This window comes from Geodermatophilus nigrescens (genome assembly GCF_900129495.1).
Lineage (GTDB): Bacteria > Actinomycetota > Actinomycetes > Mycobacteriales > Geodermatophilaceae > Geodermatophilus > Geodermatophilus nigrescens.
Genome location: NZ_FQVX01000006.1, coordinates 1 through 56,136 on the forward strand (window position 1 = coordinate 1; position 56,136 = coordinate 56,136).

General features: G+C 76.3%; 56 protein-coding genes (1 of these 56 only partly in view). 22 read left to right on the forward strand and 34 right to left on the reverse strand.

Going from position 1 to position 56,136, the window contains the following annotated elements:
- Nucleotides 1-257: 257 nt before the first annotated feature.
- Both BUE37_RS21415 and BUE37_RS21420 read left to right on the forward strand, forming a co-directional pair.
- Nucleotides 258-893, forward strand: coding sequence for a hypothetical protein (locus tag BUE37_RS21415; RefSeq protein ID WP_073422496.1), 636 nt, complete (start codon nt 258-260; stop codon nt 891-893).
- A 100-nt stretch (nt 894-993) separates the two neighbouring features.
- A complete protein-coding gene (locus BUE37_RS21420; protein WP_073422497.1) occupies nt 994-1,638 on the forward strand; it encodes a GNAT family protein in 645 nt (214 codons plus the stop codon).
- Between the two features lie 4 nt (nt 1,639-1,642).
- Here the strand turns inward: BUE37_RS21420 and arfB are convergent, their stop codons facing one another.
- From arfB to BUE37_RS21435, 3 genes are all read right to left on the reverse strand, one after another.
- Nucleotides 1,643-2,083 (reverse strand): alternative ribosome rescue aminoacyl-tRNA hydrolase ArfB, encoded by a 441-nt coding sequence (gene arfB / locus BUE37_RS21425; protein ID WP_073422498.1) that lies wholly within the window; start codon nt 2,081-2,083, stop codon nt 1,643-1,645.
- A 136-nt stretch (nt 2,084-2,219) separates the two neighbouring features.
- Nucleotides 2,220-2,738 (reverse strand): hypothetical protein, encoded by a 519-nt coding sequence (locus BUE37_RS21430; protein ID WP_139253093.1) that lies wholly within the window; start codon nt 2,736-2,738, stop codon nt 2,220-2,222.
- A 126-nt stretch (nt 2,739-2,864) separates the two neighbouring features.
- Nucleotides 2,865-3,527, reverse strand: coding sequence for a winged helix-turn-helix transcriptional regulator (locus BUE37_RS21435; protein WP_073422500.1), 663 nt, complete (start codon nt 3,525-3,527; stop codon nt 2,865-2,867).
- Nucleotides 3,528-3,608: 81 nt separating this feature from the next.
- Between BUE37_RS21435 and BUE37_RS21440 the strand changes: the two genes are divergently transcribed.
- Nucleotides 3,609-4,190 (forward strand): dihydrofolate reductase family protein, encoded by a 582-nt coding sequence (locus BUE37_RS21440; RefSeq protein WP_073422501.1) that lies wholly within the window; start codon nt 3,609-3,611, stop codon nt 4,188-4,190.
- A gap of 2 nt (nt 4,191-4,192) precedes the next feature.
- On the opposite strand, the gene yidD is transcribed toward BUE37_RS21440, so the two are convergent.
- Nucleotides 4,193-4,672 carry a membrane protein insertion efficiency factor YidD gene (gene yidD, locus BUE37_RS24670; protein ID WP_245794847.1) on the reverse strand — a complete coding sequence of 160 codons (480 nt, stop codon included), beginning with the start codon at nt 4,670-4,672 and terminating at the stop codon, nt 4,193-4,195.
- 52 nt (nt 4,673-4,724) lie between these two features.
- Between yidD and mmuM the strand changes: the two genes are divergently transcribed.
- The gene (gene mmuM, locus BUE37_RS21450) at nt 4,725-5,756 is read left to right on the forward strand and encodes a homocysteine S-methyltransferase (RefSeq protein WP_083629004.1); all 1,032 of its coding nucleotides are present in this window, start codon (nt 4,725-4,727) and stop codon (nt 5,754-5,756) included.
- Here the strand turns inward: mmuM and BUE37_RS21455 are convergent.
- Nucleotides 5,705-6,562: an SDR family oxidoreductase gene (locus tag BUE37_RS21455; RefSeq protein ID WP_245794849.1), complete on the reverse strand. Its 858-nt coding sequence runs from the start codon at nt 6,560-6,562 to the stop codon at nt 5,705-5,707. The two genes, mmuM and BUE37_RS21455, sit on opposite strands and share 52 nt — an antisense overlap.
- A gap of 409 nt (nt 6,563-6,971) precedes the next feature.
- On the opposite strand from BUE37_RS21455, the gene BUE37_RS21460 reads away from it, so the two are divergent.
- The 5 genes from BUE37_RS21460 (at nt 6,972) to BUE37_RS21480 (ending at nt 13,540) form a co-directional block, all read left to right on the forward strand.
- On the forward strand, nt 6,972-9,536 hold the full coding sequence (locus BUE37_RS21460) for a DEAD/DEAH box helicase (RefSeq protein WP_073422502.1): 2,565 nt from the start codon (nt 6,972-6,974) through the stop codon (nt 9,534-9,536).
- 90 nt (nt 9,537-9,626) lie between these two features.
- Nucleotides 9,627-11,126 carry a GGDEF domain-containing protein gene (locus tag BUE37_RS21465; RefSeq protein WP_073422503.1) on the forward strand — a complete coding sequence of 500 codons (1,500 nt, stop codon included), beginning with the start codon at nt 9,627-9,629 and terminating at the stop codon, nt 11,124-11,126.
- Nucleotides 11,127-11,192: 66 nt separating this feature from the next.
- Nucleotides 11,193-11,951 (forward strand): sulfite exporter TauE/SafE family protein, encoded by a 759-nt coding sequence (locus tag BUE37_RS21470; RefSeq protein ID WP_245794851.1) that lies wholly within the window; start codon nt 11,193-11,195, stop codon nt 11,949-11,951.
- Nucleotides 11,948-12,712 carry a sulfite exporter TauE/SafE family protein gene (locus BUE37_RS21475; RefSeq protein WP_073422505.1) on the forward strand — a complete coding sequence of 255 codons (765 nt, stop codon included), beginning with the start codon at nt 11,948-11,950 and terminating at the stop codon, nt 12,710-12,712. The genes BUE37_RS21470 and BUE37_RS21475 overlap by 4 nt, the downstream gene beginning before the upstream one ends.
- A gap of 75 nt (nt 12,713-12,787) precedes the next feature.
- Entirely contained in the window at nt 12,788-13,540 is a 753-nt protein-coding gene (locus BUE37_RS21480; protein ID WP_083629005.1) for a hypothetical protein, read from the forward strand.
- A gap of 106 nt (nt 13,541-13,646) precedes the next feature.
- On the opposite strand, the gene BUE37_RS24090 is transcribed toward BUE37_RS21480, so the two are convergent.
- The 4 genes from BUE37_RS24090 to BUE37_RS21500 all read right to left on the reverse strand — a co-directional run bounded on the left by BUE37_RS24090 (nt 13,647) and on the right by BUE37_RS21500 (nt 17,906).
- Entirely contained in the window at nt 13,647-14,270 is a 624-nt protein-coding gene (locus BUE37_RS24090; RefSeq protein WP_175562958.1) for a hypothetical protein, read from the reverse strand.
- Between the two features lie 128 nt (nt 14,271-14,398).
- Nucleotides 14,399-16,072: an alpha-amylase family protein gene (locus BUE37_RS21490; RefSeq protein WP_073422506.1), complete on the reverse strand. Its 1,674-nt coding sequence runs from the start codon at nt 16,070-16,072 to the stop codon at nt 14,399-14,401.
- Between the two features lie 81 nt (nt 16,073-16,153).
- Nucleotides 16,154-17,185 carry a TIGR03885 family FMN-dependent LLM class oxidoreductase gene (locus tag BUE37_RS21495; RefSeq protein ID WP_073422507.1) on the reverse strand — a complete coding sequence of 344 codons (1,032 nt, stop codon included), beginning with the start codon at nt 17,183-17,185 and terminating at the stop codon, nt 16,154-16,156.
- A 61-nt stretch (nt 17,186-17,246) separates the two neighbouring features.
- A complete protein-coding gene (locus BUE37_RS21500) occupies nt 17,247-17,906 on the reverse strand; it encodes a hypothetical protein (protein ID WP_073422508.1) in 660 nt (219 codons plus the stop codon).
- Nucleotides 17,907-17,994: 88 nt separating this feature from the next.
- Here BUE37_RS21500 and malQ point away from each other — a divergent pair, with 88 nt between their 5' ends.
- A complete protein-coding gene (gene malQ, locus BUE37_RS21505; protein ID WP_073422509.1) occupies nt 17,995-19,884 on the forward strand; it encodes a 4-alpha-glucanotransferase in 1,890 nt (629 codons plus the stop codon).
- A 70-nt stretch (nt 19,885-19,954) separates the two neighbouring features.
- Here the strand turns inward: malQ and BUE37_RS21510 are convergent, their stop codons facing one another.
- Complete coding sequence (locus BUE37_RS21510) at nt 19,955-22,570, reverse strand: ExeM/NucH family extracellular endonuclease (RefSeq protein ID WP_245794853.1); 2,616 nt, start codon at nt 22,568-22,570, stop codon at nt 19,955-19,957.
- 190 nt (nt 22,571-22,760) lie between these two features.
- Between BUE37_RS21510 and BUE37_RS21515 the strand changes: the two genes are divergently transcribed.
- The 3 genes from BUE37_RS21515 to BUE37_RS21525 all read left to right on the forward strand — a co-directional run bounded on the left by BUE37_RS21515 (nt 22,761) and on the right by BUE37_RS21525 (nt 25,235).
- Nucleotides 22,761-24,548 carry a bifunctional metallophosphatase/5'-nucleotidase gene (locus BUE37_RS21515; RefSeq protein ID WP_073422510.1) on the forward strand — a complete coding sequence of 596 codons (1,788 nt, stop codon included), beginning with the start codon at nt 22,761-22,763 and terminating at the stop codon, nt 24,546-24,548.
- Between the two features lie 103 nt (nt 24,549-24,651).
- Nucleotides 24,652-24,963, forward strand: a complete 312-nt coding sequence (locus tag BUE37_RS21520) for a hypothetical protein (protein ID WP_245794854.1) — start codon at nt 24,652-24,654, stop codon at nt 24,961-24,963.
- A 71-nt stretch (nt 24,964-25,034) separates the two neighbouring features.
- Complete coding sequence (locus BUE37_RS21525) at nt 25,035-25,235, forward strand: hypothetical protein (RefSeq protein WP_073422512.1); 201 nt, start codon at nt 25,035-25,037, stop codon at nt 25,233-25,235.
- A gap of 64 nt (nt 25,236-25,299) precedes the next feature.
- Here the strand turns inward: BUE37_RS21525 and BUE37_RS21530 are convergent, their stop codons facing one another.
- Nucleotides 25,300-26,505 carry an MFS transporter gene (locus BUE37_RS21530; protein WP_073422513.1) on the reverse strand — a complete coding sequence of 402 codons (1,206 nt, stop codon included), beginning with the start codon at nt 26,503-26,505 and terminating at the stop codon, nt 25,300-25,302.
- Nucleotides 26,506-26,538: 33 nt separating this feature from the next.
- Between BUE37_RS21530 and BUE37_RS21535 the strand changes: the two genes are divergently transcribed.
- The gene (locus BUE37_RS21535; RefSeq protein ID WP_073422514.1) at nt 26,539-26,952 is read left to right on the forward strand and encodes a hypothetical protein; all 414 of its coding nucleotides are present in this window, start codon (nt 26,539-26,541) and stop codon (nt 26,950-26,952) included.
- A 42-nt stretch (nt 26,953-26,994) separates the two neighbouring features.
- Nucleotides 26,995-27,846: a DUF998 domain-containing protein gene (locus BUE37_RS21540; protein WP_073422515.1), complete on the forward strand. Its 852-nt coding sequence runs from the start codon at nt 26,995-26,997 to the stop codon at nt 27,844-27,846.
- A gap of 22 nt (nt 27,847-27,868) precedes the next feature.
- Here the strand turns inward: BUE37_RS21540 and BUE37_RS21545 are convergent, their stop codons facing one another.
- The gene (locus BUE37_RS21545; protein WP_073422516.1) at nt 27,869-28,783 is read right to left on the reverse strand and encodes a DMT family transporter; all 915 of its coding nucleotides are present in this window, start codon (nt 28,781-28,783) and stop codon (nt 27,869-27,871) included.
- A 112-nt stretch (nt 28,784-28,895) separates the two neighbouring features.
- Nucleotides 28,896-29,648, reverse strand: a complete 753-nt coding sequence (locus tag BUE37_RS21550; RefSeq protein ID WP_073422517.1) for an SDR family oxidoreductase — start codon at nt 29,646-29,648, stop codon at nt 28,896-28,898.
- Nucleotides 29,649-29,737: 89 nt separating this feature from the next.
- On the opposite strand from BUE37_RS21550, the gene BUE37_RS21555 reads away from it, so the two are divergent.
- The gene (locus tag BUE37_RS21555; RefSeq protein ID WP_245794858.1) at nt 29,738-31,324 is read left to right on the forward strand and encodes a UDP-N-acetylglucosamine 1-carboxyvinyltransferase; all 1,587 of its coding nucleotides are present in this window, start codon (nt 29,738-29,740) and stop codon (nt 31,322-31,324) included.
- Between the two features lie 69 nt (nt 31,325-31,393).
- Here BUE37_RS21555 and BUE37_RS21560 read toward each other — a convergent pair whose 3' ends face one another.
- The 3 genes from BUE37_RS21560 to BUE37_RS21570 form a co-directional block, all read right to left on the reverse strand.
- Nucleotides 31,394-32,152 (reverse strand): SDR family NAD(P)-dependent oxidoreductase, encoded by a 759-nt coding sequence (locus BUE37_RS21560; RefSeq protein WP_073422518.1) that lies wholly within the window; start codon nt 32,150-32,152, stop codon nt 31,394-31,396.
- 92 nt (nt 32,153-32,244) lie between these two features.
- On the reverse strand, nt 32,245-32,988 hold the full coding sequence (locus BUE37_RS21565) for a DUF5995 family protein (protein WP_083629007.1): 744 nt from the start codon (nt 32,986-32,988) through the stop codon (nt 32,245-32,247).
- A 64-nt stretch (nt 32,989-33,052) separates the two neighbouring features.
- Nucleotides 33,053-33,628, reverse strand: a complete 576-nt coding sequence (locus tag BUE37_RS21570; RefSeq protein ID WP_175562959.1) for a TetR/AcrR family transcriptional regulator — start codon at nt 33,626-33,628, stop codon at nt 33,053-33,055.
- 86 nt (nt 33,629-33,714) lie between these two features.
- Here BUE37_RS21570 and BUE37_RS21575 point away from each other — a divergent pair, with 86 nt between their 5' ends.
- Complete coding sequence (locus BUE37_RS21575) at nt 33,715-34,602, forward strand: SDR family NAD(P)-dependent oxidoreductase (protein ID WP_073422519.1); 888 nt, start codon at nt 33,715-33,717, stop codon at nt 34,600-34,602.
- Here BUE37_RS21575 and BUE37_RS21580 read toward each other — a convergent pair.
- Nucleotides 34,584-36,521 (reverse strand): PucR family transcriptional regulator, encoded by a 1,938-nt coding sequence (locus BUE37_RS21580; RefSeq protein ID WP_245794859.1) that lies wholly within the window; start codon nt 36,519-36,521, stop codon nt 34,584-34,586. The two genes, BUE37_RS21575 and BUE37_RS21580, sit on opposite strands and share 19 nt — an antisense overlap.
- 240 nt (nt 36,522-36,761) lie before the next feature.
- On the opposite strand from BUE37_RS21580, the gene BUE37_RS21585 reads away from it, so the two are divergent.
- A complete protein-coding gene (locus tag BUE37_RS21585; protein ID WP_139253094.1) occupies nt 36,762-37,766 on the forward strand; it encodes an oxamate carbamoyltransferase subunit AllH family protein in 1,005 nt (334 codons plus the stop codon).
- Nucleotides 37,767-37,912: 146 nt separating this feature from the next.
- Nucleotides 37,913-38,206: a DUF4287 domain-containing protein gene (locus tag BUE37_RS21590; RefSeq protein WP_073422521.1), complete on the forward strand. Its 294-nt coding sequence runs from the start codon at nt 37,913-37,915 to the stop codon at nt 38,204-38,206.
- A gap of 13 nt (nt 38,207-38,219) precedes the next feature.
- Here BUE37_RS21590 and hisG read toward each other — a convergent pair whose 3' ends face one another.
- The 7 genes from hisG to rpe form a co-directional block, all read right to left on the reverse strand.
- On the reverse strand, nt 38,220-39,086 hold the full coding sequence (gene hisG / locus BUE37_RS21595; RefSeq protein ID WP_073422522.1) for an ATP phosphoribosyltransferase: 867 nt from the start codon (nt 39,084-39,086) through the stop codon (nt 38,220-38,222).
- 90 nt (nt 39,087-39,176) lie between these two features.
- Entirely contained in the window at nt 39,177-39,440 is a 264-nt protein-coding gene (locus tag BUE37_RS21600) for a phosphoribosyl-ATP diphosphatase (RefSeq protein WP_073422523.1), read from the reverse strand.
- The gene (gene ribH, locus BUE37_RS21605) at nt 39,437-39,961 is read right to left on the reverse strand and encodes a 6,7-dimethyl-8-ribityllumazine synthase (RefSeq protein WP_073422524.1); all 525 of its coding nucleotides are present in this window, start codon (nt 39,959-39,961) and stop codon (nt 39,437-39,439) included. The genes BUE37_RS21600 and ribH overlap by 4 nt, the downstream gene beginning before the upstream one ends.
- A complete protein-coding gene (locus tag BUE37_RS21610) occupies nt 39,958-41,286 on the reverse strand; it encodes a bifunctional 3,4-dihydroxy-2-butanone-4-phosphate synthase/GTP cyclohydrolase II (protein ID WP_073422525.1) in 1,329 nt (442 codons plus the stop codon). Before BUE37_RS21610 ends, ribH begins: the two co-directional genes overlap by 4 nt.
- Nucleotides 41,283-41,906: a riboflavin synthase gene (locus BUE37_RS21615; protein WP_073422526.1), complete on the reverse strand. Its 624-nt coding sequence runs from the start codon at nt 41,904-41,906 to the stop codon at nt 41,283-41,285. The genes BUE37_RS21610 and BUE37_RS21615 overlap by 4 nt, the downstream gene beginning before the upstream one ends.
- Before the next feature lies 1 nt (nt 41,907).
- Nucleotides 41,908-42,966, reverse strand: a complete 1,059-nt coding sequence (gene ribD / locus BUE37_RS21620; protein ID WP_073422630.1) for a bifunctional diaminohydroxyphosphoribosylaminopyrimidine deaminase/5-amino-6-(5-phosphoribosylamino)uracil reductase RibD — start codon at nt 42,964-42,966, stop codon at nt 41,908-41,910.
- A complete protein-coding gene (rpe, locus tag BUE37_RS21625; RefSeq protein ID WP_245794861.1) occupies nt 42,966-43,637 on the reverse strand; it encodes a ribulose-phosphate 3-epimerase in 672 nt (223 codons plus the stop codon). Before rpe ends, ribD begins: the two co-directional genes overlap by 1 nt.
- 58 nt (nt 43,638-43,695) lie before the next feature.
- Here rpe and BUE37_RS21630 point away from each other — a divergent pair, with 58 nt between their 5' ends.
- A complete protein-coding gene (locus BUE37_RS21630; RefSeq protein ID WP_073422527.1) occupies nt 43,696-44,187 on the forward strand; it encodes a type II toxin-antitoxin system RatA family toxin in 492 nt (163 codons plus the stop codon).
- A gap of 44 nt (nt 44,188-44,231) precedes the next feature.
- On the forward strand, nt 44,232-45,695 hold the full coding sequence (locus tag BUE37_RS21635) for an aldehyde dehydrogenase family protein (protein WP_073422528.1): 1,464 nt from the start codon (nt 44,232-44,234) through the stop codon (nt 45,693-45,695).
- Nucleotides 45,696-45,762: 67 nt separating this feature from the next.
- Here the strand turns inward: BUE37_RS21635 and BUE37_RS21640 are convergent, their stop codons facing one another.
- A complete protein-coding gene (locus tag BUE37_RS21640; RefSeq protein ID WP_073422529.1) occupies nt 45,763-46,260 on the reverse strand; it encodes a GNAT family N-acetyltransferase in 498 nt (165 codons plus the stop codon).
- 192 nt (nt 46,261-46,452) lie between these two features.
- Between BUE37_RS21640 and BUE37_RS21645 the strand changes: the two genes are divergently transcribed.
- Nucleotides 46,453-47,154: a hypothetical protein gene (locus BUE37_RS21645; protein WP_139253095.1), complete on the forward strand. Its 702-nt coding sequence runs from the start codon at nt 46,453-46,455 to the stop codon at nt 47,152-47,154.
- A gap of 37 nt (nt 47,155-47,191) precedes the next feature.
- Here BUE37_RS21645 and BUE37_RS21650 read toward each other — a convergent pair whose 3' ends face one another.
- From BUE37_RS21650 to mihF, 9 genes are all read right to left on the reverse strand, one after another.
- Complete coding sequence (locus tag BUE37_RS21650) at nt 47,192-48,604, reverse strand: RsmB/NOP family class I SAM-dependent RNA methyltransferase (protein ID WP_073422531.1); 1,413 nt, start codon at nt 48,602-48,604, stop codon at nt 47,192-47,194.
- Entirely contained in the window at nt 48,601-49,578 is a 978-nt protein-coding gene (gene fmt, locus BUE37_RS21655) for a methionyl-tRNA formyltransferase (protein WP_281248107.1), read from the reverse strand. The genes BUE37_RS21650 and fmt overlap by 4 nt, the downstream gene beginning before the upstream one ends.
- Nucleotides 49,527-50,060, reverse strand: a complete 534-nt coding sequence (gene def / locus BUE37_RS21660) for a peptide deformylase (RefSeq protein ID WP_073422532.1) — start codon at nt 50,058-50,060, stop codon at nt 49,527-49,529. The genes fmt and def overlap by 52 nt, the downstream gene beginning before the upstream one ends.
- Nucleotides 50,061-50,247: 187 nt before the next feature.
- Nucleotides 50,248-52,194: a primosomal protein N' gene (locus tag BUE37_RS21665; protein WP_139253096.1), complete on the reverse strand. Its 1,947-nt coding sequence runs from the start codon at nt 52,192-52,194 to the stop codon at nt 50,248-50,250.
- A 115-nt stretch (nt 52,195-52,309) separates the two neighbouring features.
- Nucleotides 52,310-53,506 carry a methionine adenosyltransferase gene (gene metK / locus BUE37_RS21670; protein ID WP_073422533.1) on the reverse strand — a complete coding sequence of 399 codons (1,197 nt, stop codon included), beginning with the start codon at nt 53,504-53,506 and terminating at the stop codon, nt 52,310-52,312.
- A 94-nt stretch (nt 53,507-53,600) separates the two neighbouring features.
- On the reverse strand, nt 53,601-54,827 hold the full coding sequence (gene coaBC, locus BUE37_RS21675; RefSeq protein WP_073422534.1) for a bifunctional phosphopantothenoylcysteine decarboxylase/phosphopantothenate--cysteine ligase CoaBC: 1,227 nt from the start codon (nt 54,825-54,827) through the stop codon (nt 53,601-53,603).
- A gap of 79 nt (nt 54,828-54,906) precedes the next feature.
- Nucleotides 54,907-55,170, reverse strand: a complete 264-nt coding sequence (gene rpoZ, locus BUE37_RS21680; RefSeq protein WP_012949163.1) for a DNA-directed RNA polymerase subunit omega — start codon at nt 55,168-55,170, stop codon at nt 54,907-54,909.
- A 58-nt stretch (nt 55,171-55,228) separates the two neighbouring features.
- Nucleotides 55,229-55,834: a guanylate kinase gene (gmk, locus tag BUE37_RS21685; RefSeq protein ID WP_073422535.1), complete on the reverse strand. Its 606-nt coding sequence runs from the start codon at nt 55,832-55,834 to the stop codon at nt 55,229-55,231.
- Between the two features lie 64 nt (nt 55,835-55,898).
- Nucleotides 55,899-56,136: the 3' portion of an integration host factor, actinobacterial type gene (gene mihF, locus BUE37_RS21690; protein WP_073422536.1), read on the reverse strand. Its footprint extends 119 nt past the window's final position; the window shows 238 of its 357 coding nt (coding positions 120-357); its start codon lies beyond the right edge, outside the window; it ends in the stop codon at nt 55,899-55,901.

A 56,136-nucleotide genomic window follows, 5' to 3' on the forward strand; every position in this document is an offset into this window, starting at 1 on the left:
TCGCCGGCACCGCCGGCACCGGCACCACGACCGGCACCACCGGCCGGGACGACCGCGGCTTCGTGCAGAAGGCCAAGGACGCCCTCGACCGCGACGACGACGGCAAGATCGGCCGCTGAGCCGAGACCCCGTCCCCGTCCCGGACCGGGGCGGGGACGGGGCCGCCGGGCCGCCACGCGGCACCGGACCCCCTCCCCCGCGACCGGCCGTCCCGCACGCCCCGGACGGCCGGTCGCGCCTGTTCCCAGGAAGGCACCATGAGCTCCTCGTACGGAAGCGACACCACCTCGGCGTCGGCCGGCGCGTCGTCCACCCGCGGCAAGGCCCGGGACGCCGTCGACGCCCAGCACGCCCGCTTCGGCGGCATCAAGTGGGGAGCGGCCTTCTTCGGCTGGCTGTCCGCCAACGGCCTGGCCGTGATCCTGCTGGCCCTGCTGTCCGCGGCCGGCGTCGCCTTCGGCCTGACGCAGGTCTCCAGCGTCGACCAGGCCGTCGACCAGGCCGCGGACCAGGCCACCGCGCAGGCCGACACCATCGGCATCGTCGGCGGCATCGCGCTGCTGGTGGTGCTGTTCCTCGCCTACCTCGCCGGTGGCTACGTCGCCGGGCGCATGGCCCGCTTCGACGGCGTCCGGCAGGGCGTCGCGGTGTGGGTGATCGGCCTGCTCGTCATCGCCGCCCTCGCGATCCTCGGTGCCGTGCTCGGCTCGGAGTACAACGTGCTCTCGCAGCTCAACCTGCCGAGCATCCCGATCAGCGGGGACACCCTCACCACGGCCGGGATCGTCGCCGGCGTCGCCGCGCTGCTGGTGACGCTGCTCGGCGCGGTCCTGGGCGGCAAGCTCGGGACGCGGTACCACCGCAAGGTCGACCGCGCCGGCTTCGACGTCTGAGCGACGTCCCGCACGACCTCCGACGGGGGCCGGTCCGCTGTGGACCGGCCCCCGTCGCCGTGTCCGGGCCCGTGCGCGCGGGCCGTGGTGTCATGGCGGCATGAGCGAGCCCGGGCCGACGGTCCACGTCGGCGTCCCCGTCATCCGGCCCGCCGAGCCGCGCGACATCCCCCGGATCGCCGCCACGGTGACGGTGTCGCTGGCCGAGTCGCGGTGGGTGCGCTGGGCGCTGCCCCTCGACGGGCGCACCCAGCGGCTGACCCGGCTGGCCGAGCTCGACGCGCACCGCGGCGTCACCACCGGCACCACCTGGGTGAGCGAGGACGTCGACGCCGTCGCCTCCTGGCAGGCGCCCGACGGCGCGGCCGACCCGCTGCCGGCCGACGTCGCCGCGGCGCTGGGCCGCGAGGTCCCGCGGCTGCACGCCGACCGGGCCGACGCCGTCGCCCGCACCGACGAGGTGCTCGCCGCGGCCCTCCCCCGCGAGCCGCACTGGCGGCTGCGGGTGCTCGTCACCCGGCCGCGCGCGCGGCGCCGCGGCCTCGGCGGCGCGGTGCTCGCGCCGGTGCTCGACCGCTGCGACCGCGACGGGGTCCCCGCCGCGCTGGTCGCTCCCGCCTGGGCGGTGGTGCGGTTCGCCCGCGGGCTGGGCTTCGAGGTCGTCGAGGCGACCCGCTCGGCCGACGGCCAGCTGCCGCTGTGGGTGGCGGTGCGCCCGCCCGGCGTGCCGATGCCGGAGCTGTAGCCGGTCAGTCCCACCCGCCGCGGCGGCGCTTGAGCTCGCCGCGGCGCTTCTTCTCGGCGATCCGCCGCTCCTGCGAGCCGCGGGTCGGCTTCGTGCGCCGGCGCGGCGGCGGAGGCGGGGCCAGTGCGGCGCGCAGGACCGCGGCCAGCCGCTCGCGGGCGGCCTGCCGGTTGCGCAGCTGCTGGCGGTGCTCGCTGGCGGCGATGGTGAGCACGCCGTCGGCGAGCCGGCCGGCCAGCCGCTGCCCGAGCCGGTCGCGCTGGGCGCCGGTCAGGCCGGGCAGCTCCAGCGGGGCGACCGACAGCTCGACCTGCGAGTCGGCGGTGTTGACGCCCTGCCCACCCGGGCCCGAGGAGCGGGAGAACCGCCACGACAGGGCCGACGCCGGCACGACGAGGGACCCGGTGACCGGGAGGTCGCCGGAGGTCTCGTCGCTGGCTGGCACCCGGACAGTCTCCCCGACACCCCCGCTCCCGCGATCACGGCGCCGCTCGAAGAAGCGCTTGCCGTGCAGGCCGTCGTCGCTACGCCGGCTTGTCCCCCACTACAGACAACGGTGAGCGCGGCCGACTCCTCAGCGATCACTCACACGCAGGAAGACCGTCCGGCCCCCAGTCGCACGAGCTGGCGCCGTCCGGCATCGGCATGTCGGGGACGGGCTCTACGTCGGCGGACTGCTCGGGCTCTGACTGACCGCACAACTGGTAATCGCACCCGGGACCGTAGTCCTCGTTGGCTGCGCGCTCGGCTTCGTTGATCGCAGCGTCCTGCTCAGGACTGCAGCCGTAACCGATGCAGTCCTCGTCGACCGAAGGGCCGCCATACGACTCAGCCTCCGCGGCTTGCGCAGCGGCCTGCGCCGCCTCCGCTGCCTGCTGCGCCTCCGCTGCCTGCTGCGCCTCTGCTGCCTGCTGAGCCTGCGCCGCCGCCTCAGCGGCTCTCCGCTCTTCGACGACGGCGCGCGCTGCGTCCTCGGACTCTCGCTCCAGACCGGACGGCCCACGGAAGACCGGCATCACGGCCGTTGCTGCGGCTGGCTCCTGAGTCTCGACCGAGCCAGCGGAACAAGCTGAGAGCAGGATGCCCGCGACTGCCGTCATGAGCACAAGTGACCGGCGCACCATCGATGTCCCCCCGTGGACGAATGGAGACCCGACGGTACCGCTTCCGCTCCCGCTGTCCGCACGATTGCTCCTCGTCGAGGCGCACCAGCGCACACGTGCGACTCACACCGGGAGCGGCGGGACGACGGCGCCCAGCAGCCGGCGCACCGCCGCCGCGTCACCGTCAAGCCGCAGGTCACCGGTCGCGAGCGCGTCGTCGAGGGACCGCCGGCCGAACGCCACCGGCCGCAGCACCGCGCCGGGCCCGGCGAGGACGGCGTCGGGCTCCCCGGCGGGACCGCGCGCGGCCGCGAGCCGGCCGCCGTCGACGATGAGCGTGACCCGGTCGGGCGCGGCGTCGTCCTCGATCCGCAGCTCCACCCGCGCCGACCACCCGGCCAGCCGCGCGGGGTCGGCCGTGGTGCGCAGCGCGAGCACGAACGCGTCGGGCGACAGCGCGCCGGTCGACGTCTGCTCCGTGCGCGAGCCCCAGCGGCCCAACGCCAGCAGGACGTCGTCGAGCTCGCGGCCGCGGGGCGTCAGCGCGTAGACCCGCCCGCCGCCCGGGGGGCCCGCCGTCGTGCGGGTGACGATCCCCGACGCCTCCAGGTCGCGCAGCCGCTGGCTGAGCACCGTGGGGCTGCTGCCGGGTAGGCCGCGGGCGAGCTCGCTGTAGCGCTTGGGGCCGAGCAGCAGCTCGCGGACGACGAGCAGCGCCCAGCGCTCCCCCACCGCGTCGAGGGCACGGGCGATGCCGCACGGGTCGTCGTAGCTGCGCTCGGGCACGGGCCGAGGCTACCTCTTGCGCTACGTATTGCGTAGCGGCTACTACTACTACTTCGGTAGCAGTCGGAGCGGAGGAGTGACATGGGCACCATCTCGATCGTCGAGAACGTCAGTCTGGACGGCGTCGCCCAGGCCCCCGGGTCGCCGGACGAGGACACCCGGGGCGGCTTCGCCCACGGCGGCTGGTTCGGCCCCTATCCCGACGCGGTGATGGGCGAGGTGATGGGCCGCGGGATGGCCGGCGAGGGCGCGATGCTCTTCGGCCGGCGCACCTTCGAGTCGATGCAGGCCGCGTGGGCCGGCACGACCGACAACCCGTTCGGCCCCGTGCTCGACGCGAAGCGGAAGTACGTCGTCACCCGGGACGCCGGCTATGCGCCCACCTGGGCGAACACGACCGTGCTCGCCGGCGACGCGGCGCGGACGGTGGCCGAGCTCAAGGCCGGCACCGACCTCGACCTCACCGTGCTCGGCAGCCCCGACCTGCTGGCCACGCTGCTGCCGGCGGGCCTGGTCGACGACGCGTGGCTCGCCGTCGCCCCGGTCGTGCTCGGCAGCGGCCGCACGCTCTTCCCCGCCGGCGCGCACCTGCGCTGGGAGCTGGTCGAGTCGGTGCCCACGACCACCGGGGTCGTGCTGAGCCACTACCGCCTCGCCCGCTGACCTCAGGCGGCCGCGGGCACCGGGTCCGCACCGCCGGCCGCGCCGGGGCGGCAGCGCACCAGCCGGCGCACGGTCAGCCAGGCACCGCGGCGGGCACCGTGGCGCTCCAGCGCCTCGACGGCGTAGGCCGAGCACGTGGGGCTGAACGAGCAGCACGGCGGGCGCCGGGGGCTAATCTCGCGCTGGTAGACGCGCACCGCGGCCACCAGCCGCTCGGCGACGCGCGAGCCCCGCGGGCCGGTGCCGGCGGCGGAGACGTGGCGGACCGTCGTCGGCACGAGGAACAGCCCGTCGACGCCGCAGCCGATCGCGTTGGCCAGGCAGCAGCCGGTGTTGAGGAACAGCAGGTCGCGCAGGCACGAGTCGTCCCGGCGGCGGCGGCCGTAGCCCGGCGGCGGGTAGCCGTACCCGTAGCCGGGCGGCGGGCCGTACCCGCGGCGGCGGCGCCGGGGGCGCCAGTTGCTGCTCCAGATGAAGACCATCCCCCGATCCTGCGGGCGCCCCCGTCCGGCCGCAGGGCGGGACGATGGGCCGGTGACCTCCCTCGCCGACGCGCTCGCCACCGGTCCCGTCGTCCTCGACGGCGGGCTGTCCACCGAGCTCGAGGCGCGCGGGCACGACGTGTCCTCGGCGCTGTGGTCGGCGCGGCTGCTGCGCGACGACCCGGGCGCGGTGGTCGCCGCGCACGCCGCCTTCGCCGCCGCCGGCGCGCAGATGGCGACGACGGCGAGCTACCAGGCGACGGTCGAGGGGTTCGCCGCCGCGGGCCTGGACCGGGAGGAGGCGCTGGCGCTGGTCGCCCGCTCGGTCGCGCTGGCCCGCGAGGGCGCGCCGGGCTCCTGGGTGGCCGGGTCGGTCGGGCCCTACGGCGCGGCGCTCGCCGACGGCTCGGAGTACACCGGCGCGTACGTCGGCGAGGTCGGCGTCGACCGGCTGCGGGCCTTCCACCGCCCGCGGATGGCGGCACTGGCCGAGGCCGGGGCCGACGTGCTGGCCTGCGAGACGCTGCCCGCAGCCGCCGAGGTCGAGGCGGTGCTCGCCGAGGCGACCGCGCTGCGCGTGCCCGTGTGGCTGTCGCTGACCACCGTCGTCGGCGCCGACGGCGTGGCCCGCACCCGCCGCGGGGAGCCGGCCGCGGACGTGTTCGCGCTGGCGCGCGGCGTGCCGGAGGTGGTCGCCGTCGGCGTCAACTGCACCGACCCGGCGGGCGTGGGCCCGGCGCTGGCGGCCGCGGCGTCGGCCGGGGTGCCGCTGGTGGCCTACCCGAACTCCGGGGAGGGCTGGGACGCGGCACAGCGGCGGTGGACCGGCACCGGCGGGATCGACCCGGACGACGCCGCCGCCTGGGTCGGCGCGGGTGCCCGGCTGGTCGGCGGCTGCTGCCGCGTCGGCCCGGCCGACGTCGCGGCGCTCGCCCGCATGATCAGGCGAGCTGATCGTGCGGCGTCCTGGCTCACCGCCGACGGTGAGCCAGGACGCGCGGACGTGAGCTCAGCTGATCGTCGCGCGACCCGTCAGAGGATCGGCTTGCCGCCGGTGACCGCGACGCGGGCGCCGGACACGTAGGACGCCTCGTCGCTGGCCAGCAGCACGTACACCGGCGCGAGCTCGGCCGGCTGCGCGGCGCGGCCCAGCGGCACCTGCTGGCCGAAGCTCTCCACCTTCTCCGGCGGCATGGTCGCGGGGATCAGCGGCGTCCAGACCGGCCCCGGCGCCACGCTGTTGGCCCGGATGCCCTTCTCCGCCAGCAGCTGGGCGAGGCTCGCGGTGAAGTTGGCGATGCCGGCCTTGGTCATGGCGTAGGGCGCGAGGGTCGGGCTCGGCATGTCGGAGTTCACCGACGACGAGTTGATGATCGACGCGCCCGCCTGCATGTGCGGGATCGCGTCGCGGCAGAGCACGAACATCGCCGTCAGGTTGGTGGCGAGGGTGTGGTCCCACTCGTCGTCGGAGACCTCGTCGAGCGACTCGTGGTTCATCTGGAACGCCGCGTTGTTCACCAGGACGTCGATCCGGCCGAACGCCTCGACGGCCTTCGGCACGATCGTCTTGACGTGCGCCTTGTCGGAGATGTCCCCGGGGACCAGGACGCACGTCCGGCCCGCCTCGCGCACGTACCGCGCGGTGTCCTCGGCGTCCTCGTGCTCGTCGAGGTAGCTGATGAGGACGTCGGCACCCTCGCGGGCGAAGGCGATGGCCACGGCGCGGCCGATGCCGCTGTCGCCGCCGGTGATGACGGCGGCCTTTCCGGTGAGCCGGCCCGACCCGCGGTAGCTCTCCTCGCCGTGGTCGGGCTTCGGGTCCATCTCGCCCAGCGTGCCGGGCGGGGTCTGCTGCTGCTCGGACTGGGACTCGGGACGGGGTGACGACACGGGGGCTCCTCGGTGCACGGGTGGACGGCGCGCGGTCGCGGGGGTCGTCTCCCCCCCGCACCGCGCCGTCGTCCGCCTACCCGGGCACCCGCCGGCGGAACCCGGCGGGACCGCTCAGGCGGTCTTGCGCAGGTCGTGCGCGGGCGCGGGCACGCCCAGCGCGGCGGCGTCCCACCGCATCTCCATGTGGCGACGGCCGTCCCGGCCGGTCACGGGCACCCAGTGGATCAGGGGTCGTTCCTCGACGCGCATCTCTACCTCACTTCGCGTTCACCTGTTGTTCACCTTGTCACCATACGTCGGCCATCCCACACCTCACCGAGAGGGGTCGTGGCCGTTTCGTTACCTGCGGGCGCTCGCGGGAGCCCCGCCGGGAAGTCCCGGGCCGTCCGGCACGCTGTCCCCCACGATGACCACCAGCACGACGGGGCCGGCGCCCCTCCCCCTGCTCGACGACCCCCGCGACCTCGGCGCGCTGCGGGCCCGCGGCGACGACCCCGACGAGCTGTTCACCTCGTTCGCCGCCTGGGCGGAGGACGGCGGCACGCCGCTGTACCCGCACCAGGAGGAGGCGCTGATCGAGCTGGTCAGCGGCGCGAACGTCGTCCTGGCGACGCCGACCGGCTCCGGCAAGTCCCTGGTCGCCACCGGCGCGCAGTACGCGGCGCTGGCCGCGGGGCGGCGCAGCTTCTACACGGCGCCCATCAAGGCGCTGGTCAGCGAGAAGTTCTTCGCGCTGTGCGGGGTGTTCGGCGCCGCCAACGTCGGGATGCTCACCGGCGACGCCGCGGTGAACCGGGACGCGCCGGTCATCGCCTGCACCGCCGAGGTGCTGGCCAACGTCGCGCTGCGCGAGGGTGCCGACGCCGACATCGGCCTCGTCGTCATGGACGAGTTCCACTTCTACGGCGACCCCGACCGCGGCTGGGCCTGGCAGGTGCCGCTGCTGGAGCTGCCGCGCGCCCAGTTCCTCCTGATGAGCGCCACGCTCGGCGACACCACCCGGCTCCGTGAGGACCTGGGCCGGCGGACCGGCCGGCCCACCGCGCTGGTGGCCACCGCCGAGCGACCGGTCCCGCTGCACCACTGGTACGCGACGACGCCGGCGCACGAGACGATCCAGGAGCTCCTGGACACCCGGCAGGCGCCGGTCTACGTCGTCCACTTCACCCAGGCGCAGGCCCTGGAGCGGGCCCAGGCGCTGATGAGCGTCAACGTCTGCTCCAAGGAGGAGAAGGCCGCGATCGCCGACGCGATCGGCGGGTTCCGGTTCACCTCCGCGTTCGGGCAGACGCTGTCGCGGCTGGTGCGCCACGGCATCGGCGTCCACCACGCCGGGATGCTGCCGAAGTACCGCCGGCTGGTGGAGACCCTCGCCCAGGCCGGGCTGCTCAAGGTCATCTGCGGCACCGACACCCTCGGCGTCGGCATCAACGTGCCCATCCGCACCGTGCTGTTCTCCGCGCTCAGCAAGTACGACGGCACCCGCACCCGCCTGCTCAACGCCCGCGAGTTCCACCAGATCGCCGGCCGCGCCGGGCGGGCCGGCTACGACACGGCGGGCACCGTCGTCGTGCAGGCGCCCGAGCACGAGGTGGAGAACCTGCGGCAGTTCGCCAAGGTCGCCGACGACCCGAAGAAGCGCCGCAAGCTCGTGCGGAAGAAGGCGCCCGAGGGCATGGTGCCCTGGTCGCAGGCGACGATGGACCGCCTCGTCGCCGCCGAGCCCGAGCCGCTGCAGAGCTCCTTCCGCGTCTCGACGTCGATGCTGCTCGACGTCGTCGACCGGCCCGGCGACCCGTTCGCCGCGATGCGCCGGCTGCTCACCGACAACCACGAGCCGCGCAAGCGGCAGCTGCGGCACATCCGGGAGGCCGTCGGCATCGCCCGCTCGCTGCTGCAGGCCGGCGTCCTGGAGCGGCTGCCCGAGCCGGAGGCCGACGGCCGCCGGTACCGGCTGACGGTCGACCTGCCGCCGGACTTCGCGCTCAACACCCCGCTGTCGACGTTCGCGCTCGCCGCCGTCGAGCTGCTGGACCCCGACGGCGACACCTTCGCCCTCGACGTCGTCAGCGTCCTGGAGGCCACGCTCGACGACCCGCGGCAGGTGCTCGCGGCGCAGGCCAACAAGGCCCGCGGCGAGGCGGTCGCGCAGATGAAGGCCGAGGGCATCGAGTACGAGGAGCGCATCGAGCTGCTCGAGGACGTCACGTACCCGAAGCCGCTCGAGGAGCTGCTCGAGCACGCCTTCGACGTCTACGTCCGCAGCAACCCGTGGGCCCGCGACGCGCACCCCTCGCCGAAGGCGGTCGTCCGCGAGATGTGGGAGCGGGCGCTCACGTTCAAGGAGTTCGTCTCCCTCTACGGGCTCACCCGCTCCGAGGGCGCGGTGCTGCGGTACCTGTCCGACGCGGTCAAGGCGCTGCGCTCGGGCGTCCCGGCGGCGGCGCGCACCGAGGAGGTCGTCGACGTCGTCGAGTGGCTCGGCGAGCTGGTGCGGCAGGTGGACTCCTCCCTGCTGGACGAGTGGGAGCAGCTCACCAGCCCCGACCAGCCGCTGGACGAGCCGGTCGCCGTGCCGGCCCGCGCCCGGCCGCTCACCGGCAACGAGCGCGCGTTCACCGCGATGGTGCGCAACGCGCTGTTCGCCCGCGTGCAGCTGTGGGCGCGGCGCCGCTGGTACGACCTCGGCGAGCTCGACGCCGGCTCCGGCTGGGACGCCGAGCGGTGGGGCGAGGTGGTCCGCGGCTACTTCGCCGAGCACGGCGAGCTGGGCACCGGCGCGGACGCCCGCGGGCCCGCGCTGCTCGTGTGGGACCGGTCGACGCCCGGGATCTGGCGGGTCCGGCAGGTCCTCGACGACCCGGCCGGCGACCACGACTGGGGCATCGACGCCGAGGTGGACCTGGCGGCCTCCGACGAGGCGGGCGAGCTGGTGCTGCGGGTGGTCGACGCCGGCCGCAAGGACGACTGACCCGTCCGGAGGAGATCCACGCGGCACGGGTCGAGCCGGAACCCGAACGGACCGATCTCCTGGGCAGGACCCCGTCCCCAGGAGACCGCCATGACCGCTGCGGAGCCGCCGCGCACCACCTCCGGTGCCCCCTGGTCCCGCCCCGACGCCCTCGTCGAACGCACCCGCTGGCTGTTCGGCCTGTGCGTCCTGGCGTCGCTGCTGCTGACGATCGGGGCGGCCGCACCGGCGCTCGCGCGGGGCGGCGCCCTCCCCCTGGCGGTCGCCTCGGCCGCGATCGCCGCCTCCGCCGTGGTGCGCTACCGGCGCGGCCGGGCGGTGGTGGCCTGCGACGTGGTGGACGTCGTCGCGCTGGCGGCGTTCACCGCCCCGCTGGGCGTCCCGGCCGCCGCCTTCGGCCTGGCCTTCCCCATGCTGTGGTCCCGCTCGGTCTACGGCGGCGGCCGCGGGGTGGCCCTGCACGCCACGGGCGTGGGCGCCGCGCTGCTCGCCGCCACCCTCGCCGGGCCGCACCTGTTCGGGACCGCCCCGGTGCACGCCGCCGCCGTCGCCGGCACCCTGCCGGTGATGGCGGTGACCGTCGCCGTCGCCCGCCACCTGGCGAGCCAGCTCTTCGGCCGCGAGCAGTCCCGGCGTCGGGACGGCGCGCTCGCCACGCTGGGCACGCAGCTGCTGGGGCTCACCGACCGGGACGCCGTCCTGCGCCGCGCGGGTGAGGCCTGGGCCGCCGTCTGCGCCGCCACCCCGGGCCTGCGCGTGGTCGTCCTCGCGGAGGCCGACGGGCTGCTCGTCCCGCTCGGGCACGCCGGACCGTTCCGGTCGGACCCGCCGCCGCTGCCCCGCTCGTCCTTCCCCGGCGACCTCGCCGTGTCCCCGGAGTACCCGGTGTCCCCCACGGCGGAGCTGACGGGGGCGGCCGGCGTGCGGGCCGCCTGGTCCTGCCTGCCGATGCCCGGCGTGCCGGGCACCGTGGTGCTGATGGGCGCGGCGCCGGCCGTGCCCTCCGAGGGCGTGGTCGCCGCCCGGTCGCTGCTCAACCAGGTGAGCCTGGCGCTGCGCGGGGCGGAGGCCCACGAGGAGGTCCGCACCCGCGCCCTCACCGACGCGCTCACCGGACTCGCCAACCGGGCGGCCTTCACCTCCGCGCTCGACGCGCAGCGGCCGTCCGGGGGCTGGGCCCTGTTCGTCGACCTCGACGACTTCAAGCGGGTCAACGACCGGCTGGGGCACGCGGCCGGCGACGAGCTGCTCACGGAGGTGGCCGCGCGCCTGTCGGCGGCCGTCCGCGAGGGTGACCTGTGCGCCCGCCTCGGCGGGGACGAGTTCGCGGTCCTCATGCCCGACGGGGACGAGGCCGACGCCCGGGCCCTGGGCCAGCGGCTGGTCGAGGCCGTGTCGCGCCCGGTCCTGCTCGGCGAGGACACCGCGTGGGTCGGCGCCAGCGTCGGCGCCGCCCGTCTGGAGCCCGGCGGCTCGCCGTCGGCCACCCTGCGCCGGGCCGACGCCGCCATGTACGCGGCCAAGGCGGCCGGCAAGAACCGGGTCGACGTCTCCTCCCCCGCCCACGACGAGGTGACCGTCCCCGCCTGACGGGGGTCCGCCCGGCCCGGGCGGCTGTGCCAGGCTTCCGCTGATGCGGTCGTGACGGGATGGGAGATGGCAGCGGTCGCCGTCGCCGGGCTCGCCGCGGGGGCGATCAACGCCGTCGTCGGCTCCGGGACGCTGGTCACCTTCCCGGTGCTGCTCGCCACCGGCCTGCCGCCGGTCACCGCCAGCGTGACCAACAGCCTGGGCCTGGTGCCCGGCAACGTCGGCGGCGCGGTCGGCTACCGGCGGGAGCTGTCCGGCCAGCGCGGGCTGCTGCTGCGGCTGCTGCCCGCGTCCGTGCTGGGCGCGCTCACCGGCGCCTTCCTGCTGCTGCACCTGCCGGCCGCGGCGTTCGAGGCGGTCGTGCCGGCGCTGGTCGGACTCGCGGTGGTGCTGGTGGCCGTGCAGCCGCTGCTCACCCGGCGGCTGGCCGCCCGCCGCGCCGGCGCCCCCGGGCCGCCGCGCGGGTGGCGCCTGGCCGGGCTCGTGGGCGCCGCCTACGCCACCGGCAGCTACGGCGGGTACTTCGCGGCCAGCCAGGGCGTGCTGCAGGTCGGGCTGTTCGGGCTGCTGCTCGCCGAGCCCCTGCAGCGGCTCAACGCGCTCAAGAACGTGCTCACCTCCGCGGTCAACGGGGTGGCGGCGCTGGCCTACGTGCTCGTCGCCGCCGACCGGGTGGACTGGCCCGCGGCCGGCCTGGTCGCGGCCGGCTCGCTGGCCGGCGGCCTGCTCGGCGCCCGCTACGGACGACGGCTGCCGTCGGCGGTGCTGCGGACGGCGATCGTCGTGCTCGGCGTCGTCGCGGTCCTGGTGCTGGTGACCCGGTGAGCGTCCTCGAGTGGCTGCTGCTCGTGGCCGCCGGCGTCGGCGCGGGCCTCACCGGCAGCATCGCCGGGCTCGCCTCGCTGGTCAGCTACCCCGCGCTGCTGGCCACCGGCCTGCCGCCGGTCACCGCCAACGTCACCAACACCGTGGCCCTGGTGCTCACCAGCGTCGGGTCGGTGAGCGCCTCGCGGCCCGAGCTCGCCGGGCAGGGCCGGCGGCTGGTGCCGCTGGTCGTCGCCGGCGCCCTCGGCGGCACCGCGGGCGCGCTGCTCCTGCTCGTCACCCCGGCCGAGGCGTTCGAGCGGCTGGTGCCCGTGCTCATCGGCGCGGCGGCGCTGGCCATCCTGCTGCAGCGGCCACCGGCCGAGCTGGCCGCCGAGGGGCGCCGGGCGCACGGGGCGCGGGACCCCTGGTGGCTGGTCGCGCTCACCGGGCTGATCGCCGTCTACGGCGGCTACTTCGGCGCGGCCGCGGGCGTGCTGCTGCTGGCCACCGTGCTGCTCGGCACCGGCGAGGCGCTGCCGCGCAGCAACGCGCTCAAGAACGTCGTCCTGGGGTCGGCCAACGCGGTGGCCGCCGTCGGCTTCATCGTGCTGGCCGACGTGGCCTGGAGCGCGGCCCTGCCCCTCGCGCTGGGCTGCCTGGTGGGCGGGCGGCTCGGCCCGCGGGTGGTTCGCCGGGCCCCGCAGGCGCTGCTGCGGCGGCTCATCGCGGTCGCCGGGCTGGCGCTGGCCGTGGTGCTCGCCGTCGACGCGTACCGCTGAGCGACCCCGGTGTGGTGCCGCCCGCGGCCGTGCACGAAGGTGGTCGCGCGATCGGAACGTGAGGAGACCGGATCGGTGACATCGGACGACGCGGCGGGGCGCTTCCTCGAGGCACTGCAGGACCCTCCGGGGGACGGCGAGGGCGGCCCCGAGATGGCCCCCTCCCGGCTGGCCCGGGCCTTCGCGCAGGCGGTCGGCGTCGACGGCGCCGCGCTGAGCATCCACGAGGGCGCGGGCCTGCGGACGCCGATCGGCGCCAGCGACCGCACCACCTCGCGCGCCGAGCAGCTGCAGTTCACCACCGGCGACGGGCCGTGCCTGCGCGCGCACGACACCGGGCGGGCGATCGTGTTCGACATCGAGGACATCAACCGCAACTGGCCCGAGCTGCACGACGCGCTGCTCGGCGAGACGCCCTTCCGGGCGGTGTTCTCGCTGCCGCTGGCGCCGCCGCTGGGCCCGACGATCGTGGTCGACCTCTACGCCCGCGAGCTGGACACGCTGACCGGCGTGCCGCGCGAGGAGGTCGAGGCCGCGGTGCTGGTGCTCACGGAGGAGATGGTGCGCTCCTCGGGCGGGGCACGGGCCGACGAGGGCGCCCGCTGGTGGGACTCCCCCGACGCCCGCCGCCGCAACCGGGTCTGGCAGGCGACCGGCGTCGCCTCCGTGGCCCTCGACCTCGACGTCGTCGACACCCTGACCGTGCTGCGGGCGCACGCGTTCGCCACCGGCCGCGTCGTCGACGACCTCGCCGGGGACATCGTCGACGGGCGGATGGACCCGGGCGAGCTGCGCGACCCCGACCACCACCAGGACTCCGGGGCCTGAGCCGGCGCGACCGCGCGCCGGCTCGCGTGGCGGCGGTCAGGTCGCGGCGGTCAGGTCGCGGCGGTCAGGTCGCGGCGGTCAGGTCGCGGCGGTCAGGTCGCGGCGGTCAGGTCGCGGCGTAGGCCGAGAGGAACAGCACGAAGGCCGACGTGCCCAGCAGCAGCCGGGCGGGCGTGAGCCCGTTGACCAGGCCCGCGGTGGCCTCCACCCACTGCGGGCGGACGCCGGCGTCGCTGGTGCCGCGGCGTACCACCCGCACCTCGTCGGCCAGCAGCACCCCGGCGGCGCCGAGCAGGGTGAGCCCGACGACCAGCAGGGTGAGCGAGAGGCCCTCCGCGTAGCCGTCGGCCCGCCCGGCGAGCAGCAGGACGGCGACCACCCCGGCCACGAGGCCGAGCGCCCCGCCCGCCACCGGCGCCCACGGGCCCATCCGCACGCGCGGGACCGTGCGCCGGCGCGGACCGACCGACGGGCCGGCCGGCGGCGCTGGCGGGCGCCCCGGCAGCGGCCCGGTGGCCTGGTGCCCGGGCGGCAGCTGCTCGGGCACGACCGCCGGGGCGGCGGACGCGGCGGATGCGCCGGGCGCCGGGCCCGCACCGGCGGCGGTGGCGCCGGGCGCGGTCAGCGGGGCGGTGACCGGCGCGCCGGCACCCGGCGGGGCGGCGGACGGGACGGGCGGCTGCTGGCCGGGGGCCTGCGGGACGGGCTGCGGAGCGGCGGGATCGGTCATCGTCCGAGCACGCTAGGCGGGCCGTCCGACAGCACCGGGCAGGCTCCCGGGCGCGCCGGGACCGCCGCCGGGCGCCGGACCAGCGCCCGGCGCGCGGGCACCGCCCGTCGAGCGCCGGTGACCGGCGGTCACAGCAGCCGGCGGCTGCCCTCGGCGACGACCCGCAGCCAGCGGTACCCGTAGCCGTCGAGCGTCAGCTCCACCGCGCCGTCGGCCCCGATCGGCGTGGACTGGGTGACCAGCAGGTCCTCCAGCCGGTGCGAGGCGTCGCAGCCGTCGAGGGTGAGCGGCACGGTGCGCGGCTCGGGGCCGAGGTTGTGCACGGCCAGCAGCGTCCCGTCGTCCCACTCGCACACGTGCGCCAGCACCGACGCGTGCGGCTGCTCGAGCACCCGGAAGCTGCCCCAGCCGAGCTCCGGCGACTCCCGGTAGCGGCGGATGAGCAGCTTCATGAACGACAGCAGCGAGTCCTCGTCGCGGCGCTGGTCGCCGACGTTGACGAACTCCGGCGCGAAGCCGCCCTCGACCACCGGCCCGGGCAGCCGGTCGGCGTCGGCGGTGGAGAAGCCCCCGTTCGTGCCCGCCGTCCACTGCATCGGCGTGCGTACGGCGAGGCGACCCTCGGCGGAGAGGTCCTCCCCCATGCCGATCTCCTCGCCGTAGAAGAGCACCGGCGTGCCGGGCAGCGAGAACAGCAGGCTGTAGACCATGCGGACCCGCCGCGGGTCGCCGTCGAGCATCGGTGGGAGGCGGCGGCGCAGGCCGCGGCCGTAGACCTGCATCCGCTCCTCGGGCCCGAAGGCGGCGAAGACCTCCTCGCGCTCGTCCTCGGAGAGCTTGTCGAGGGTGAGCTCGTCGTGGTTGCGCACGAACGTGGCCCACTGGCTGTCGGGGTCGACGAACGGGCGCTCCACCAGCGCCTTCACCAGCGGGCCGGCGTCGGCCCGGGCCAGCGACAGGTACATCGCCTGCATGCCGACGAAGTCGAAGAGCATCGTCAGCTCGTCGCCGTCGTCACCGCCGAAGAAGTCCCGCTGCTGCTCGTGCGGCAGGTTCACCTCGCCGAGCAGCACGCCGCTGCCGGTGCGCCGGCCGAGGAAGGAGCGCAGCGACCGCAGGTACTCGTGCGGGTCGGGGAACCGGTCGGCGTCGGCGCCGCCCTCGGTCTCCAGGAAGAAGGGGACGGCGTCGACGCGGAAGCCCGACAGGCCCAGCTGCAGCCAGAAGCCCATGATCTTGGCGACCTCGTCGCGGACCCGCGGGTTGGTGACGTCGAGGTCGGGCTGCTCCTTGTAGAAGCGGTGCAGGTACCACTCCCCCGTCGGCTCGTTGAACGTCCAGACGGAGTCCTCCTGGTCGGGGAAGAGGACCTGGTCGGAGGTGTCCGGCGGCTCGTCGTCGCGCCAGACGTAGAAGTCGTGGAACGGGTCGTCCTTGCTGCGCCGGCCCTGCTGGAACCACGGGTGCTCGATCGAGGTGTGGTTGACGACGAGGTCGGCGATCACCCGGATGCCGCGGTCGTTGGCGGTGCGGATGACCTCGACCAGGTCGCCGTGGCTGCCCAGCCGGGGGTCGACGCCGTAGAAGTCGGTGATGTCGTAGCCGTCGTCGCGCTCGGCCGTCGGGTAGAAGGGCATGAGCCACAGGCAGGTGACGCCGAGGTCGGCGAGGTGGTCGATGCGCTGGGCGAGGCCCGCGAAGTCGCCGATGCCGTCGTCGTTCCAGTCCAGGTAGGTCTCGACGTCGAGGCAGTAGACGACGGCCGTCTTCCACCAGAGATCCGCGGTGTCGGTGATCTTCACGCGGCCGAGCCTGTCGACCCCGGGCGCGCGGGGCAACCGGACGACGCCGGTCCGCTCGGCCGGCGCCGATCCGGCGGGCGGCTACTTCAGGACGGCGGGCTGCGGCTCCTGCTGCGGCCGCAGCGGGCGCACCGACACCGCGGGCGCCGGGCGGGTGACGTCGAGCTGCGGCAGCACCTTCTCGCCGAACGCGTCGAGGAACGCCGTCTGCTCCTTGCCGACGTGGTGGATGTAGACCTGGTCGAAGCCGAGGTCGACGTACTCGTTGAGCCACGCGGCGTGCTGGCCGAGGTCGGAGGACACCCGGACCGCCTTGGTCACGTCCTCCGGGCGGACGTACTCGCTGGCCTGGTCGAACGCCGTCGTCGTGTCGAGGTCCCAGCACAGCGGCGGCGGGAACACGTTGCTGCGCCACTGGTCGTGGGCGATCTCCAGCGCGCGGTCCTCGTCGGGGTCCCAGGAGACGTGCACCTGGATCGTCAGCGACCCCTGCCCGCCGGCGTCGCGGTAGGAGGCGATCACGTCGCGCAGGACGTCGTGCGGCTGGTTGATGGTGACCAGGCCGTCGGCCCAGTCGGCGTGCCGGCCGGCGGTGCGGGCGGTGACGGCGGGGGCGATGAGCGCCGGCTGCTGCTCGGGCAGCGTCCAGATCCGGGCGCGGTCGACGACGACGAGCCCGTCGTGGCTGACCTCCTCGCCGGCCAGCAGCGCGCGGATGACGTCGATGCACTCGCGCAGCCGGGCGTCGCGGAGCGACTTGTCCGGCCAGACGTGCCCGGTGACGTGCTCGTTCATGGCCTCGCCGGAGCCCAGTGCCACCCAGAACCGGCCGGGGAACATGGCGCCGAGGGTGGCGATCGCCTGGGCGACGATCACCGGGTGGTAGCGCTGGCCGGGCGCGTTCACCGCGCCGAAGGGCAGCCCGGTGGTGGCCAGGGCCGCGCCCAGCCACGACCACGCGAACCCCGACTCCCCCTGCCGCGGGTTCCACGGGGTCAGGTGGTCGGAGCACATGGCGGCGGTGAAGCCGACCTGCTCGGCGTGCTGCGAGGCGGCGAGCAGGTCCGCGGGGTGGACCTGCTCGTGGGAGTTGTGGAAGCCGATCACGGTCACCGCTCGTGCCTACCGGAGTCGGCGGCCCCCGGCCACGGGACCGGTCCGTGCCGCAACCCGGTCAGCCGAGCAGGTCCGCGACGCGCGCCGGGGCGGTGGCGACGTCGAGGTGGGCGCCGCGCCCGTCGCCGGCGACCGGCCAGCCGCAGTCCCGGGCCGCCGCCGCGTCGCCGTCGTAGGACGCCGACAGGTGCACGTACCGGGCCGCGGCGGTCACCGGCGGGACCTCGACCGGCGTCGACCACAGGTCGGCCGGCAGCCGGTGTCCCTCGGCGAGGACGGCGGCCCGCACGCCGGCGTCGGGCAGCAGCTCGCCCATCGCGTCGGGCCCCCACCAGGTCGTCCAGTCGGCCACCCGGCCGTCGTCGCCGGTGAGCGGGCCGACCAGCGCGCGGACGTCGGCCGGCCACCCCGCCGTCCCGGACGCGGGCGGGAGGACGGCGTCCAGCCACACCGCGCCGCCCGCCCCGGCCGCGGCGGCCACCGCGGGCAACACGATGCCCGCCCCGGAGAAGGCGACGGCGACGTCGGCGCGCGGGACGGCGGCGGCCCAGCGCCGGTCCCAGCCCGCGGCCGAGGGCGCGGACGACGCCGGGTCCTGCACCAGCCCCCGCAGGTCGGGCACGGCGACGGCCGCCCCGCGGGCGCGCAGCTCGTCGGCCAGCGGGCCGAGGACGGCGGGCCCGAGCAGGGGCGGGTGCACCAGCAGCCAGGTCGGCACGGCGCGAGTCTGCCCCCGCTCAGGGGAGAGAGCGGCACCACGCCGCGTCTGCGCTGCGATCAGCCGCGCGCGCCGTGAGGATCGGGGGGTGACACGCACCCCCAGCACCGACCGGTGGGGCATCGACGCCACCTGGCTCGACGCCCTCGACGAGGAACACGAGGTCGCCCAGGCCACCATCGACCGCCTGCGGGAGGTGATCGGCGAGCCGCCGGAGGACCTCGAGGAGCGCGCGCCCATCGTGGCCCGGCCCGGGGACGTCCTGGAGGTCGACGAGGCCGAGGTGACCCTGGAGGACGGCTCCTCCCGGCACGTGGACGGCGAGCTGCCCGCCGACTTCCCGCTCGGCTACCACTGGCTGCAGGCGCCCGGCGGGCCGCGGCGGCGGCTGGTCGTCTCCCCGGGCCGCTGCTGGCTGCCGGAGGAACGCGCCTGGGGGTGGGCGGTGCAGCTCTACGCCACCCGCAGCCGCGCGAGCTGGGGCATCGGCGACCTCGCCGACCTCCGCGCGGTCCGCGAGATGGCCGCGGACCAGGGCGCGGGCTTCGTGCTCATCAACCCGCTGCACGCTGTCGCCCCCACCCCGGAGCAGGAGGCCAGCCCCTACCTGCCGGCCACCCGCCGCTTCCGCAACCCGCTGTACCTGCGGGTCGCCGAGGTGCCCGGCGCCGACCGGGTCGACCTCGACGACGACGCGGGCCGCGCGCTCAACGACGGCGAGCTCGTCGACCGCGACGCGATCTGGGCGCGCAAGCGCGAGGTGCTGCGCCGGGTGTTCGACGCCACCGGCCGCGACGAGCCGGCCTTCCCCGACTGGTGGTGGCACCAGGGCCAGAAGCTGCAGGACTGGGCCACCTGGTGCGCCCTCGCCGACGCCCACGGCCCCGACTGGCACGCCTGGCCCGAGGAGCTGCAGGACCCGCGCAGCGACGCCGTCGGCCGGTTCGTCGCCGACCACGAGCGCGACGTCGCCTTCCACGCCTGGCTGCAGTGGTGCCTGTCGCGCCAGCTCGAGCAGGCCACCGAGGGCATGACCGTCATCCAGGACCTGCCGATCGGCGTCGCCGGCGGCGGCGCGGACGCCTGGACCTGGCAGGGCGTGCTCGCGCAGGGCGCCACGGTCGGCGCGCCCCCGGACGAGTTCAACTCGCAGGGCCAGGACTGGGGCTCCCCGCCGCTGGTCCCGTGGCGGCTGCGGGCGTGGGACTACGAGCCGTTCGTCGAGTCGATCCGCGCCACGATGGCCGGCGCCGGCGGCCTGCGCATCGACCACGTCATGGGCCTGTTCCGGCTGTGGTGGGTGCCCACCGGCGGCTCCGCGGCCGACGGTGCCTACGTCCGCTACCCCGCCGAGGACCTGCTCGACATCGTCGCGCTGGAGAGCCACCGGGCGCAGGCGGTCGTCGTCGGCGAGGACCTCGGGACGGTCGAGGACGGCGTCCGGGAGGCCCTGGCCGAGCACGGGATCCTCAGCTACCGGCTGCTGTGGTTCGAGGACGACGACCCGGCCGAGTGGCCCGAGGAGGCCATGGCCGCCATCTCCACGCACGACCTCCCGACGGTCGCCGGGCTGTGGAGCGGGGCCGACGTCGAGGAGCAGCGCCGGTACGGCACGGGCACCGACGAGGAGCTCGAGCGCGGCCGGGCGTCGCTGCTCGAGCGCCTGCCCGGGCTGCGGAAGAACGCGAGGCCGGAGACGGCGGTCAAGCGGGCGCACGAGCTGCTCGGCCGGGCGCCGTCGCTGCTGCTGTCGGCCACGCTCGACGACGCCCTCGCCGAACGCCGCCGCCCGAACATGCCGGGCACCACCGACCGGCCCAACTGGTCGCTGCCGCTGCCGGTGACCGTGGAGGACCTCTCCGGGCACGCGCTGCTGAAGGAGGTGGCGCGCACCCTGGCCGACGGCGTCCGCGCGACCACCGACCCGGAGGAGGACGCCATCGGCGAGCAGCCCGGCGGCGAGGCCTCCCGGGACTGAGCAGCCCCGCAGACGCCTCCGGCGCGGCACCCCTCTCGGGTGCCGCGCCGGACGCGTTCTCAGGTGCGGACTACGACTCGCGGCCGTCCTGCTCGCCGCTGCCGGCGCCGCGGCCCTGGGTCAGGACGTCGCTCGCGCCGGGGCCGCCGACGAGCGTGTCGTCGCCGTTCCCGCCCTCGAGGGTGTCGACGCCGAACCCGCCGAGCAGCACGTCGTTGCCGTTCTCCCCGGCCAGCCGGTCGGTGCCGGCGCCGCCGCAGATGACGTCGTCGCCGTTGCCGCCGGTGATCACGTCGTCGCCGCCGAGGCCCATGATCACGTCGACGCCGTTGGTGCCGCGCAGCGTGTCGTTCCCGGCCGTGCCGCGGATCGTCGGGACGAGGCCGTTGCAGCGCTCGGCCAGGTCGATGCCGAACACGATCGGGTCGTGGTCGCTGGAGCGGTAGGGGTCAGCCGCGTACAGGGCCCGGTCGCCCGTGTACTGGTAGGCGAACGACTCGACCGAGTTGATGTTCCAGTGCGCCAGGTCGGTCACCTTCGCGGTGAGCTCCGCCGTCGCCATCGCGTGGTCCAGCGAGCCGGACATGTCGTCGAAGACGTAGCTGTAGCGGCCCTCGTCGAAGCGCTCGCCGAGGTCGGTGAAGCCCGCCTGGCGCAGCCGCTCGATCGGGTCCTCCTGGGTGTAGGCGTTGAGGTCACCCATGAGGACGACGTCGCGGTCGCCCGTGCGGTCGGCGATGGCCTGCGCGAACGCCGCCACCGACGCCGCCTGGCGGACGCGGTCGCCGTTCCACTGGCCCTGGCCGTCACCGGCGTCCACGTTGTCGCCGGTCGCGTCGCCGGCGCTCTTGGACTTGAAGTGGTTGGCGATGACGGTGAACGCGTCGCCGTCCTTGACGAAGGTCTGCGCCTGCGGCTCGCGGGCGTTGGACCAGACCGACTCGTCGACGAGCCCGGCCGGGTCACCGACCGGCTGGACGACGTCGTTGCGGTAGATGATCCCGTTGCGGATCACGTCCCGGTCGACGCCGTAGAGCTCGCGCGGCATCGGCACGTAGCTCCAGACCTCGGCGCCCGCGGCCGCGTTCAGCCGGCGCACCAGGTCGGCGAGCGCGGTATCGGCGTTGCCGGGGGTCAGGCCGGTGGAGTCGGTGTCCTCGATCTCCAGCAGGCTGACGACGTCGGCGTCGAGCGCAGCGATGGCCGGGACGATCTTGCCGGCCTGCCGCTCGAACTCCTCGGCGTTGCGAGCGCCGCGGCCGACGCTCTGGTCGAAGGTCAGGAAGTAGTTCAGCACGTTGAACGCACCGATCTGCACGTCGCCGCGGACCGCGTCGGGCGCCGCCGGGCGGGTGTTCTGCGGAGCGAAGACGCCGTCCGCGGTGCCGTCGGCCGGCTGCAGCCGCCACTGGTTGAAGCCGTAGCCGAGGACCACCGGCTCGGTGAAGGTGAGCTCGTCGCCCACCCGGACCGGGGTGGACGGCGACAGGTACGGCCGCGTCGTGGTGGTGACCCGGGCGCTGAGCCCGTCGTCGAGGACGATGCGCCGCAGGGTGTTGGCGGTCATGACCGCCGCGGCCTCCGGGGTGCCCGGGCGGGCGACCTCGGTGGGCTGCACGAGGACGCCGCCCTCGGAGAGGGTGAGCTCGCCGAAGCTGGTGAGGTCGAAGACCTCGCTCACGGTGAGCGTGTCCACGGGCGCGACGAGCATGCCCTCGAGGCGCTCGCGGGCGGCGTCGTCGGCCGGCAGGTCGAGCGGGGCCGCGTCGGGGAGGTCCTCGGCGGAGCCCTCGGCGCAGACCGCCACGTCCTGGCGGCTGGTGAGCTGCGTCTGGCCGCCGAACTCGGTCACCTCGCCGGTGACGGCGACCGTGTCGCCCAGGTCCACCGCGACGGGGCTGAACACGAAGACGCCGTCGGAGGTGGCCGCGTCGCCGTCGCCGTCGACGTCCTGCAGGTAGAAGCCGCTGAAGCCCGCGACGTCGCCGACGACGGTGCCCCGGACGGTGACCTGCCGCCCGACGAGCGGGCTGGTGGCGCCGGTGCCCTGGACGGCGCCGATCTCGTGCGTCGGTGCGACGTCGCAGACGGGGGTGGCCGGCTGCGGCGGCGTGGTGGTGCCCCCGGCGTTCAGCGCCCCGGGGGTCGCCGTGGCGGGACCGGCCCAGACGAGCTTGTCGGTCGCCGCGTCGTAGGTGCGCGAGAGCGACTGCCCGACCGGCTCCGTGCCGGCCTCGCTCACGCCGATGTCGGTGCTCGTCCTGCCCGAGGCGGTGGAGTTGGTCGCGGCGAACACGCCCTCGTACGACAGGAACTCGACGACCTGACCGTCCCGGACGAGCGCCACGCCGTCCGGGGATCCGTTCTGCAGCGTGCCCGTGTAGTTCACGACCCCGACACCGACGCCGTTCGGGGCGACGGGGTCGCTGTCGTAGCGCTGCCCGTTCGAGCCGTTGTACAGCTCGACGGTCCAGCCCGTCGTAGGCGATCCGGCGGGGAAGGTGACCTCCACGAACTCGCCGGCGTCGGCGCCGTCGTTGTCGTAGTGGATCTCGGAGATGAACGGCTGGGACGGCGGTGCGGCCGAGGCGACCGTGGGGAGACCCACGACGGCGATGGACGCGGCGGCGGTGCCGAGTGCCATCCGGCGCGCGAGCACGCGCCGGTCGGGCGGGAGGAGGTGCACGGAGGTCCTCTCGGATGGTGACGGAACGGTCCCACCGTAGACACCCATCGTGACGGCTACGCTGACGGCCGGTGACACCCCGGCGACGATGAGCGAGCGGTTCGTCGGCGCCCGCTCACCTGCCGGTCACGGTCCCGTCACCTCCGTGAGGGACCGTTCCCCAGCCCGCACCCCCGACCTCCGGAGCGTCATGTCCCACCGCACCATCCGCCGCGGCGTCGTCCTGACCGCCGCCGCGGCGACCCTGGCGAGCGGCGTCCTCACCGGCACGGCCGCGGCCGCTCCCGGCGGAGGCCAGTCCACCCCCCGGCCGGACTTCACCCTGACGATCCTGCACGCGAACGACCTCGAGTCCGCGCTGCTGCCGACCACCACGAGCACCGGCTACACCTACGGCGGCGTCGACCGGTTCGTCGAGCTCGTGCAGCGAGAGCAGCACGCCGCCACCACCGGCCGCCCCGGTGCCGGCCAGGCCGGCAAGCGCGGCGTGCTGACCATCTCGGCGGGCGACAACTTCCTGCCCGGCCCGAACCTCGCGGCCAGCCAGCAGGAGGGCGCTCCGAACTACGACGCCCTCGCGTTCGACGAGGCCGGGTTCGACGTCTCGATCCTCGGCAACCACGACTTCGACCTCGGCCCCGAGTTCCTCGCCGACTGGCTCGGCGACGTCGACGACACGACGTTCGTCTCCAACAACCTCGGCTTCGGCGCGGAGCCCACGCTGGCCGCCCGCGTCGCCGACGGCACGATCGTCACGAGCTCCGTGCAGGACGTGCGGGGTGAGCGGATCGGCATCATCGGCCTGACCACGCCCGACCTGCCCCAGCTGACCAGCTCGCGCGGCGTGACCGTCGACCCGGCGCTCGCCTCGATCGCCAACGCCCAGGCCGCCGCCTACACCCGGGCCGGCGTGGACAAGGTCGTGCTGGTCTCGCACCTGCAGGACATCGACAACGAGCTCGCGCTGGCCCGCCAGCTGCGCGGCGTCGACGTGATCGTCGGCGGTGGCGGCCACGAGCTGCTCGCCGACGCCGACGACCCGGTCGTCGCCAACGGCACCGCCCGCTACGGCGACTACCCGCAGACCCCGACCGACGCCGACGGCCGCGTCGTCCCGGTCGTCACCACCGCGGCGCTCTACTCCTACGTCGGGCGCCTCGTCGTGAACTTCGACGCCGCCGGCCGGGTGATCGGCTTCGACGAGCCTGCCTCGCGCCCCCTGCCCGTCGTGGCCGCCGGTCCCGACGCCGTGCAGCCCGACCCGCGCGTCCAGCGCGAGGTCGTCGCGCCCGTGCAGCAGTACGTGACCGGCCTGGCGCAGCGGACCGTGGCGAGCACGCAGGTGCCGCTCAACGGCATCCGTGACGACGTCCGCAGCCGGGAGACCAACCTCGGGGACCTGGTCGCCGACTCGCTGCTGGCCGCCGGCCGGCGCGAGGCGGCCGCCGCGGGCATCACCGCCCCGGTGGTGGCGATCCAGAACGGCGGCGGCATCCGCAACAACACGGTGCTGCCCGCCGGCCCGATCAGCGAGCTGGACACCTACACGGTCCTGCCCTTCAGCAACTTCGTCGCCGTCGCCCCGGCCATGCCGGCGGCCACGTTCATCGCCGGCGTGGAGCGCGGCCTGTCCGGCCTGCCGGGCCCGGCCGGGCAGTTCGCCCAGGCCGCCGGGTACCGCGTCACCTACGACGTGAGCCGCCCGGTCGGCTCACGGATCGTCGACCTGCAGCTGGACGACGGCCGCTACCTGGTGCAGGGCGGGGTCGCGACCGGTGCGGTGAGCACGGTCTCGATCGCGACGAACGACTTCACGCTGCGCGGCGGCGACGGCTACCCGTTCGCGGGTGTCGCCTTCACCGTCCTGCCCGTCACCTACCAGCAGGCGCTCCTGCAGTACCTCCAGGAGGACCTCGGCGGCACGGTGACCGCCACGGACTACCCGGTCGGCGGCGAGGGCCGCATCCGGGCGGCCTGACCGCACGACACCACCGGGCGCCCCCCGCGAGCACCGCTCGCGGGGGGCGTCCGTCGTCTCCGCCGGTCGAACGCGTGTTCGACGGGCGTGCCAGACTGCGCGGGTGGCAGGCGGGATGAACCGGGGGTCCTCACGTCCGTCGCTCGGCGAGCGGGCCGCCGACTCCGGCGTCCCCGCCGCACCCACCGCTCCCCCACCCCGGGCGGTCCCGCCGCGCGCCCGCGAGGACGGCACGGGGCGGCACTGCTGGGTGCACACGCCGCCCGGCACGTCGGGCACGGTGCCCGGGCTGCTCGTGGAGTGGCGGCAGCAGCCGGAGGGCTGGCAGGGGCGGGTGGCCTACGCCGTCCCCGGACCGCACGGGCCGGTGCTCGTCGAGGCCTGGTTGCCGGCCGCGTCACTCGAACAGCGCTGAGCGGTTACCGGGGCGGCGTCACGGCTATGGCCGTCGGGACCGATCGACGACGACGCAGCGGAGGTACCGCGATGACCGAGCCCGACCGCCCCACCCTCGACGACGTGATGGACACCGAGGAGTCGGCGCCGCGCGACCGCCAGGAGCACGCCGGGGCCGACCCGCGCCCCAACGACGACGCGCTGCAGCACCGCACCGAGCAGGAGCGGCAGGCCGTCGGCTCCGACGACGCCGACCCCGCCGGCGCGGAGTTCCACTCCGCGACCGACTGAGGCGACCGACCGGGGTCCCGCGGGTGGGCGCCGCACCGGCGCCCACCCGGCCCCTCAGCGGCCCTCAGCGGCCCTGCAGGCTCCGGCTGCGGCCGAGCAGCAGGGCCAGCAGCAGCGCCCCGCCGAAGCCGGTGCCGGCGACGGCGGCCGCGGCGGGCCACCCGCCGTCGGCCCAGGCCCGCCCGGCCAGCGTGCCGCCCACGGACGAGCCGACGTAGTACCAGAACGAGTACAGCGAGGCCGCCTGCCCGACGGGGCGCCCGCCCAGCGCGGCCCGCGCCGCCACCCAGCCGCTGGCCACCCCGTGCGCGGCGAAGAAGCCCACGTTGAGCACCGCGAGCCCGGCGACGACGAGCGCCAGCGGCCGCGCCAGCGTCAGCGCGAGGCCCGCCCCGGCGACCAGCAGCGCCACGGGAACCACCAGGCGCCGCCCGGCCCGCTCGGCCAGTCCCCCGGCCAGCGGCGAGCTCACCGAGCCCAGCAGGTACGTGAGGAAGACCAGCCCGGCCAGCGCCGGGGACAGCGCGTACGGCTCGCTCTCCAGCCGGAACGTCACGGCGTTGTACACGGCGACGTTCCCGCCCATCAGCAGCGCCGCCAGCGCGTACAGGCCGAGGAGCACCGGGTCGCCGAAGCCGCGGGCGAGCTGGCGGAGCACCGGCGTCTCCCGCGGCACCCGCGTGAACCGGCGCGACGCCGGCAGCAGCACCCGGACGGCGACGGTGCAGCCCACCGCCAGCGCGGCGATCCCGCCGAGCGCGGTCCGCCAGCCGCCGAGGTCGGCCAGCGCACCGGACAGCACCCGGCCGCTCAGGCCCCCGATCGCCGTCCCGCCGACGAACAGCCCGATCGCCCGCGAGCTCACCGAGGGGTGCAGCTCCTCGCGCAGGTAGGCCACGCCCACGGCCGGCAGCCCGGCGAGGGCGAACCCCTGCAGGCCCCGCAGGACGAGCAGCACCGGCCAGGTGGGGGCCAGCGCGGCGAGGACGGCGAGGACGGTGGCCGCGGCGAGCGAGGCGTGCAGCACCGGCGTGCGCCCGACGCGGTCGGACAGCGGCCCGAGCACCAGCAGGCCCAGCGCCAGCCCGACGGTGGCCGCCGAGACCGTCAGCGTGGCCGCCGTCGGGGACACCCCGAACGCCCGGGTGAGCTCCGGCAGCAGGGCCTGGGGGGCGTAGAGGACGGCGAACACGGCGAGCCCGGCGAGGAACACCGCCGCCGAGGTGCGCCGCGGTGCCGGGTCCCCGGGGCGGGGACCCGGCGGCGGCACGCGCCCATCGTGCCCTCCTGCTGGGATGACCCCGTGACCCGCCTCGGCCCCGACGACGTCGGCTGCTGGCTGGTGAAGACCGCCCGGCCGCCGGAGGTGCTCGTCCCCGGCTGGCACCCCGGCGAGGAGCGCGAGTTCACCCGGTGCCTGCGCGCCTCGTACCGCGTCGCGCTCATGCGCCCGGGCGCGCCCGTGCTGCTCTGGCTCAGCGGCCGCGACCGCCCCGGGGTGCACGCCGTGGGGTCACTGGCCGGCGACGTCGGCGCGGACGAGCGCGGGCCGGTCGCCGTCGTCCGGGTGACCCTGCTGCCCGCCCCGCTGCCGCGCGCCGACCTGCTCGCCGACCCCGTCGCGCGCGACGCCGAGGTGCTGCGCATGCCCGCCGGCAGCAACCCCTCGTACCTGACGCCCGCCCAGCACGCCGCCGTCCGGGCCCTCCTCCCCTGACGGCCGCCCTGACGGCCCGGTCCCCGGGCGGGGGCTGGGACGATGGGTCGTGTGCCACGGAAACGGATCGCCGGGGGCGCCCTCGCCTGGGTGCTGACCCTGCAGTTCTTCGTCGTCGAGACGATCGTCCAGCTGCGCTCCCCCCTGCCCTACTCGCGCTCGGCCGACGTCATCAGCGCGCTCGGCGACGCCACCCGGCCCGGCGCGGCGCTGATGAACACCTCGTTCGTGGTGCAGGCCGCACTCATCGGTGCGGGCGCCGTGGCGCTGCTGCCCGCGCTGCGCGGGCGGGCCGCCCGGCCCGCGGTCGGCCTGCTCGGCGCCGCGGCGCTCGGCGTCCTGCTCGTCGGCGTCTTCCCCCGGCTGACCAGCCCGGCCCTGCACACCGCCGGCGCCGTCCTCTACCTCGTGGCCGGCGGCCTGGGGGTCATCGCGCTGGCCTACGCCGTGCGGCCGTGGTCGGAGGCGCTGGGCACCACGCTGGCCCTCGGCGGCCTGTTCGCCACCGCGATGACGGTCTTCTACGGCGCCGGGGTGGTCGAGCTGCTCGGCGAGGGCGGCACCGAGCGCGCCGCGGCCTACGTGCTGCCCCTCGCGCTGGCGCTGACCGGCCCGTCGCTGTGGTGGCTGACCCGGACCCGCCGCGAGCCGGTCACCGGCCCCACCCGCCGCCAGAGGCGGGCCGCCGAGCGCGAGGAGGAGCGCCTCGCCCGCGCCCGGCGCAGCGCCGAGCGCGACGACGCCCTCGAGGCCGCCGCCCGCCGCCGGGAGTCCCCCCGCACGGCCGCCGACGGCCCCCGCGACGGGGACGACGACGCGCACGACGACGCCCACGACGACCTGCACGACGACCTCGACCCCGACGACCCCTGGGCCGGCCCGCGCCGCCGCTGACCCCGTCCGTGGACGCGCGCGCCTACCGCTGCGCCGGCGCGGGCACCGGCGCCGCCGCGCGCACCGGGCCCCGCCGCCGCGACACCGCCACCCCGGCCAGGCAGACCACGCCGCCGACGACGGCCAGCGCCGCCGGCACCTCGTCGAGCAGCAGCCAGGACAGGAGCACCACCAGCGGCGGCACCAGGTAGGTGGTCACGCCCAGCCGCCCCGCGGGCATGCGGGCGAGCGCGTAGGCCCAGGTGCTGAACGCCAGCGCCGTCGGGACCACGCCGAGGTAGACCGTGCCGAGCACCGACGACGCCGGCGCCGCGGCCACCTCCGCAGCCAGCACGCCGGCCCACGGCAGGCAGCACGCCGCGCCGATCGCGCACGCCGTCGCCGTCACCTGCAGGCCCGGCAGCCGGCGCAGCAGCGGCTTCTGCGCCACCACGCCGGCGGCGTAGGTCACCGCCGCGACCAGGCACAGCAGCACGCCGAGCAGGTCGCCGCCGGACCCGCGCCCGGCGATGCCGATCAGCAGCACCCCGGCGAAGGCGACGGCGAGCCCGGCCACCAGCCAGCGCGGGAAGCCCTCGCCCAGCCAGACCCCGGCCAGCACGGCGATGAGGATCGGCCCGATGTTGACCAGCATCGCCGTCGTCCCGGCGTCGAGGTGCCGCTCGGCGGCGTTGAGCGCGACGTTGTAGACGCCGAACCAGCCCACGCCGCAGATGGCGAGCAGGCCCCACTCCCGCCGCGTCGGCGCCACCCAGCCGCGGCCGAGGGACAGCAGTCCGAGCACCGCCGTCCCGACCAGCAGCCGGCCCAGCGCCAGCGCCCCGGGCGAGAGGTCCTCACCGACCGCCCGGATGCCGATGAAGGCCGACGCCCAGGCCAGGACGGTGACGGCGACGGCGGACAGGACGGGCAGCGAGGCGGCGCGGGCGGGGTGCACGGGCGGACACTAGGCGGGCCCGGGGACGCCCCGCTGGCGGTTTCCCGACGCGGCACCGGGCCTGGCAGCCGCGCTGCGGAGAACGGCAGCGGAGGTGCGCCCGGGCGCGTGTTCAGACCCCGCGCAGGTGTTCGCCGTACGTCCGCCGCCCGCGCGCGGCCCGGGCGCCGGGCAGCACGCCGCCCTCCCGGAACGCCGCCGACAGCTTCCCCGGCAGCGGCGTGGACACCACCCGCACGCCGGGTTCGCGCGCCGCCGCCCACGCCCGGGCGAGGTCGCCGGCCGAGAGGTCCTCGGGCCCGCCGAACTCGACGACGTCGCCGGTCGGCTGCCCGCCCGCGAGCTCGGTGAGGAACCCGGCTGCCTCGCCGACGTCGACCGGAGCGGCGGTCCAGCCCATCGGCACGATGAGCACCGGCCCGCGCCGGGCGGTGGTGAGCATCTCGTCGACGAACGGGTGGAACTGGGTGACGCGGGCGAGCGTCACCGGCAGCCCGGAGGCGAGCAGCACCTGCTCGGCGGCGTACTTGGCGCGGTAGTAGCCGAAGGGCACCCGGTCGACGCCGACGATCGACACGTACACGAGGTGCCGCAGCCGGCCGCGGTCGAGCGCCTGCACGAGGCGCCGGGTGCCCGCGACGTCCACCTCCCAGGGGTTGCCCCGCGGGTCGCTGGCGGCGTGCACGACCACCTCGGCGCCGCGGACCGCCTGCGCGAGGTCGCGGCCGGTGGCGAGGTCGCCGCGCACCCCGCCGGGGCCCGCCCCGCGCCGCGACATCTGCCGCACGTCGTGGCCCGCAGCCTGCAGTGCGGGCACCAGTGTCCGGCCGAGCTGGCCGCTGCCTCCGGTGACGAGGACCTCCATGGCGACAGTCTGCCGAACGGGACGGGCGGACCGGTCCCTCTCGGCGTGGCGCGCGGCCCCATCTCATGTACGAGATAGCGTGGCCCCCCGTGACCGCGACCGAGATCCCGGCCGAGACGACGGCCCCCTCGCCCGCCCCCTCCCCCCTCGGCACGGCCGCCAGCGCCGCCCGGATCGGCGCGCTGGTGCGCGACGCCCGCCGCCACCGGGGCCTCACCCAGCAGCAGCTGGCCGAGCGCCTGGCCACCAGCCAGAGCGCCGTCGCCCGCATCGAGCAGGGCGGCCAGAACCTGACACTGGAGCTGCTCGGGCGCCTGTCGGAGGCACTGGACAGCGAGCTCATCAGCGTCGGCCCGGCCGGCCCCACCCACCTGCGCGTCACCGGCGGCACGCCGCTGCGCGGCAGCGTCACGGTGAAGTCGTCGAAGAACGCCGCCGTCGCCCTGCTGTGCGCGGCGCTGCTCAACCGCGGCCGCACGACGCTGCGCAACGTCGCCCGGATCGTCGAGGTCGACCGGATCCTCGACGTGCTGCGTTCCATCGGCGTCTCCGCCACCTGGGACGGGGCCGGCCGCGACCTGACCCTCGTCGTCCCCGACGAGCTCGACCTCGCGGGCATCGACGCCGACGCCGCCCGCCGCACCCGCAGCATCATCATGTTCCTCGGCCCGCTGCTGCACCGGGCCCGCACGTTCCGGCTCCCCTACGCCGGCGGCTGCGACCTCGGCACCCGCACGGTCGAGCCGCACATGATCGCGCTGCGGCCGTTCGGCCTCGACGTCGAGGCGCACGCCGGCGAGTACCACGCGACCGTCGACCCGCGGGCCACCGAGCGGCGCACCATCGTGCTGACCGAGCGCGGGGACACCGTCACCGAGAACGCGCTGCTGGCCGCCGCCCGCACCGAGGGCACCACGGTCATCCGCAACGCCAGCTCCAACTACATGGTCCAGGACCTGTGCCTGTACCTGCAGCTGCTCGGCGTGGGCGTCGAGGGCCTCGGGACGACGACGCTCACCGTGACCGGCCGCGCCGTCCTCGACGCCGACGTCGACTACACGATCAGCGAGGACCCGGTCGAGGCGATGAGCCTGCTGACGGCGGGCATCGTGACCAACTCGGAGCTCACCGTGCGCCGCGCGCCGGTGGAGTTCCTGGAGATCGAGCTCGCGGTGCTGGCCGAGATGGGGCTGCGGTTCGAGCGCTCGCCGGAGTACCTGGCCGACAACGGGCACACCCGGCTGGCCGACGTCACGATCCACCCGTCGCAGCTCAAGGCCCCGATCGACAAGATCCACCCGATGCCGTTCCCGGGCCTCAACATCGACAACCTGCCGTTCTTCGCCGTCATCGCGGCGTCGGCGACCGGGTCGACGCTGATCCACGACTGGGTCTACGACAACCGGGCGATCCACCTGTCGGACCTGACCCGCCTGGGCGCCGACGTCCGGCTCATGGACCCGCACCGGGTGCTGGTGACCGGCCCGACCCGCTGGCGCAGCGCGGAGGTCGTGTGCCCGCCGGCGCTGCGGCCCGCGGTGTGCATCCTGCTGGCGATGCTGGCCTCGCGCGGCACGTCGGTGCTGCGCAACGTCGACATCATCGCCCGCGGCTACGAGCACCTCTACGAGCGCCTGGTCGAGATGGGCGCGTCGATCGAGGTCTTCTCCGACTGATGCGGCACAGGAAGCCATCCGCACGTCCTGGCGCCCCGGACGTGCGGATGGCTTCCCATGCCCGTCCCGTCACCTCTCCTGGGCGGTGGGGCGGACCAGCACCTCGTTGACCGCCACGTGCGGCGGCTGGCTCACCACGTAGGCGATCGCGCGGGCGACGTCCTCGGCCTGCAGCGGCGTCATCTCCGCGGCCATCCGCTGGGACGCCGCCTTCGCCTCGGGCTGGGTGATGTGGTCGGTGAGCTCGGTGGCCACCGCGCCGGGCTCGACCAGCGAGATCCGCACGCCGCGGGTGGTCACCTCCTGGCGCAGCGACTCGCTGAACGCGTTCACCGCCCACTTGCTGGCGTTGTAGACGCCGGCGCCCTTGCGGGCGGTGCGCCCGGCGACGCTCGAGATGTTCACGACGTCGCCCGAGCCCTGCTCGACCATGCCGTCGATCGCCGCGTGGGTCATGTACATGAGGCCGAGGACGTTGGTGGACAGCATCCGCCGCCAGTCCTCGACGTCGGCGCCGACGATCGTGCCGAGCAGCATGACGCCGGCGTTGTTGACCAGGACGTCGAGCCCGCCGAGCTCCTCGCGGGTCCGGGCGACGGCCGCCCGGCAGGACGCCTCGTCGGTGACGTCGAGGTCGAGGGTCAGCACGCGGGCACCGCCGTCGCGCAGCCGGCCCGCCAGCGCCTCGAGCCGGTCGGCGCGGCGGGCGCCGACCGCCACGGCCGCGCCCGCACCGGCCAGCGCGACGGCGGTGGCCTCCCCGATCCCCGACGACGCCCCGGTCACCAGGGCCACCTTCCCGGACAGCGGCCGGCCGGTCTCGCTCATGCGGTGCTCCTCCCGCGCCGCCCGGTGCGGCACCCCGGACAGCCTGCGCCCGGAGCGCCGATCCGGCAGCGCGGGCGGGACCCCGGAGGCGGTCAGGCCGGGGGCAGGACGACGCCGAAGCCGCGCACGGCCAGCCGCAGCAGCACCGGCCCGCCCCGCCGCAGGTCGGCCACGCGCGCCGCGGCCGCGGACTCCAGCTGCGCCACCCGCCGGGCGTAGGCGTCCGGGCCCGCCGTCCGCGCGGCGTGCAGCGCCGCGGTGTTGGCCCACACCTTCCGCCGCGACTCGCGCAGCAGCACCCGCGCGGCCCGCCGGTTGGCCCCGGCCATCACCCGGTCGACGACGGTCCGCCGCGACCCCGCCGCCTGCAGCGCCCGGTCCTCGCTGGCCACGCGGGCGGCGAGCACCTCGTCGATCCGCTCGTGGTCGCGGGCGCGGGCGGCCAGCACGGCGGGGTCGGCGAAGTCGGCCGGGCCGATGACCCGCACCAGCGACTGCGGCAGGTCGAAGTTGATGTGCGCGTTCATCCCGAGCAGCACGTGCCCCTCGGGCCGGGTGGCCGGGTCGGCGCCGAACGCCTCCCGCCAGGGCGCGGGCGGTGACGCCGGGTCGCGGCGGTGCGCCTCGAGGGCGTCGAGGTAGCACCCGGCGAAGTCGACGTCCCAGTCGGTCACCCAGCCGGCGTCCTCGAACAGCCCGTCGTCGATGGCGGCGCCCACCGCCTGCGTGGTGCGCAGGTAGGTGCCGAGGAAGAAGCGCGCCGGGTCGCCGGCCGCCTCCAGCCCGTCGAGCAGGCGCTGCATGCGGGCGACGAGCTCGTCCACCGGCGCGGTCACCCCCGCGATGCTGCCGGGCGGGCGCCGCCGGCGCAGCCCGGTCGCAGCGGCACGCCGGCGCGGCTCAGCTCTCCAGCGCCGCCGGCAGCCGCTCGAGCGCGGCGGTCACCAGGGCGGGCAGGTCCCCGGCGTCGCCGGCCAGCCAGCCGGCCTGGGCCACCTCGAAGCAGGCGACGACGAGCTTGGCGAGCAGCAGCGCGTCCTCGCCGGGCACGCCGCGGTCGCGCAGCCCCTCGGCCAGCGACGCCTCCCAGCGGCGCAGCTTCCCCGCGGCGCGCAGGTGCAGTGCCGGGACGGCGGCCACGACCTCCTCGCGCTGCACCATGAGGTCGCGCAGCGGCGCGAGCTCCCCGGCCATCCGGACGGCGGCCCAGCTCACCGCCGGCCACGGCCGCAGGTCCGCGGGGGCCTCCGCGACGGCCGCCCGGGCGGTGGCCAGCAGCTCGTCCTCCAGGGCGAACAGCAGGTCCTCCTTGTCGGAGAACAGCCGGAACAGCGTGCTGCGCGAGACGTCGGCGGCCGCGGCGACCTCCTCGGTGCTCGTGGCGGCGTACCCCCGCGCGGCGAACAGCTCGACGGCGCGGCGGGTCACCTCGACGCGGGTCCTCCGGCGGCGGCGCTGCGCGGCGGTCTCGTTCACGGGGACATCTTGACACGACGTCGCCGTCTGAAACAAAGTCTCACTCCGGGACGACGTCCCACCCACTCGACCGAGGGAGCTCCCCCATGGGCACGACCCGCACCGCACTCGTCACCGGCGCCACCTCCGGCCTGGGCCTGGCCACCGTCCGGCGCCTGGCCGCCACCCCCGGCTGGCGGGTCGTCCTCGCCGTCCGTGACCTGCGGCGCGGCCGGGCGCTCGCCGGCGAGCTCGGCCCGGACGCCGGCCTGGTCGCCCTCGAGCTCGCCTCGCTGGCGTCGGTCCGGGAGGCCGCGGCCACGGTCGCCGGGCAGGAGCCGCCGGTCGACGTCCTGGTGCTCAACGCCGGCCTGCAGGTCACCCGCTCCGACGTCGCCTCCGCCGACGGCCACGAGCTCACCTTCGCCGTCAACCACCTCGGCAACTACCTGCTGACCCGGCTGCTGCTGCCGCACCTGGCGCCCGGCGGCCGCGTCGTCACGGTGGGCAGCGGCACGCACTTCGGCACGCTGCGCAAGTCCGGCCCGTACCCGCGCCCGCGCTGGGAGGACCCGCGGGTGCTCGCCACACCCCGCGAGGGATCGGGCCAGCGGGCCTACGCGACGTCGAAGCTCGCCACCGTCTACTTCTCCCGCGAGCTGGCCCGGCGCACCCCGGGGATCGACGTCGTCACGTTCGACCCGGGCCTGCTGCCGGCCACCGGACTGGCCCGCGACTACTCCCCCCGCGCGCAGGCCCTCTACCGCCGACTCACCCCGCTGCTCGAGCGGCTGCCGGGCGCGCAGACCGTCGAGCGGGCCGCCGGCCAGCTCGCCGACGTGGTGACCGGCCCCGACGGCACCCCCGGCCGCTACGTCGAGCGCGGCGTGGAGGCGCCGTCGTCGCCGGAGAGCCTCGACCCGCGGCGGGCGCGGGAGCTGTGGGACGTCAGCGCCGACCTCGTGGGCCTGCCGGCTCAGATCAGCGCGTCGTAGCCGTCGTCGGGCGGGAGCAGCCCGGAGTCGACCGGCGGCCGGTGCGGCTGGTCCAGGCCCCGCATCCGCGCGGCGTGCAGCGCGAGCAGCAGGTTCAGCCGCAGCGTCGGGTCGGTCGTGAAGGGCCCGAGCAGCCGCTCCAGCTTGCCGATCCGGTAGCGCATCGTGTTGTAGTGGAAGTGCAGGCGGCGGGCGGACTCGGCGACGTTGAGGTTGGTCTCCAGCAGCACCCGCAGCGTCTCGCGCAGGTCGGCGGAGTCCGGGTCGGAGGCGTCGGCCAGCGTGCCGAGCACCTCGTCGACGTAGGACCGCAGCTCGGTCGAGTCGGGGATCAGCGACAGCAGCCGGAAGACGCCGAGCTGGTCGAAGTGGGTGACCGTCGCCGGGCCGTGGATCTCCTGCCCGACGCCGAGCGCCCGCTGCGCCTGCTGGTGCGCCTCGCCGAGCGCCGAGATCGACTCCGCGGGCCGGCCGATGCCGGTGGCCAGCACCCGCCCGACCCGGCGCACGCGGGCGTTCACCCTGCTGGTGACGGCGGTGACCAGCGCGGTGATCTCCTCCGGCGTCCGCCCGTCCAGGGGCAGCACGGTGACGATCTCCGACGACAGGCCCGCGACCGCGGCGCCGGTCACCTCGGTCTCCAGCGCGGCGCGCCAGCCGTCGGCGAGCCGGTCGAGGACGTCGAGGGCGCGGGTGGGGTCGGCCTGCGGGTCGGCGGCGGTCTCGGTGGCCGTCACCAGGACGACGACCGGCCCGTCGAGCCGCCAGCCGAACGAGCGGGTCTGCGCCAGCGCCCGCTCGGTGTGCCGCAGGGACCCGGCGACCAGCCGGCGCACCAGGTCGCCCTGGAAGCGCAGCTCGACCGAGTGCACGGCCTGCTGCCGGATGACCGACAGCGCCGAGACGACGGCGGCCCGCTCCAGCACACCGCCGGCGCCGACCACCATCTGCCCGCTGCGGTGCACCGCGACCAGCCAGCCGTGGCGCTGCTCGCCGGCCATGATCGGCGCGACGGCGTACTCCCCCACCCCGCCGGGCAGCTCGTGGTGGCCCGGGACGAGCAGGATGCCGTCGGCGGGCGACAGGTCGGCGTCGGCCAGCACGTCGGCCGGGGTGACGACGGTCTGGTCGGCCCGGACGTTCGACAGCCGGTTGGCCGGCGCCATCATGGCCAGCTCGTCCTCGGCCTCGGCGTCGAGCAGCCACAGCCAGTCGCTGATCTCGGCGACGTCCTCCGGCGGGCCGGCGGAGGTGACGATCTCGCGGTCGGGCCCCAGCCCGAGCACCGCGGCGCCCTCGAGGTAGGTGGCCAGCCGGTCGGTGACCTCGGCGAGGCCGCCGCCGCTCAGGGCGACGTCGATGAACTGGTCGTGCATGCGCGCCGAGAGGGTGAGCGCCTCCCCCTGCTTGCGGACGACGGCGCCGAGCACCTCCGACACCGCCTCGTCCATGCGCACGGTGGGTGGCAGCGCGAGCACGGGCAGGCCGCGCCGCTCGGCCTCGGTGAGCACCTCGGCGGGCACGGCGGCTGCGCCCTCGGTGCGGCGGTAGGCGAGCGCGGCCGTGCCGAGCTGGTCGAGCCTGTCGACCAGGGCCCGGGCGTCGGCGGCGTCGGCCGGGGGCAGCCGGGCACCCAGGACGACGACGACGTCGGGGCCGGCGGTGGCCAGCGGCCGGGCGGGGTCGTCGACGACCATGTGCCGGACGACGCGGTCCAGGCCGGAGCGCCCGGCCACCACCTCGACGCCGGACAGCCGCGGCAGCCGCAGCGCCTCGTCCACGCGCAGGCCGACCCGGTCCCGCCACTCGTCGCGCGCCGGGGCGCCCCGCCCGGCACCGGCCGACTGCCACCCGCGGTGGAACGGCAGCGGTGCCGTGGGGTACGACCCCGAGGTCATCGAGACCTCACTGTGCGTCACGACTCGCCCTCCTCGTGGGCCTATCCCGATCTCGAGTTGCAGGAACCTGGCAGGTGTGCCTGGACGGCCACCCCCATTCTTGGCCACATTCGCCATACGAGGACGTGCGACGCGCCGCTTAGCTTCGAGACGCGGTCGGTTCCCGTCCGCTGGATGGTAGGCGGTCACCGCACCCGGTGCCCTCCTCCCCTCCCAGCGGGAGGGCCGGCCGGACGGGGGCTCGAGCGGAGGGTCACCCGGATGTCCCGATGGGGAGAGGGCCAGCAGATGCGCACCATCGACCACACGACCACCACCGAGCGGGGGCGTGCGGCCCGCGCCGGCGTCCCCACCATCCCCCTGCCGCGCAGCTCGGCGCACGAGACCGTACGCACCGCCGCGCCCGCCCGGACGGCGGGTGCCGTCCCGTCGTCGGCGAGCACCGGCATCGCCGACCTGCTCCGCGGCCCGGTGCGCCCGGCGCGGGTCCTCATGAGCGCCCCGGCGGCGGTGTACCTGCAGGTGCCCACCGACCGCGGCACCGACGTCGTCGGCGTGCTCACCAGCGACGCCGCCCGGCTCCCCCTGGGCTGCATCCTCTTCCGGCCGAGCAACGGCCGCCCGCTGGTCGCGCTGCCGAGCGGCGCTCCGGCCGAGGTCGGGGGCGGCCGGATCGTGGTCGGGGACCTCGTCGTGCGCGCCGCGGCCTGGTGGGACCCGCGGCCGCGGCTGCCCAGCCCGCGCCCGGCGCTGCTGCCAGAGGGCGTGCGCCAGCTGCGCACCACCCTCTACGGCGAGGGCGTGCCGCACAGCGCGTTCACGCTCCCCGGCCTGCCGGCCGGCCCGGGCGGGCCGCTCGCGGCGCTGCGCGGCGCGGTGCGCCGGGCCGACCTCGACGCGGCGCTGCGCACCGCCGTCCGGCTGATCGGCCTGGGCCCCGGCCTCACCCCGGCCGGCGACGACGTCATGGCCGGCACGATGGCCGGGCTGGTCCTGCTCGGGCACCCGGCCGCGGAGCGGTTCGCCGCGGGCGTCTACTCGCTGGCCGCCGGCCGCACCACCGAGCTGTCGCGGGCGCTGCTGCGGCACGCCGCGGCCGGCCACGTCAGCGGCGAGTACGCCGCGGTGCTGCAGGGCCTGGTCGGCGAGCGCCCGCTGGGCCCGGCGGTCGAGGGCCTGCTGGCCACCGGCTCCACCAGCGGCCGCGCGATGGCGCTCGGGCTGTGCACCGCGATCGACCTGGTCGACCGCACCACCCGGCGCTGACCGCACCACCGCTACCAGCGGAACCGCCAGCACCACCGCACGGCAGCGGCCCCCTCCCCATCCGGGGAGGGGGCCGCTGCCGTGTACCGATGAGTCCGCCCGCCGCGGCCGGTCCATCCCCCGACCCCCAGCAGAGGAGCACCGCGATGTCCTTCCAGGCCTACCTCGACGCGATCGAGGACAGGACCGGTCTCACCCCGCGCCAGCTGATCGCGCAGGCGCACGAGCGCGGCCTCGACGCCCCCGGCACGAAGGCCGGCGACGTCCTCTCCTGGCTCGCCCAGGAGCACGGCCTGGGCCGCGGGCACGGGATGGCGCTCGTCCACGTGCTCAAGAACGGGCCGGTGATCGACTCGAAGCACGTCGGCGGCACCGGCACGCACCGGGACGAGTCCGACACCCTCTGGCTGGACGGGAAGGCGACCCGGCCGACGGGGTGAGGCGGCCCCGCCGTCAGATGCGGCTGGCGTGGATGCTCGTGACGATGATCGCCCGGGCGCCGAGCTCCCACAGCTCGTCCATCACCCGGTTGGTCTCGTGCTGGCGAACCATCGCGCGCACCGCGGACCAGCCCTCGGTCTGCAGCGGGCTCACCGTCGGGCCCTCCAGGCCGGGGGTGAGGGCGGTGGCCTTCGCCAGCAGCTCGTTCGGGCAGTCGTAGTCGAGCATCACGTACTGCCGGGCGACGAGGACACCGCGCAGCCGGCGGCGCAGTTGGGCGACCGCCGGGATCTCCTCGGCGCCCTCCCGACGGACGAGCACCGCCTCGCTGGTGAGCACCGGCTCGCCGATGATCCGCAGCCCGGCCGCGCGCAGCGTCGTCCCGGTCTCGACGACGTCGCAGACCGCGTCGGCCACCCCGAGCCGGCAGGCGGTCTCCACCGCGCCGTCGAGCTTGACCACGCTGGCCTTGACGCCGGACTCGGCGAGGAAGCGCTGCAGCAGCGTCGGGTAGGCGGTGGCGATCCGCTTGCCGCCGAGCTGCTCGACGGTGTCGATGCCGGACTCCACGGGGCTCGCGAACCGGAACGAGGACCGGCCGAAGCCCAGCGGCATGAGCTCGACGGCGGTCGGGCCCTCCCCCTCGGCGGGCGCGGTCTCCAGCAGCATGTCGCGGCCGGTGATGCCGACGTCGAGGGTGCCGGCGGCGACGTAGACGGCGATGTCGCGCGGGCGCAGGTAGAAGAACTCGGTGTCGCTGTCGGGGTCGTAGACCGCGAGGTCCTTCGTGCTGCGCCGCTGCCGGTAGCCGCTCTCGGCGAGCATCGCGGCCGCGGGCTCGCTGAGGACGCCCTTGTTGGGCACGGCGATGCGCAGCACTTCTGTGTCTCCTTCGGGAGCGGATGGAACGGCCCCGCGCAGGGTCCCGCGGCGTGCGGAGCGCGTCGTGGGGGCGCGGGGGGCCCTCGTCTAGAGGTGGGTGTAGACGTCGTCGAGGCTGAGCCCGCGGGCCAGCATGAGCACCTGCACGCGGTAGAGGAGCTGGCTGATCTCCTCCGCGGTCCGCTCCGGCCCCTCGTGCTCGGCGGCCATCCAGGACTCCGCCGCCTCCTCGACCACCTTCTTGCCGGCGGCGTGCACGCCGTCGCGGACGGCGGTCACGGTGCCCGAGGCGGGGTCCCCGGCGGCCACCTTCGCCGACAGCTCGGCGAACAGCGCGTCGAAGGTCTTCACGCGAGGCCCTGCCCGACCGGGGTGGCCTGGAAGCCGGTGGACCGCGGCGGGGTGCGCAGCTCGCGCAGGGTGAGCGCGGTCGCCAGCGCGGCGACGCAGGCCTCCCAGCCCTTGTCCTCGGCGGAGCCGGGCAAGCCCGAGCGGTCGCGCGCCTGCTCCTCGGTGTCGCAGGTGAGCACGCCGTTGCCGACCGGGCGGCCGGCGTCGAGCGCCACCCGGGTGAGCCCGGCGGTGACGGCGTCGCAGACGTACTCGAAGTGCGGGGTGCCGCCACGGATGACCACGCCGAGCGCGACGACGGCGTCGTGCCGCTCGGCCAGCGCCTGGGCGACGACGGGCAGCTCGACGGCGCCCGGCGCGCGGACGACGGTCGGCTCGCCGATGCCGCTGGCGCGGGCCGCGGCGAGCGCGCGGTCGAGCAGCGCGTCGGTGATCTCGGCGTGCCAGGTGGTGGCGACGATGCCGAGCGTGAGCCCGGCGGCGTCGACGGCTCCCGCCTCGGGGCGACCCTGTCCGCTCACAGTCGCTGCTCCTGCTGGTGGAGGGGCACGTCGGTGCCGGGCACGGTGGCCGGCTCGCCGCCCACGGGGAGGGGCACGTCGGCGGGGCCGGACTCGGTCTCGGGCTCGATGATGTCGAGCAGGTGGCCCATCCGGTCGCGCTTGGTGCGCAGGTAGGCCAGGTTCTCCGCGGTGACGTGGCTGGGCAGCGGGACGCGGCCGGTCACCTTGAGGCCGTAGCCCTCCAGGCCCGCGCGCTTGGCCGGGTTGTTGGTGAGCAGCCGCATGGTGTGCACGCCGAGGTCGACGAGGATCTGCGCGCCGGTGCCGTAGTCGCGGGCGTCGGCGGGCAGACCGAGGTCGAGGTTGGCGTCGACGGTGTCCACGCCGGAGTCCTGCAGCTGGTAGGCCTGCAGCTTGTGCAGCAGGCCGATGCCCCGGCCCTCGTGCCCGCGGATGTAGAGCACGATGCCGCGGCCCTCCTGGGCGACGGCGGCCAGCGCCGCCTGCAGCTGCGGGCCGCAGTCGCAGCGCAGGGAGCCGAAGACGTCGCCGGTGAGGCACTCGGAGTGCACGCGGACCAGCACGTCCTCGCCGTCGGCGATGTCGCCGTAGACGAAGGCGACGTGCTCGCGCTCGTCGTAGGAGCTGCGGTAGCCGACGGCGGTGAAGGTGCCCGGCGCCAGCGGCACGGTGGCCTCGGCGACCCGCTCGACCAGCTTGTCGAAGCGCTTGCGGTAGGCGATGAGGTCGGCGATCGAGATGAGGCACAGGTCGTGCTCGTCGGCGAAGACGCGCAGCTCCTCGGCCCGGGCCATGCCGGTCGGGTCCTTCTCGCTGACCAGCTCGCACAGCGTGCCCGAGGGGCGCAGCCCGGCGAGGACGGCGAGGTCGACGGCGGCCTCGGTGTGGCCCGGCCGGCGCAGCACGCCGCCGTCCTTGGCGCGCAGGGGCACGATGTGGCCGGGGCGGGCGAGGTCGGCCGAGGAGGTCGCGGCGTCGGCGAGCAGCCGGATGGTGTGCGCCCGGTCGGCGGCGGAGATGCCGGTGGTCACGCCCTCGCGGGCGTCGACGGTGACGGTGTACGCGGTGCCGCGCCGGTCCTGGTTGACCCGGAACATCGGCGGCAGGTCGAGCCGGTCGGCGTCGGCCTCGGTGACCGACACGCAGATGTAGCCGGACGTGTAGCGGACCATGAAGGCCACGAGCTCGGGCGTCGCGAGCTCGGAGGCGAAGATCAGGTCGCCCTCGTTCTCGCGGTCCTCGTCGTCGACGACGACGACGGCCCGGCCGTCCTTGACCGCCGCGATGGCGTCCTCGACGGAGTCCAGCCGGACGGCGCTCATCGGCGTGCTCCCAGCAGTCGTTCCACGTACTTGGCGATCACGTCGACCTCCAGGTTGACCGGGTCCCCCGGGGCGCGGCCGCCCAGCGTGGTCTCGCGGAGGGTGGCGGGGATGAGGCTGACCTCGAGCCAGGGCTCGGGGTCGTCGGCGGCGCTGAGCGCGCTGACGGTGAGCGAGACGCCGTCGACGGTGATCGAGCCCTTCTCGACGACGTAGCGCGCCAGCTGCGGGGGCAGGGCGACGCGGACGACGTCCCAGTGCTCGCTCGGCGTGCGGGACACGACCGTGCCGACGCCGTCGACGTGGCCCTGCACGATGTGCCCGCCGAGGCGGGTGTGCGGGGCGACGGCGCGCTCGAGGTTGACCGGGTCGCCGTCGGTCAGGCGCCCGAGGCTGCTGCGGCGCAGCGTCTCGGCCATGACGTCGGTGGACCACACGGAGCTGCCGTCGGCGTCGGGCTCGACACCGGTGACGGTGAGGCACACGCCGTTGACGGAGATCGAGTCGCCGAGGTGCACGTCCTCGAGCACGCGCCGGGCGCGGATGCGCAGCACGGCGGCGTCGGCGGACTCCTCGCGGGCGGCGAGCGAGCCGACCTCCTCGACGATGCCTGTGAACACCTCAGTCCCTCCCGTCGGCGCGCGGTCCGACCCCAGTGTGACCTGTGGGCCGGAGGCGGATCTGCACGTCCCCGCCCAGCGGGGTGACCTCCCGCAGCTCCAGGCTCAGCGCGGCGCCGATCGTGCTGATTCCCAGGTCCCCCACCAGGGAGGGACCCGCGCCGAGCAGCTTCGGCGCGAGGTGCACCAGCACCTCGTCGACCAGCCCCTCCCGCAGGAACGCGGCGGCGAGCGTCGGGCCGCCCTCGAGCAGCACCCGGCGGACGTCGCGGTCGAAGAGCTCGGCGAGCAGCCCGGCCGGCCCGTCGGCCCGGCTGACGAGCGTCGGGGCGGCGCCGTCGAGGACGCGGGCGCCCGCCGGGACCCGGCCGCGGCGGTCGTGCACGACGCGCAGCGGCTGGCGGGGCGCGTCGCGGCCGTCGGCGTCGCGGACGGTGAGCTGCGGGTCGTCGGCGAGGACGGTGCCCGACCCGACGAGGACGGCGTCGCACCCGGCCCGCAGCCGGTGGACGGCGGCGCGCGCGACCGGGCCGGTGATCCAGCGGCTGGTGCCGTCGGCGGCGGCGACCCTCCCGTCGAGGGTGGCGCCGGCCTTCCAGACGACGAACGGCCGGCCCACGCGGGCGCCGGTCAGCCAGGCGGCGAGCGCGCCCTCCTCGGCGGCCTCCCGCTCCACGCCGACCTCGACGTCGACCCCGGCGGCGCGCAGCCGCTCGGCGCCGCCGCCGGCCAGGCCGGTGGGCTCGGGGACGGCGACGAGGACGCGGGCGACGCCGGCGGCGAGCAGCGCGTCGGCGCACGGGCCGGTGCGGCCGGTGTGCGCGCACGGCTCGAGGGTGACGACGGCGGTGCCGCCGCGGGCGCGCTCGCCGGCCCGGGCCAGCGCGTGCACCTCCGCGTGCGGGCCGCCCGGCGGGGAGGTGGCGCCCTCCCCCACGACCGCGCCGTCGGCGTCGAGGACGACCGCGCCGACGGGCGGGTTCGGGCTGGTGGTGCCGAGGACGCTCGCGCCGAGCTCGCGCGCCCGGGCCATGGCGGCGCGCTCCTGCGGGCTGACCATCACCCGGCGGCCGGGGTGGCCAGGTCGCGCAGGGCGGCGATGGCGCGCGACGGGTCGTCGGCGCCGTAGACGGCCGAGCCCGCGACGAAGACGTCGGCGCCAGCCTCCGCGGCCTGCGCGATGGTGTCGGCGTTGATGCCGCCGTCGACCTCGACGAGCACCTGCAGGTGGCCGGTGTCGACGAGCTCGCGGGCGCGGCGCACCTTCGGCAGCACCTCGGCCATGAACGCCTGGCCGCCGAAGCCGGGCTCGACGGTCATGACCAGCAGGGTGTCGAAGTCGCGCAGCACCTCCTCGTAGCGCTCGAGCGGGGTGCCGGGCTTGAGCGCGAGGCCCGCCAGGGCACCGGCGGCGCGGATGTCGCGGGCGACGTCACGGGGGTCGCCGGTGCAGGCCTCGGCGTGCACGGTGACGTTGCGGGAGCCGAGCTCGGCGTAGCCCGGCGCCCAGCGCTCGGGGGCCTCGATCATCAGGTGGCAGTCCAGCGGCACGGGACTGACGGCGTGGATCGCCTCGACCACCGGCCGGCCCAGCGTCAGGTTGGGCACGAAGTGGGCGTCCATGACGTCGACGTGCAGCCAGTCGGCGTCGGCCACGCGGGCCACCTCGTCGGCCAGCCGGGCGAAGTCCGCCGAGAGCAGGCTGGGGGCGATCATCGGGGTGCGGGCCACGTCGTCCGAGTCTAGGTGCGCCGTGATCACCGCCGGTCCGGCCGGGTAGGGGCGGGGCATGGCACAGGTCGAGGCGAGCGCCGACGTCCCCGTGGAGCCGGCGCTGGCGTTCGCCGTCTCGCAGACCACCGGGGCCACCCGCTACCGGTGGGACCGCTTCGTCCGCGAGCAGCACCTGCTGGGCGCGGACCGGCCCGGGAAGGGCGTGCGGACGGCGACCCGGTCGCGGCACGGGCTCGCGATGGTCAGCGAGTACGTCTCCTACGTGCCGCCGTCGCACGTGGGCATGCGGATGGTGCGCGGGCCGTGGTTCTTCGCGGTGTTCGCCGGCAGCTGGCGGTTCACGCCGCTGCCCGGCGGCGGCACCCGGGCGGTGTGGCGCTACGTGTTCCGCTGCCGGCCGTCGTGGCTCGCGCCGGTGGCCGAGCGGATCGGCACCGCGCTGCTCGGCCGCGACATCCGGCGGCGCATCGCCGGGTTCGCCCGGGGCTGCGCCGACCCGGAGGTGCTCGCGGTGGCCCGGCGGGAGCTGGAGAGCGACGCCCGCTGACGGGGGCGCGTGTCCGGAGGACCCCACCGGGTAGCCCACGACCCATGGCTCTCCCCCGCTACGACGGCTTCGACCGCATGCCCATCGCCGGTACCTGGCGTGAGGGGCGCAGCGAGAAGACGGCGGCCGACACCGACCCCTACACCGGCGAGACGCTCACCGAGATCCGCCTGGCCACCGCCGACGACCTCGACGAGGCCTACGCCGCCGCCCGCGAGGCGCAGCGCGAGTGGGCCGCGCGGCTGCCCAGCGACCGGGCCGACGTGCTGCGCCGGGCCGCCCGGATCATGGAGGACCGCGAGGACGAGATCGTCGACTGGCACGTCCGCGAGAGCGGTGCCGCCGCCCCGGCCGCGCAGTTCGAGTACGCGATCACGCTGCGGGACTTCCACGAGGCGTCGTCCTACCCGTACCGCGTCGAGGGCCGGATCCTGCCGGCCGACGTCGAGGGCAAGGAGAGCCGCGTCTACCGGCGGCCGGTGGGCGTGGTCGCCGTCATCAGCCCGTGGAACGTGCCGATGCACCTGTCCAACCGGTCGGTGGCCCCGGCGCTGGCGCTGGGCAACGCCGTCGTCCTCAAGCCCGCCGGCGACACCCCGGTGACCGGCGGCCTGCTGCTGGCGAAGGTGTACGAGGAGGCCGGGCTGCCGCCGGGCCTGCTGTCGGTGGTCATCGGCTCGGGCTCGGAGATCGGCGACGCGATCGTGTCCCACCCGACGCCGCGGGTGGTGTCGTTCACCGGGTCGACGCCGGTGGGCAAGGGCATCGCCGAGAAGGCGGGCCTCAAGAAGCTGTCGCTCGAGCTGGGCGGCAACGGCCCGCTGGTGGTGCTCGACGACGCCGACCTCGACCTCGCCGTCGACGCCGCCGTGTTCGGGAAGTTCTTCCACCAGGGCCAGGTCTGCATGATCACCAACCGGATCGTCGTCGACGACTCGGTGCACGACGCGTTCGTCGAGCGCTACGTGGAGCGGGTGCGCGGGCTCAAGGTGGGCGACCCGCGGGAGCCGGACACGGTCATCGGCCCGATCATCAACGGCAAGCAGCTCGAGGGGATCCAGGAGAAGGTCGCGCAGGCCCGCGAGGACGGCGCCGAGCAGGTCCTCGGCGGCGACCCGACCGGCCCGATCGGGTCGGTGCTCCCGCCGCACGTGCTGCTGGGCACCAACGACGTCGCCACCGCCCGGCAGGAGGTCTTCGGGCCGGTCGCGACGGTCATCCGGGCCTCCGGCGAGGACGAGGCGCTGGCCATCGCCAACGACACCGAGTACGGCCTGTCCAGCGCGGTGTTCACCCGCGACACCGAGCGCGGCGTCCGGTTCGCGCTGCGGGTCGAGGCGGGGATGACCCACGTCAACGACTCGCCGCTCAACGACGAGAACAACACCGCGTTCGGCGGGGAGAAGGAGTCCGGCCTCGGCCGGTTCGGCGGCGAGTGGGCGATCGACGAGTTCACCACCGACCACTGGGTCAGCGTCCAGCACACCCGGCGGCAGTACCCGTTCTGACCGTCGAGGCCCGAGCGGCGCGCGGCCGGCTCCCCCGGGGCCGGCCGCGCGCCGGGGTCGGGCCCGGTCAGTCGCGGTCGGGCAGGGCGGTCCACTCGGCCCACGACAGGTCGCGGCCGACGTAGCGCGGCGCCCGGAGCGGCCACTCCGCCGCCAGCCAACGCGGCACGAAAGCGTCGAGGGCCGCCTCGACGTCGGTGCCGACCAGCCGGTCGACCACCCACCAGGACACCTCGGCGTCGGCGTCGCCGGCCTTCTCCGGCGGGTCGACGTAGACGCAGCCGAGCAGCTCGGTCTCGTCCTCGTCGAGCAGCGCGTAGTTGAAGCTCTCGTGCGCCTCGATCTCCCGCTCGTGGCGGGCGAGGTCCTCGCGGTCCTGGTCCTCGGTCATGGTCGCGGGCGGCCAGCCCCAGGCGGCGCCGTAGATGTCCCACAACCGCTCGCGGGAGCCCATGACGGCGGGGTGGTCGATGGCGGTGTCGGCCGCGCGGATCGGCCGCAGGTGCTGACCGGTGGGCAGGTCGGCGCGGACCGGGTGGACGAAGTCGTCGGGGAGCCAGGGCACGGCGGGGCAGGGTAGGCGCGCGGCGGCGGATCCGGAACGGATGTGCACGCGGCGCGACCGGGTGGGTAGGGGCGCCGCGATGCGTGCACACGGTGAGCTGTCCCCGGTCCGGGTGGACCTGCCCTGGGCGGGGGTCGCCGGGCCGGGTGACCGGGAGGCGGACCGGCCCGCCGGCGGCTACGGTCCGTGATCGTGCGCACCGCCCCGTCCCCCGTCCTCCGCCGGCCGGTCTGGCCGTCGGGCGATCCGGTGACGGTGCGTCACGGGTCGGTGACGGTCCGGCCGGCGGCCTCCCGGGCCCCGGCCACCTGGACGGCGGGCCTGCTGCTGCCCGCCGTCGTCCTCGGGCTCGGCGTGCCGCGGATGCTGCTCACCGGCGACTACGCGGGCCTGCACGGTTACGCCGCCTGGGCGTTGCTCGCCGCGGTGGCCGGCGTGGGGGCCGCCCTGGCGCTGCTGACGCCGGTCGTGCCGGCGCTGTCGCGCCGGGCCGCCGAGGTCGCGCGGATGCGGCACGCGCTGCGCACCCACACCGACCCGGGCCCCGACCTGCGCGCCCGCCTGGACCTCTCCGCCCGCCGCGTGCTGCGGCTGCACTGGATGGGCCGGGCGATGCCCGTGCTGCCCGCGGTGCTGCTCCTGCAGGCCGAGTGGGACTCCCCGGCGACGTCGTTGCCGGCCGCCGTCGTGCTCGTCGCGGGCTACACGGCGCTGGCGCTGTGGCACCGGCGCCAGACGCTCGCCGCGGCCTGGTGGGTGGCCGACCGCCCGGGGCCCGCGCGCCCGGCGCCCCCGGTGCCGTGGTGGGAGCCGTGGCTGGGCGGCCGGCGCCTGCTCGCCCTCTCCGGCGGCTACGTGCTGCTCGTCGTCCTGGTCACGCTGCTCGCCCGCTGACGGCCCCCCGGCGCCCGCCGCGCCGGCCGCGCCGCGGTCAGCGGGTGCGGCGCAGCAGGGCCAGGAACATCGCGTCGGTGCCGTGCCGGTGCGGCCACAGCTGCCCGTAGGGCCCGCGCTCGACCCCGGGCACCTCCCCGAACAGCGGCGCCACCGGCAGCACCTCGACGTCGTCCCGCGCGGCCGCCGCGTCGGCCACCGCGACCGTCTCCGCCGCGTGCGGCGAGCAGGTCACGTAGGCGACCACCCCGCCGGGGCGCACGGAGGCCAGCGCGCGGTCGAGCAGCGCCGTCTGCAGCTCCACCAGCGGCGCGACGTCGTCGGCCGTGCGCCGCCAGCGCACCTCCGGCCGCCGGCGCAGCGCGCCCAGGCCGGTGCACGGCGCGTCGAGCAGCACCCGGTCGAAGGAGCCCGCGGCCCACGGCGGCTCCCGCCCGTCGGCCACCAGCACCTCGACGTCGTCCTCGCCGGCCAGCGCCCCGCGCACCAGCTCGGCGCGGTGCGGCGCGCGGTCGGCGGCGGTCAGGTGCACCCCGGCCGGGCGGACGGCGGCCAGCAGCCCGGCCTTGCCGCCGGGGCCGGCGCACACGTCGAGCCAGCGGGCGTCGGGGCCCTCCAGCGGCGCGCGGGTGAGCAGCAGCGCGGCGAGCTGGCTGCCCTCGTCCTGCACGGCGGCCCGGCCGGCGCGCACCGACGGCAGCCGGCCCGGGTCCCCCCCGCCCAGGCGCACCGCGTACGGCGACCACGGCCCGGGCGTCCCGCCGGACTCCTCGGCGAGCGCGGCGCGGTCGACGTGCCGGGCGACCAGGTGCACCTCGGGGGCGGCGTCGTCGGCGAGCAGCGCCTCCTCGAGCTCCGCCTCCCCGGCCGCGTCTCCCCCGAGCGCCTCGCGCCAGGCCGCCACGATCCACTCGGGGTGGTCGGTGGCCAGCGCCAGGCGACGGTCGCCGTCGGCCCCGAGCTGCGCCAGCCACGCGGCGCGGTCCCCGCCGGCGGCGACCTTGCGCAGCACCGCGTTGGCCAGGCCGGAGGCGCCGGGCCCGACGATCGCGCGGACCAGGTCGACGGTGGTGGCCACGGCGGCGTGCGCGGGGACGCGCAGGTCGACCAGCTGGTAGGCGCCGAGGCGCAGCAGGTCGAGCAGCCGGCGGTCGAGGTCGGCGAGCGGGCGGTCGACCAGCCGGGCGAGGACCGCGTCGAGGGTGCCCTGCGCGCGCAGCGCCCCGTAGGCGAGCTGGGTGGCGAAGGCGGCGTCGCGCGGCTCGAGCTGCCGCTCCCGCAGCAGCTGGGGCAGCAGCAGGTTGGCGTAGGCCTCGCGCGCGGAGACGCCGTCGAGGACGTCGTAGGCGGTCAGGCGGGCGCCGTCGAGCGGGGCGCGGCGGGGCGGGCGGCGGGGCCCGCCGCGCTGCCCTCCACGCGCGCCGGCCGGACGCCGGGGCGGGCCGCTCACGAGCCGAACCGCTCGCCGGGCGCCGGGCGGGCGCCGCGGGCCCAGTCGGCGGCCGGGTGCATGCGCTTGCCGGCCGGCTGGACGTCGCCGAGGCGCACCGCGCCGCGGCCGGTGCCGACGACGACACCGGTCGGGCCGGGCGACACCTCCCCGGCCTCCAGCGCGAGCGACGTCGGCAGCGGCTCGACCGGGCCCAGGCGGAACCGCTCGCCGCGCCAGGTGGTCCAGGCCCCCGGCGCCGGGGTCACGCCCCGGACGCGGCGGTCGACGACGTGCGCGGGCAGCTCCCAGTCGACGCGGGCGTCGGCGGTCTCGATGCGCGGCGCGAGGCTCACCCCGTCGGCCGACTGCGGCTGCGGCTCGAGCTCCCCGGAGGCGATGCCGTCGAGGGTGGCGACGAGCAGCCGGGCGCCGCTGACGGCGAGCCGGCCGAGCAGGTCGCCCGCGGTGTCGCGGGGGCCGATCGGCTCGGTGACCAGGCCGAACACCGGCCCGGTGTCCAGGCCCTGCTCCAGCCGGAAGGTGCACGCGCCGGTGACCTCGTCGCCGGCCATGACCGCGTGCTGCACCGGCGCGGCGCCGCGCCAGGCGGGCAGCAGCGAGAAGTGCAGGTTGACCCAGCCGTGCGCGGGCAGGTCGAGCGCCGCGGGCGGCACGAGCGCGCCGTAGGCCACCACCGGCGCGCAGTCGACGGCGAGGTCGGCGAGCTGCGCGAGGAACTCGGGCTCCCGCGGCGAGCGGGGCTGCAGCACGGGCAGGCCGGCGGCGTCGGCGCGCTCGGCCACCGGCGAGCGGCTGACCTTGCGGCCGCGGCCGGAACGGGCGTCGGGGCGGGTGAGGACGGCGGCCACCTCGTGGCCGGAGGCCAGCAGCGCCTCCAGCGAGGGCACGGCGGCCTCGGGGGTCCCCGCGAACAGGAGCCTCAGTGGGGGCTCACCTCCACGCGCGGGACCCAGGCCTGCATGCCCTGCCACTCGGCCTCGGCGAGCGCGGCGAGGGCGGCGGTGCGCGCCTCGGGGTCGAGCCGGTCGACGAACACGACGCCGTCGAGGTGGTCGACCTCGTGCTGCACCGCGCGGGCCAGCAGGTGCGAGCCCTCCACCCGGACCGGGTCGCCGTGCTGGTTCCACCCGGTGGCCACCACGTGCAGGTGGCGGCGGCAGTCGAAGCGGTAGCCGGGGATGGACAGGCAGCCCTCGGGCGCCTCCTCGGTCTCGTCGCCGACCAGGTCGACCGAGGGGTTGACCAGGTGGCCGACCTCGCCGTCGACGTACCAGGTGAACACCCGCAGGCCGACGCCGATCTGCGGCGCGGCGAGGCCCGCTCCCCCGGCGGCGTGCATGGTCTCGGTCAGGTCGGCGACCAGCCCGCGCAGCTCGGCGTCGAAGTCGACGACCGGTGCCGCGGGCCGGTGCAGGACGGGGTCGCCCAGCAGCCGGATGGGGGTGACGCTCACCGGTCGATCGTAGGTGGCGCCCTCCCGCGCACTCGCCGGCCCGGACCAGGGCCGCCCCCGCACGATCAGGCGGGCTCACCGTGGCGCGTCCTGGCTCACCGCCGGAGGTGAGCCAGGACGCAGCACGACCAGGCCGCCTGATCGTGCGGGGACCTCTCCTACGGGGCCGGGATCGTGCCCGGGGGGCTCAGACCAGCTCGAGGGGGTCGAGCTGCACGCGCACGTGCTCGCTCGCCTTCCGCGCGCTGCGGACGCCCTGCACCTCGGCGAGCGCGGTGGCCAGCGCCGTCCCCTCGCCGCGCGGCACCCGCACCAGGTAGCGCTCCCGCTCGCCCTCCTGGCCCGGCCGCGGGGGCTCGGGCACCGGCCCGAGCAGGTCGGCGTCGCCGGGCAGCCGGGCGGCGCCGAGGAACTCCGCGAGCGCCGCCGGCGACCCCGACAGCGCGGCCATCCGGGTGGCCGGCGGGAAGCCCAGCGCCCGCCGGTCGGCGAGCTCCCGCTCCGCCAGCCAGCCCGGGTCCCAGCGCACCAGGGCCTGGACGACGGGGTGCGCGGCGTCGGCCGCCACGACGACGGTGCCCCGCGGCCGCACCAGCGTGGCCGCGTTCATCCAGCGGCGCAGCGTCTCCTCGCCCGCTCGCAGGTCGGCGCGGCCGAGCAGCGCCCACGAGTCGAGCAGCAGCGCCGCGCCGTACCCGCCCTCGGCCACCGGCTCCGCGCCCGGCGTCGCGACCACCAGCGCCGGGCCGCCGGACACCGTCGGCAGCACCCCCGAGGACCGCCCGGACACCCGCACCGGGGCGCCGGGGAACGCCCGCCCGAGCTCCTCGGCGGTGCGCGCGGCCCCCACGACGGAGGCGCGCAGCTTGGTGCCGTGGCAGTGCGGGCAGTCGAAGACCGTGGCCGGGCGGGCGCACCACCGGCACGCGGGGATGCGCGAGCCGCCGGGCCCGGGCGTGGGCGAGACGCCGAGCGGGCCGGAGCACACCGCGCAGCGGGCCGGCGCCCGGCAGCGGTCGCAGGACAGGCCCGGCGCGTAGCCGGAGCGCGGCACCTGCACCAGCACGGGCGTGCCCTCGGCGAGCGCGGCGCGGGCCACCCGGTGGGCGAGGCTGGGCAGCCGCGCGGTGCGGGCGGCCGGGTCGCGCGCGAGCTCGGAGTCCTCCCCCAGCGCCTGCACCCGCGGCATGGCGGCGCGCAGGGTGGCCCGCTCGGCGGCGAGCTCGTGCGCCCAGCCGCTCTCCACCAGCAGCGCGGCCTCGGCGGTGCGCGCGGTGGCCGCGACGACGGCCGCGCACCCGGTCAGGTGGGCGCGGTGCATCAGCACGTCGCGGGCGTGCGCGTAGGGCGCCCGCGGCTCGGCGTGCAGGTCGTCGCCGTCGTCCCAGACGGCCACCAGGCCGAGGTCGGCGACGGGCGCGAACGCCGCCCCGCGGGTGCCGAGGACGACCTTCGCGCTGCCGCGGGCGGCGTCGAGGAAGCGCCGGTAGCGGGCGTCGGGGGCGGCGTCGGCGCGCAGCACGACGAACGAGCCCGTGGGCAGGACGGCGCCGGCGGCGGCCTCCAGCCGGTCGAGGTCGCGCCCGTCGGGGACGACGACGAGCGCGCCGCGCCCGCCCGACAGCGCCGCCCGGCACAGCTCGGCGAGCCGCGCCGGCCAGTCCTCGCCGGGCAGCGCCGTCCACACCGCGCGCGCCGGGCGGCCCTCCGCGACGGCGGCCAGCAGCGCGGGCCCCGTCGGATAGCGGGCGAACCCGGCCGGGTCGGGCGGCTCCGGTGGCGGCGGGGGCTCGGCGGGCGGGCGCTTCTCCGCGGCGGCGCGGCGCGGCGGGATGGCCAGCCGCAGCACGTCGACGAGCGTGCCGCCCCAGCGCTGCGCCACCGAGCGGGCGAGCGCCGCGACCTCCGGGGTGAGCACCGGCTCGGAGGACACCAGCTTGGCCAGCGGCGCGAGCTTGCGGCCGGTCTCGCTGGAGGTGGCGAGCTCCAGCACGAACCCGTCGACCAGCTGCCCGGCGAAGCGGACCCGCACACGGCAGCCGGCGCGGACCTCCCCGGCCATGTCGTCGGGGATCGCGTAGTCGAAGGCGCGGTCCAGGTGCGCCAGCGGCACGTCGACGACGACCCGGGCCACCGTGGGGCGGCCCGGGTCGCCGGGAGGTGGTGCGGCCGTGCTCAGGGCGTTCTCCGTCCGGTCGTCGTCCCCGCGAGTCTCCCCGCGGGGTACGACGCGTCCTGCTCCGGGGAGGTCAGGCCCCGACGGCCGACCGGAGCGCGTCGGCCCGGTCGGTGCGCTCCCACGGCAGCTCGACGTCGGTGCGGCCGAAGTGGCCGTAGGCGGCGGTCGGGCCGTAGATGGGCCGCAGCAGGTCCAGGTCGCGCACGATGGCGCCCGGGCGCAGGTCGAACACCGTGGTGACGGCCTTCTCCAGGACGTCGTCGGCCACGGTGCCGGTGCCGTGCGTGTCGACGAACAGGCCGACGGGGTGCGCGGCGCCGATGGCGTAGGCGACCTGCACCTCGCAGCGGCGGGCCAGGCCCGCGGCGACGACGTTCTTGGCCACCCAGCGCATCGCGTAGGCGCCGGAGCGGTCGACCTTCGACGGGTCCTTGCCGGAGAACGCGCCGCCGCCGTGGCGGGCCATGCCGCCGTACGTGTCGACGATGATCTTGCGGCCGGTCAGGCCGGCGTCGCCCATCGGGCCGCCGATCACGAACTTGCCCGTGGGGTTGACCAGCAGCCGGTAGCCGTCGGTGGGCAGCCCGAGCGCCTGCAGCTCCGGCTCCACGACGAGCTCCTGCACGTCGGGGGTGAGCAGCTGCTCGATGGAGATGTCCTCGGCGTGCTGCGAGGAGACGACGACGGTGTCGACGCCGACCGGCCGGTCGTCCTCGTAGACGACGGTGACCTGGGTCTTGCCGTCGGGGCGCAGGTAGGGCACCGAGCCGTCCTTGCGGACCGCCGACAGCCGGCGGGAGAGCCGGTGCGCCAGCGCGATCGGCAGCGGCATGAGCTCGGGGGTCTCGTCGGTGGCGTAGCCGAACATGAGCCCCTGGTCGCCGGCGCCCTGGCGCTCGATCTCGTCGTCGGTCGCGCCCGACGTGCGCGCCTCGTAGGCGGTGTCCACGCCCTGGGCGATGTCGGGCGACTGCGCGCCGATGGACACGCTCACGCCGCAGGAGGCGCCGTCGAAGCCCTTGCGCGAGGAGTCGTAGCCGATCCGCAGGACCGTCCTGCGGACGATGTCGGCGATGTCGACGTAGCCGGCGGTGGTGACCTCGCCGGCGATGTGCACCTGGCCGGTGGTGATCAGGGTCTCGACGGCGACGCGGCTGCGCGGGTCCTGCGCGAGCATCTCGTCGAGGATCGCGTCGGAGATCTGGTCGGCGATCTTGTCGGGGTGGCCCTCGGTCACCGACTCGGACGTGAAGAGGCGGCGTGGCACTCGGTTCTCCCTGCTGCAGTGACGAGGTACGGCCACGGTCTGCCCGCGCCGCGTGAGCACGTTACCGGCGCGACACCGGGGCGGCAGCCGACGGTCAGGCCAGGCGGGGGGTGATCGCCCGCCACACGGCCGCGGCGACGGCGTCCTTGCTGCCGTGCGGCACGTCGGTGGCGGTGCCGTCGGCGGCCAGCACGACCGCGGCGTTGTCGGGCCGGCCGAACACACCGCCCCCGGAGACGTCGTTGACCACGAGCAGGTTGCAGCCCTTGCGGGCGAGCTTGGCGCGGGCGTGGGCGAGCACGTCGCCGTCCGCGTCGCCGGTCTCGGCGGCGAAGCCGACGACGACCTGGCCGGGGGTGCGCTTGGTGACCAGCTCGGCGAGCACGTCGGGGTTGCGCACCAGCGGGACGGCGTCGGGCTCGCTGGCGCTGTCCTTCTTCAGCTTGGTGGCCGCGACCGTCGCCGGCCGGAAGTCGGCGACGGCGGCGGCCATGACGACGACGTCGGCTGCCGCTCCCCCACCCGACCCGGCCTCCTCGAGCATCGCGGCGCGCAGCTCCTCCGCCGTGCCCACCGGGACGACGCGGACGCCGAACGGCGCGGGCAGGTCGACGTTGGCCGCCACCAGGGTGACGTCGGCGCCGCGGGCGGCGGCGACGCGGGCCAGGGCCCAGCCCTGCTTGCCCGACGACCGGTTGCCCAGGTAGCGGACGGGGTCCAGCGGCTCGCGGGTGCCGCCGGCGCTGATCACCACGCGGCGGCCGGCGAGGTCGGCGCGGAGCGCGTCGGCGCCCGCGGCGAGCACGACCTGGGCGAGCGCGGCGACGTCGGCGGGCTCGGGCAGCCGGCCGGGCCCGGAGTCCGGCCCGGTGAGCCGGCCGACGGCGGGCGGCAGCACGATCGACCCGCGCCGGCGCAGGGTGGCCACGTTGTCCTGGGTGGCCGGGTGCAGCCACATCTCGGTGTGCATGGCCGGCACGAACACGACCGGGCAGTGCGCGGTGAGCAGGGTGGCGGTGAGCAGGTCGTCGGCGCGGCCGGCGGCGGCGCGGGCGAGCAGGTCGGCGGTGGCCGGGTTGACGACCACCAGCTCGGCGGTCTGGCCGATCCGGACGTGCGCGACCTCGGGCACGTCGTGCCAGACGTCGGTGGTGACGGGGTTGCCCGACAGCGCCTCGAAGGTCGCGGCGCCGACGAACCTCAGCGCCGACTCGGTGGGGACGACGCGCACGTCGTGGCCCGCCTCGGTCAGCGCCCGCAGCAGCAGGGCCGACTTGTACGCGGCCACGCCGCCGCCCACGCCCAGCACGATCCGGCTCATGCCGCCCATCCTCCCCCGGACACGGCGACGCCCCCGGTACCGCGTACCGGGGGCGTCACTCGTCAGGGCTGGTGCCGGCCTAGTTCTCGCCGGCGGTGTGGGTCAGCAGACCCTCGTTGATCTCGCGCAGCGCGATGGAGAGGGGCTTCTCCTGCGGGGCGGTGTCGACCAGCGGACCGACGTACTCCAGCAGGCCCTCGGAGAGCTGGCTGTAGTAGGCGTTGATCTGCCGCGCGCGCTTGGCGGCGAAGATCACCAGGCCGTACTTGCTGCTGGTGCGCTCGAGCAGCTCGTCGATCGGCGGGTTGGTGATGCCCTCGGGGGCGGGTGCGACTCCGGACACGGGCGGGCGTGCTCCTCGTTCGATCGGCGGGAGTGCGGGGCCTCGGGTGCGGGCCCGGTCACTCGGAGGCGCCGACCGTCCTCTCGGACGACGGCGCAGCTAGCAAGGATACCAACTCGTCCGCGGCCCGTGCGACGTCGTCGTTGACGACCACGACGTCGAACTCCCCGGCGGCGTCGAGCTCGGCCTGCGCGATGGCCAAGCGGCGCTCCTGCACGTCGCGCGTCTCCGAGCCGCGGCCGGCCAGCCGGCGCTCCAGCTCGCCCCACGACGGCGGGGCGAGGAACACCAGCTGCGCCTCGGGCGCGCGGGCGCGGACCTGGCGGGCGCCCTGCAGCTCGATCTCGAGCAGCGCCGGCGCCCCGGTCGCGAGACGCTCGCGGACCGGGGCGGCCGGTGTGCCGTAGCGGTTGCCGGCGTACTCGGCCCACTCGAGCAGGCCGTCCTCGGCGATGAGCCGGTCGAACTCGGCGCCGTCGACGAAGTGGTAGTGCACCCCGTCGACCTCACCGGGACGGCGTGCCCGGGTGGTGACCGAGACCGAGAGCCACACCTCGGGGTAGCGCCGGCGGACCTCCGCGACCACGGTGCCCTTACCCACCCCCGAGGGGCCGGAGAGCACCGTCAGGCGCGCCGGGACCGGGGACCGGTGGTCTGTGGGCAAGGCGTCCTCGTCCTGGTGCGGTGGTCCTGTGCGGTGGTGCCGTGTGGTGCGGCGGTGCGGCCGGTCAGCTCGCCGAGTCGGCCGGGACCTGCTCGGCGACGACCTGCTCGCCGCCGAACTCCGCCTCCAGGGCCCGGCGCTGGTTGGCGCCCAGGCCGCGGACGCGGCGGGTCGGCGAGATCTCGAGCCGCTCCATGATCTTCGCAGCACGGGCCTTGCCGACGCCGGGCAGGGACTCCAGCACCGCGGAGACGCGCATCTTGCCGATCACCTCGTCGGACTCGCCCTGCTTGAGGACGTCG

What these genes read in the sequence shown, in the direction of transcription:
- BUE37_RS21415 (WP_073422496.1), top strand. Translation starts at nt 258, where the DNA reads ATGAGCTCCTCGTACGGAAGCGACACCACCTCGGCGTCGGCCGGCGCG.
- BUE37_RS21420 (WP_073422497.1), top strand. Translation starts at nt 994, where the DNA reads ATGAGCGAGCCCGGGCCGACGGTCCACGTCGGCGTCCCCGTCATCCGG.
- BUE37_RS21430 (WP_139253093.1), bottom strand. Translation starts at nt 2,738, where the DNA reads ATGACGGCAGTCGCGGGCATCCTGCTCTCAGCTTGTTCCGCTGGCTCG.
- BUE37_RS21440 (WP_073422501.1), top strand. Translation starts at nt 3,609, where the DNA reads ATGGGCACCATCTCGATCGTCGAGAACGTCAGTCTGGACGGCGTCGCC.
- yidD (WP_245794847.1), bottom strand. Translation starts at nt 4,672, where the DNA reads ATGGTCTTCATCTGGAGCAGCAACTGGCGCCCCCGGCGCCGCCGCCGC.
- BUE37_RS21460 (WP_073422502.1), top strand. Translation starts at nt 6,972, where the DNA reads ATGACCACCAGCACGACGGGGCCGGCGCCCCTCCCCCTGCTCGACGAC.
- BUE37_RS21465 (WP_073422503.1), top strand. Translation starts at nt 9,627, where the DNA reads ATGACCGCTGCGGAGCCGCCGCGCACCACCTCCGGTGCCCCCTGGTCC.
- BUE37_RS21470 (WP_245794851.1), top strand. Translation starts at nt 11,193, where the DNA reads ATGGCAGCGGTCGCCGTCGCCGGGCTCGCCGCGGGGGCGATCAACGCC.
- BUE37_RS24090 (WP_175562958.1), bottom strand. Translation starts at nt 14,270, where the DNA reads ATGACCGATCCCGCCGCTCCGCAGCCCGTCCCGCAGGCCCCCGGCCAG.
- BUE37_RS21515 (WP_073422510.1), top strand. Translation starts at nt 22,761, where the DNA reads ATGTCCCACCGCACCATCCGCCGCGGCGTCGTCCTGACCGCCGCCGCG.
- BUE37_RS21525 (WP_073422512.1), top strand. Translation starts at nt 25,035, where the DNA reads ATGACCGAGCCCGACCGCCCCACCCTCGACGACGTGATGGACACCGAG.
- BUE37_RS21540 (WP_073422515.1), top strand. Translation starts at nt 26,995, where the DNA reads ATGGGTCGTGTGCCACGGAAACGGATCGCCGGGGGCGCCCTCGCCTGG.
- BUE37_RS21550 (WP_073422517.1), bottom strand. Translation starts at nt 29,648, where the DNA reads ATGGAGGTCCTCGTCACCGGAGGCAGCGGCCAGCTCGGCCGGACACTG.
- BUE37_RS21560 (WP_073422518.1), bottom strand. Translation starts at nt 32,152, where the DNA reads ATGAGCGAGACCGGCCGGCCGCTGTCCGGGAAGGTGGCCCTGGTGACC.
- BUE37_RS21575 (WP_073422519.1), top strand. Translation starts at nt 33,715, where the DNA reads ATGGGCACGACCCGCACCGCACTCGTCACCGGCGCCACCTCCGGCCTG.
- BUE37_RS21585 (WP_139253094.1), top strand. Translation starts at nt 36,762, where the DNA reads ATGTCCCGATGGGGAGAGGGCCAGCAGATGCGCACCATCGACCACACG.
- BUE37_RS21590 (WP_073422521.1), top strand. Translation starts at nt 37,913, where the DNA reads ATGTCCTTCCAGGCCTACCTCGACGCGATCGAGGACAGGACCGGTCTC.
- BUE37_RS21610 (WP_073422525.1), bottom strand. Translation starts at nt 41,286, where the DNA reads ATGAGCGCCGTCCGGCTGGACTCCGTCGAGGACGCCATCGCGGCGGTC.
- ribD (WP_073422630.1), bottom strand. Translation starts at nt 42,966, where the DNA reads ATGGTCAGCCCGCAGGAGCGCGCCGCCATGGCCCGGGCGCGCGAGCTC.
- BUE37_RS21630 (WP_073422527.1), top strand. Translation starts at nt 43,696, where the DNA reads ATGGCACAGGTCGAGGCGAGCGCCGACGTCCCCGTGGAGCCGGCGCTG.
- BUE37_RS21635 (WP_073422528.1), top strand. Translation starts at nt 44,232, where the DNA reads ATGGCTCTCCCCCGCTACGACGGCTTCGACCGCATGCCCATCGCCGGT.
- coaBC (WP_073422534.1), bottom strand. Translation starts at nt 54,827, where the DNA reads ATGAGCCGGATCGTGCTGGGCGTGGGCGGCGGCGTGGCCGCGTACAAG.